The organism is Psychrobacter sp. 1Y4, assembly GCF_051847555.1.
In genome coordinates, this window is sequence record NZ_JBPYDE010000003.1 from 57672 (window position 1) to 115342 (window position 57671).

The window sequence follows — 57671 nt, forward strand, 5'->3', positions numbered from 1 at the left end:
TCAAATTGTCGCGACCAAGGGCACTATTAAACCTGTTAGCGATACGTTAAAGTCTGAAGCGCAGATTGTCGCAGATATTGCGACACATGTACTAGGCTCGACAACCAATATAGATTGGCAAGCGATGAGTGAAGACTATGATGTGGTGCGTGATTATGTATCGCAAGCTATCGATGGTTTTGAGAACTTTAATCAGCGTATTCGTGATAGCGAGCGCGGTTTTCATCTATATCACCCAGCGCGTCATCGCGTATGGAATACAGATAGTGGTAAGGCTCAAATCGAAGTACCACAATATCCGATTACTTATGTTGCTGAGCAAATGGCTCAAAAGACTGCATCGACTGAACAGAAGGTTAATCCATCTCAAAATGAGCAACAAAAGGTTTGGCAGTTTACCAGTGTGCGTAGTCATGATCAGTTCAATACGATGATTTTTGGCTACAATGACCGTTATCGTCAAACCAACCGCCGTGATGTGCTCTTTATGCATCCTGATGAAATTAGCCGCTTGGGCTGGCAAAAAGGAGATAGCGTTATAGTGACGCGTCAAGACAGTAGCAACCAAGCACGTACTCTTGGTCCACTCGTTTTAACTGAGATGGATATTGCTTCTAATGCAATCGCTGCTTATTATCCTGAGTGTAATGATTTATTTGATTTAGACACTCATGCACCAGAGTCGCACATCCCAGCTTATAAATCCTCAACTGTGACTTTGGAGCGCGTAGCTGCTGATAGTCGCGAGCCAAGTAAAGTTGATAAGCAAGCACAAGTTAGTAGCGCAGATGGACTGGTAGCTTCGGCTTGATTTTTGCCATGGTCATTTTTTAGTTTAGATGGTGAGGCTTAAAATGAGGTAAATTGCGCTAAACAAAGAAGAAATCGTTATTAATATGAATACATTAACGAGGCTTTTGGTACTGTTTAGCGAAATTTATCTATTTTAAGACCGCTAAATGCATAAGTGTACTTATTGATAACACGCTTTAGGTTAAAAGCAGATTTTATGATAACTGAACATACCAAAGTCTTAGAAGACAATCTACTCGAAACCGTTGCGTCATCTGCTTCGGTATCTCATACAGTCTCCGATATAATTGATGAAGCTCAAGCACCTGTCTTAATTGATACTTCACTACCCTCGTCAGTCACACCGCTTTCACGCACTCATTTGGCACAAAAGCACTATTATCCATCAAATTATTATGACCATTACCATCCTTATATCGAAAATAAACCTGCAAGTTTGGCAGTAGAGGCTGCTGTTGCTATCGTCATCAATGGTGTGCATTATGCCGTATTGATGGCCAGTCCTTACCAGTTGGAGTATTTGGCCGTTGGGTTTTTGTTTAGTGAGGGCTTAATTCAGTATAGTCATGAATTGCTAGATTGGGAGGTGACTCAGCTTACCGATACAACCAACTATGAGAGCTTTATACAAGGCTCAATCGATAAAAATTCTGAAACAGAAATATTTGAACAAAGCGAAATACTTGAACAAAGCTTAGCACAATTGCAAGATTATGATGTTTATATAGTAGAGCTAGTATTGAATCAGCGTTGTCATCAGCGTATTCAGGCACAAAAACGTCAGCTAGCGGGCCGTACTGGCTGCGGCATGTGCGGTATGACTGGTCTAACACAAGCATTACCTGACTTGAGTGCCTATCATCAAAAGAGGCAGTATGTAAAAGACATTGTCCCACACCTCAGCTATCTGTTGTCAATACGGCAACGAGTAGATACTATGCAACACACTCATCAATTGACAGGTGCAGTACATGCAGCGGCAACGATGCAAGGTGATGACTTACATTTATTTGAAGATGTAGGACGTCATAACGCGCTTGACAAACTTATCGGCTGGCAACTGCGGAACAAAATGGAAGTTGAATACGTTCTTATGACGTCTCGCTTATCCATTGAGCTGGTACAAAAATCTATCCGTAGCCGCATACCTTGGTTAGTCGGTATGTCTGCCCCTACTAGTACAGCAGTTCGAGTCGCTGAACGTTATGGATTAGGGTTGGCTGGTTTTTTACGTGATAACAGAGTGACCTATTACACAGGTATTTAAAGCATTCAGCGAGCATAGCCAGTTATAAAAAAGAACAAGACATTAAATGCCTTGTTCTTTTTTTCGTACTTCTTTTATTCGTACTTCAGCACTTAATCAGATTATTGGGTAAATTGTGAATATTTTGCACAAGAGGCAGGTTGCCAATAGGTCTCTGTGGCATAAAACTCATCTTTACGCAGTATACCTTCGTAACTATCATCAAAGATGATTTTATAGCGACAGGTTTCTACGTTTTGATTGGTATCATAGAACTTGAGAATATAATCCCATTCACGGGAATTAAAACCTTCTTGAAAGTGCGGTGTACCAATAAGTTTATAAATCTCATTTTTGGTCGTACCGACTTTGATTTTGGCAACATCATTTTGCTCAACGATCCTGCCTTCTTTTTGCCATGCCTTACTTTGCTCAGGGAATACAAGATCATCAGGATGAACTGTCCCATGCTGTGCGCCAGGACTCACATGCCAAGTACAGCCAGTTACAGCAAATAATAAGGCAGTAGCCAATAATCCGTGGCCATAAGTAGATAAATTCATTGTTTATTCCTTAATGTGTCATGAGTGATATGACAATGTCTGTCAGAGTACAGACATCGTCAAAATAGGTTGGATTGGATTAGAAATGGAAGCCTGCACCAATAGCGCCGCCAGCATTGCCTTGAGTATCTGCTGTACCATTTATTTTCATCACCCAGCGACCGTTATCAGAGACTCTGGACACACCGATAGCAACTGCGCTTTCCCCGTTATATGATGCCACACCGCCACCTACCATCGATTTACCAGGAATATAAGCTTGCGGTAATGAAGACATTGCCATTGCAGCCGAGATACCTGCATTGGCGTCGTCTTCAACATCGTCGATTCTATAACCTAGCGAATCAACCTTGCCCTCAAGTTTTGAGTCCATATCAGCAATTTGACCATTGATTACTCTGTCAATACTATCAAATTGCTCATCAAGCTGACCTTTGTTGACAGCATCACTGTCATCCTCACCCCTAGCTACGTTGGTTATTTTATTACCACCGTTATCTAGACCGTTGTTGCTCAGTTTGACCTCTTGATTATCCCCACCTGTTAGGGTCAGACCATTATCATCAACAGTAGTATTGCCAGCGACCACTTTATCTGTAGTCACACTATCTACATTAATATTATTATTTAGATCGAATCTAATACTACTGCCTTGAGCAGTAGTGGTAATGTTGTTACCACCTACAAAGCCAAGTACGCTATCATCACCTATTGGTTTATTAATATTGTTACCACTATCCGCACCAAAGTTTAATCCGCCATCCAGTCGATTGGTATTATTAGTAATATTGGTCGTATTGTTAGCGATGTTAGTCGTATTAGTATTTACTTGAGTATTAGTGTTCGTCACACCTTGTTGTATAGATCCGATAGCGCCATCGATAGTATCTTGACCAGTACCACCAATATCAGTAGTCGTAATGATGCCGCCTGTGTTCACTGCATTGCCGCCGATAACGCTGGCAATAGCATCTGCTGTACTGTTGAGCTGATCGCCCGTTATGGCATCACTAGAACCTGCTGTTACAGTGCCATTACCGACGTTAGTGATCTTATTGCCACCATTATCTAGACCATTAGCTGAGATCACTACATCGCCAAAGGTGGCGCTGTCTAAATTAACGTCCTTGTTTAAATCAAAACTTACATTGTTACTATTGGCGTCTTTAGAGACCACAATATTGCCATCTTGATTGTTAAAATCAACAGTATCACCCGGTCTAACAGTACTTTCATTACCACCTTGGGCACTAACATTGAAACCTTGGTTAGCAGAGGTAGCACTGTCTCTAACCTCATTTAATTGGTCAACGTTGACTGCATCTGACCCCTCTGTGCCTCTACCGATATTGGTGATTTTATTACCACCATTATTAAGACCATTGTTACTCAGTCTGACCGTTTGGTTAGAACCACCAGTTAAAGTGACGCTATCCAAATCTACGTCTCTGTTTAGCTGAACTTGTACCCCATTAGTCGTTGTCGTAGAGGTTATATTTTCATCACCAATAACATTAATGGTGTCACCCAATTCAAACTTATTAGCTGTAGCGCCATTACCAAAGTTGATACCGTCATTAATTCTATTAGTATTATTAGTGATGTTAGTCGTATTACCAGCAATGTTAGTATTCAACGTATCTGCGACAGAGAATAGCTGGCTACCGTTGATAGCATCTGTGCTGGTTTCCATGACATCGCCTGCTGCCACGTTTTTAATTTGACGTTCTTGTCCGCTAGCACCCACAGAGATTTGATCTCCTGCGGCGTTAGCTGCCCCAGCAAAGTTATCAAATGTGACACCGCCTACAGTTGCGCTAGTGACACTATTTGCATCGGTTTGAGTATTAGACCCTCGACCTAATGCCACAGCGCCTTCAGTGCTAGCCTGCGCGCCACTACCTAACGCAATAGAGTCTTTTGCAGAAGCTGTAGTTTGGTCTACCGATTGATAATTGGCACCTAACTGACCAAAACTTGGCGTAGCATTCTCGATATCTGCAGCTCCAATAGCTATCGCTCGATAACCTGTTGCAGTCGTAGAGTGTCCTATAGCTAACGATCCATCGCCTGTAGCAGAAGCGACGTTACCCATGGCTTGTGAGTAGTCTCCTCTAGCAACTGATTGACGACCTATCGCTAATGCAGTATTGCCTTCAGATAATGAGCCAACGCCTATAGCCACACCAGCGCCACTAGTCGTTTTTGCATATTCACCTATTGCTACGCTAAATACATGCTCTGTACTTGCACCTGTTCCAATCGCGACGGAGCCTCCATTCTTCATCCCAGGCGTAAATTCATTATCAGTATAGTAAGGGTTGCCACGATCAGCGATTTGATATCCCTTGTTGCTGGTAGAAGATTCGCAGCCAATAGCGATATTTTCTTTATTAGTGCCTGAATTTGCTTGGCTATCATTAGTACATTCAGAAATAGCTGTACCACTTCCTGTACCGCCGTTCACTCCGACAGCAGCAATAGCTTGTGAAGACATACCGATTGCCAAACTTGTCAAGCCGACGGCAATAAGTGCTGAACGTAATGCATTTAGGCGTAGACTACGGCCGCTTTGTGTCCCTATATCAGTCTTTAGAGCTGAAGCACTGATAGAAGACTTTGATGACTTACCCTTCTCTTTGGCATTTTCAGCAACTGCTGTAAAGCATTGCAACGCTTCATTCCATATGACTTTATAACTGCGATTCATAATATATACTCCCAAATAGATCTATTAGATATAAAAAACAAAACCAAAATCTATGTTACAGAGAGTCTAAATAACAAAAGATAACGGGCCTTAGACTTACATATACGTAACATCTTGTTAAGATGTAACCCGTTATTAAGCATTAAGAAGCGAAAAATTTTTGTATTGTAAACTGACTGTTTCCATATATATTCATAATTCCGGATATATGCATTCATCTTAACGGATATACATATATAGAAACAATACCGTTAGGCGATTATTTACAACCGTTTATCCTTTTATTTACATATTAACAACAAAGTAAGTTAGTATTTTAGAAGTAATTCCTTAGATAAAATCTGATTAAAATAGAGATTTTGTATGGTGAAAGGCTATATGCACCGGCGATAGACATAAAAAAAGACCTCAAGTCCAAAATGACTCAAAGTCTTCTTTTTTATATTTTCTCATAGAGAATATAAAAGTTTGTTTTTACAATTAGTTATTTAAGCAGGTATGTTTGTTACTAATTTTAAAAATATAACCATATAATAGTAGTTTTTTTGATAGAACATCATCCTATGTAACTGTCAGTCAGATTATATTTCCTACAATATACAATAGATCAAAAAGTATTATAGTTCCTTATTGGTTAATTGCCCAAAAACGTCCATTTATCGGCTATTCAGACAGTTCACTATGGCTAACCTACAAGTTATGGTTTTTAATAACATTATTAAAAAATTCTTCGTTTGGCTTAAGTAGCGATAAGCACACCCTCTAGCATTTCAAAAAGCAATCACTGTGCAAAAACTCATACACCAAATAAAAAATTACTATTAATAAGTTTTCCTAATCAAATTATTTTATCAAAATTGCTATTCTTTTTTATGACTGAGCTCAAGATTGCTATGCAAATATTTCATAAAGTATGCTCTAAATTCACTGCCTTAATTAAACTCATACAAATAAGAAATAGTCAATAGAAATGAAATTATATGCTGTTAGTATATAAAAGCTTTTATCTACAAATTGTTAACTTTAAGAACATTTGTCTTTAGCTAACCTTAATTCGATTATTGAAGAATATTCAATTTATCAATTCTAATACAAAATACCACTACCATAAATTATAGTAGTGGTATTTTTAAATTAATGATTCTGTATTTACGAAATTAAGTAGGTATATAAGACAATGGGTTAACGTGCTAAATAAGCGGTCATGTCTTCTACTCCATGCAATGTCATAGGATACATATGATCATTAAATACCTTTTTAATTTCATTAATAGTTTGGGTATATTTCCAATAAGCTGGGGTTTCAGGATTTAACCAGGCGACTCTATCAAAGTGAGCCAGTACTCTTTTTAACCATACTATACCTGCCTCATTATTCATGTACTCGACACTGCCGCCGACTGAAAATAACTCATAAGGTGACATAGACGCATCACCGACAAATATTACTCGATACTCGCGACCATAGGTATTTAGTAGCTCAAAAGTTGGCATCGGTGCGCTATGACGTCGATCGTTGTCTTTCCAGACATAATCATAGAGACAGTTATGAAAATAAAAGAACTCTAACGTTTTAAATTCATTTTTCGCAGCAGAAAACAACTTTTCTAGTGCTTCCACATGAATATCCATACTGCCGCCCACATCAAATAGCATCAGTACTTTTACACGGTTGCGACGCTCCGCTTGCATATGAATATCGAGCACACCCTTTTTAGCAGTACGCTTGATTGTTTCTTTGATGTCAAGTTCATCAGCACTACCAGTACGCGCAAACTGGCGTAAATTGCGAAGTGCCATTTGAATCTGTCGCGTACCGAGCAGGTTATCATCATCAAGATTGCGATATTTACGCTGCTCCCAGACTTTGGCTGCACTACGCTTGCGTGACTCCCCTCCGACGCGTACGCCCTCTGGATGATCGCCGTAAGCGCCAAATGGCGAGCTACCACCTGTGCCAACCCATTTACTACCGCCTTGATGACGCTCTTTTTGCTCCTTTAAGCGCTCCTCAAGTGCTTTCATCAGCTCCTCAAGCGAGCCATATTTTTTTAATAAACGCCGCTGTTCATCTGTTAGGTTTTTGGGATCTAGTTTGAGATCGAGCCATTCTTTTGGAACATTCGTCAACTTTGCCATTAGCTCATCAATATCTAAGCTATCGATTCCTTCAAAATAATCTGCCATGGCGCGATCAAACTTGTCAAAATGGCGTTCATCTTTGACCATACATAGACGAATAAGACGATACATATCTTCTCGACTGGCAAAGGTAGACAGCGCTGGATTCTCAGGATGCGGCTGCATCATTAGACCCTGATCTAACGCGGCATTTAAATCCAGTAGCTCGCGCGTGCTGACTGGCACACCATAAGTCCGCAGGGTATAAAATAGTTTGATAAACATAGTGTTTAACCTTAGCGGCGCATCATATTTGCAAAACGCTGTAATAAATTTACATCAGCTTCATTCTTTAGCAGTGCACCGTATAGAGGCGGAATGGACTTCTCGCCGCGCAGATTTTCTTCTAATTCTTCTTGTGCCATATCATCAGCCAACAGTAAAGTTAGCCAATCAACCAACTCTGAGGTTGACGGTGGCTTTTTGAGACCTTGAATATTACGCAGTTTATAAAAGATATCGAGCGCATCATTGACTAACTTTTCTTGGATATTAGGGAAATGCACTTCAATAATTTGACGCATGGTTTGCTCTTCTGGGAAGTCTATATAATGAAAAAAACAGCGACGCAAAAAGGCATCTGGCAGCTCTTTTTCATTGTTTGAGGTGATGATGACCACAGGACGCTGCTCGGCAGTAATGGTCTCGCCTGTCTCATAAACATAAAACGACATTTTATCAAGCTCATGCAATAAGTCATTAGGAAACTCAATGTCTGCTTTATCCACTTCATCGATGAGGAGCACGCTACGATCTTTACTGGTAAAAGCTTCCCAAAGCTTACCAGGCTTGATGTAGTTGCCAATCTCATATACTTTATCATCCCCTAACTGCGAATCACGCAAGCGCGATACTGCATCGTATTCATACAGTCCCTGCTCAGCTTTAGTAGTCGATTTAATATGCCAGGTGATAAGCGGCATGCCTAAGCTGTTAGCCACTTCTTCTGCAAGTAGCGTTTTACCTGTGCCAGGCTCACCCTTGATTAGCAGCGGCTTTTGTAACGTCATTGCTGCATTAACTGCTAGTTGCAAATCATCAGTGGCAATATAGCTTCTGGTGCCTGTAAAGCTCGGTTTTGCAGTCTTATTATCAGTACTCATGGTAAGATCTCTGTCGTTGTTATCAATGTGAAATGATAGAAAATTAATGGTTTAGATTAGCACAGCGTATCTTAATGCCCAAATACTCATGCGTCGCGGTTACCAGTGAAGCTCAAATGTTTTATGACGATAAAACAAATCTATGACCATAAAAAAAGACACGCACAGGTGTCTTTTTTATGTCACTCAATATCTATCATGTAGTTATATATAGAGTTAGACTTCTACAACTTGTAGTCAGTACTAGCCAAGAAGCATCATCTCTTATCGTTATCGACTGAACTGCTTTTAGCAGTTTTCTCAGTTTTAGTATTAAGAGTACCTTTGGTCGTAGCCTTATCAATTACTGGAGTATTCACTGGCAAAGACTTATTATTTGTCTCACCTGCATAGTCTTTTTCGCCTATATAATTACCCGTTGCCAGCTGTAGATTGGCTTGTGTGTCTTCAGCGCTACGATGACGAGCCTTATCCAAACTTGACTCAAAAGCTCCGCGAATAAGCTGCCAGACAAAACCTAAAAACAACCCTGCAACCAACACCACTAGAATGGGTAATGCATTGGTAATGGCCCCTGTCATGTCTTTCATCATGATAGCGTAAACCACGCTGATGCTCGCTGGTGCAATAACACTAGGATCACTCAGTGCAGTTCCTGGAGCTAATAAAACTGCAAACAGAACCATCCAGCTCATGCCACCTAATGGACGTGGCAGCATACGCGCCACCAATATCCAAAGTAATAATACTATAATAGAACCACCAAGGTATGCGTACATTGGCAAGTCAGCAGGTGGCACGTCTTTGACCATCTGACTCCACCAAATAACAATCTCACCAAGAAGATCGCTCAGCTTTTCTAAAGGTAAGCTGTCTAAGATACTTTTTAACCAGTCCATGCGTGTTTAGTTACCTAAGTTTATAAGTTGCTCGGTTTATCAATCGCTTGGTTTGTAATTCGATGACAATGATCTTATCAACTGATAGCGAAATTGCTGACTACATGGTCTTTCAGTTGACCAGCAACTTGGCACCAATATACAAGTTTGATAAATGATCAGTTTATCACGATATAGATGCTCAATCGTAAATATTGTCTTGAGCCTCACGGGCACGTAGCGCTGCTTGACGACGCATCACCTCTTGTGGCGGCATCTGAACAAAGTATCCTTGTGATTTTAGTTTTGCTAAAACATCCTTTTTATCGACGCGAGCAAGCGTTGGCGTCGTCTCTAAATCTAAATGCATAACAAACTTGCTCACACCCAAACCGGCTCTAAAATCCTTTGGCAACACACTTAACCAATCTTTAATTTCGTCAGTGTCGTCAGGGTAATCAGGACGAGCAATATAGACATACATATCGTCATGTTTGGGGAACTTATAAATATCACAATGCATAAAACACCTATCTAACACTAAAAATGAAAGCAAATTACACATCACAATTGATATAAAAAATGCTTATGAATAATAGAATTATAGCCTATCATGGCATGCTCTGTTATCAATAGTGACTTTTAGTATTACAACTTTATTTGGTTTTTGCTGCTTGTCTCTATTAAATGTTAGGTTTTTATAGAATTGTTAATATTAATCCCATTGATGACTTGTAAAAGCGCGACTAACCTTTCATAATAATAGCGTTTTTCAGGAGAGAGTCGTTTAACAGTATGCGCCCTGTATTTATAAGGCACTATCAGTATTGTTATACGACCACCGAAGGCGCATCTACCCTGCCAATCGCTCAGGTAAAAGGACTGAAAAACGCATGTCCCTCGTTGTTTATTTGCACTTTTTATTTGAATTTTGCAATCATACACAAGCGACATAACAAATCTGGAGAGAGGTAAGGAGCCAGCAACGACGCCTTACCCACCGAAGGGGAGAAAATACGATACTGTATGCTCACATCGAGTCATAACTGCTAACATATAGCTATCGTGTTGAAAATCTCAGGTCACAGGACAGATAGGGCTTTTGTTTAAACTGACGTTATGCGTCTGTTTGGCTTATTGCTTTATTTTTTGCTACCCTTTGGAGCAATGTTTGCGCCTTGCAATTTTGCTTCTCTCTACTGTAATGACGCTCATCATCCTCGTACCTTTATAAAAGGCCGATAGCGTATACACAAGGATTTGTTATGACCGATACCAATTCTCAAAACTCCAGCTCTCAAGACAATACTAGCCAAGCTCCTCAGCGCACCCCTCTATATCAGTCTCACGTCGATAGTGATGGTAAGATGGTAGATTTTTCGGGCTGGGAGTTGCCAATTCATTATGGCTCACAAATTGAAGAGCATGAAGCTGTACGTACTGATGCTGGTATGTTTGATGTCTCACATATGGTCGTGACTGATATCAAAGGTCAAGACGCCAAAACATGGTTGCAAAAACTGCTAGCAAACGATGTCAATAAACTAAAAACAGTCGGTAAAGCTTTATACTCTCCTATGCTTAACGAGCAAGGCGGTATCATCGACGATCTCATCGTCTACTTAATAACTGCTGATGAGACTGAATATCGTATCGTATCCAATGCAGGTACTCGTGATAAAAATATCGCTCATTTTAATAAAGTTGCTGACGCTTTCGATATTACGATTACTGAGCGTTCAGAGCTTGCTATGCTTGCCGTCCAAGGGCCAAATGCAGTTGCAAAACTGGCTCAAGCCAAACCGAGCTGGAGCGCTATTCTTGACGAATTAAAGCCTTTCGTTGGTGCTGATCTTACCGACATAGAGGGTACAGATTGGTTTGTCGCTCGTACTGGTTATACGGGTGAGGATGGCGTTGAAGTCATTATGCATGCTGATGACGCGCCAGCTTTTTTTGAGCTATTAAAAGCCCACGGCATCAAGCCTGCGGGGCTTGGCGCACGTGATACGCTACGTCTAGAAGCCGGTATGAATCTTTATGGTCATGACATGGATGAGAGCATTAGCCCTTATGAATGTAATATGGGCTGGACACTTGCGCTAAAAGACGATCGCGACTTTGTTGGTCGTGAAGCCTTGGTCAACCAGCGCAAGCAAGCAAAAGAAGACGGCACTGCAATGAAACAAGTTGGTCTATTATTGACAACTCGCGGTGTCTTGCGTGAAGGGATGGAAGTGACCATTAACCAAGGAGCGGACAACGAGCAAAAAGGCATTATCACTAGTGGCACATTCTCCCCTAGCCTCAAAAACTCTATCGCTATCGCCCGTGTCCCAGCCAGCTTATCAGACGATGATAATGTGCAAATTGACTTGCGCGGTAAAGGTAAATTCGTAGATGCACGCGTCCTTAAGCTACCATTTGTACGCAATGGTAAACAGCAGTTCGACTGATTTTAATATTGACTAAATTAAACGAATACTGTTTGATTATGGGTTAATCGAGACTTTTGATAACGACGCCGAAAGTAACGCCGAAAGTGTCGATTGACCACAGCCTATTATTGGCTCTTATTTTTTATATGTTCTATTAACCAGCCTCTATCATTTAGGAGAGACACCATGAGCAATGTTCCAGCAGAATTGAAATACATCGCTAGCCACGAATGGTTACGTTTAGAAGAAGACGGTACTATCACCGTTGGTATCACTGATCATGCCCAAGACTTGCTTGGTGATGTGGTGTTCGTTGAGTTACCAGAAGTTGGTGACACTATCGTCGTTGATGATGAAATCTCGGTGGTAGAGTCAGTAAAAGCGGCCTCTGATGTGTACGCGCCTATCTCAGGCGAAGTCGTTGCTATTAATGAAAGTCTAGAAGATGATCCAGAAATCATCAACTCAGACCCTTATGGCGATGGCTGGTTCTTTAGAATGAAGCCTGACAACTTGGACGACTACGAAGCACTATTGACGGCTGAAGAGTATCAAAACGAGCTATAATTTTTTAAAGCTTTTATGCTGACCTACGTTAGCTATCAAAAACCTGCAGATATTGGCGTCAGCTGATGTCTGCTTATGTCTTATAAGACATAGTTAACCTTATCAAAAAACCAACTGGCTAACGCGTAACGCCATTTATACCATCCTATTATTACCTGTTTTTTTGCTTATATTTTTATCGTTTTTTCTATTAACGCGACGTTTTGGAGCTTTATATGAGTCAAGCAGATACTAACGACAACCATATCAATGTAGCCGACACGCCAAAGATTCGAGCAGAAAATCCCAAAACAGATAATCTAGCAACGCCAAGCCATACCTCGCAGCTACAAGCCTTTTGTGAAGTTGTAGAGTCACGTCGTTCGGTACGCCGCTTTACCGATACGCCTATTCCTGACGATGTGCTCGCAGACTGCCTACGACTTGCAATGCTAGCGCCAAACTCTAGTAACTTGCAACCGTGGGAGTTTTATGTGATTGATAGCGCAGATAGTCGCAAACGCGCTGTCAAAAACTGTATGAACCAAAATGCTGCAAAAACATCTGCTCGTTTGATTGCCGTTGTCGCACGTACGGATATTTGGCACGATCACGCTAAGCAGGTTTTGCGTGAGTATCCTGATAAGCCTGTACCCAAAAAAGTGACGGACTACTACACCAAAGTAGTCACAGCAGACTTTCTGCGTGGTCCGATAAACGCAATCTCTGTCGTTAAATGGGGCGCAACGCAAGTAGCTAGGCGAGTAAAAGGTCCAATAAAGTCGCCTTACTATACCTTTGAAGATGTCAAAAACTGGGCGACAAACAATACGGCGCTTGCCGCTGAAAACTTAATGCTAGCGCTACGGGCACATGGGTTTGATAGCTGTCCGATGGGCGGTTTTGATGAGCCCGCAATGAAAAAGCTGCTCAAACTTAGCGATGATCATCATATTGTAATGATGATTGGTGCAGGTGAGCGTTCTGATAAAGGTATTTATCACTCGCAGTTTCGCTTCGATCAAAAGCAGTTTGTTCACTATGTTTAACCTTATCTATTGTTGAGCTTTATACGGTCTATCTCGTATTTTTAACCCTTTAATAAGTGTCTGGTCTAAAGTTATTTTCTCAATTTTATGCCGTCTTTTTTGTCCTAACTTATTACTTTTTTACCAAGTCTATTAAGGATTTTCATGACTCATTCTCAAAAACCTACCTTTGATACTTTTAAAGGTTTATTTAATGAAACTGAATTTGTTTATCGTCATCTAGGTTCTAACGATGCCAAGCAAGCTGATATGCTAAGTGCTATTGGTTATAAAGACATGGCAAGTTTTATTAATGATACGGTTCCTGAACCAGTACGCATACATAGAGAGTTGGATTTGCCACTTGCGATGAGTGAGCATGCAGCGCTTGCCAAATTACGTACTATGGCAGACAACATTACCGTTAATAAAAGCTATATTGGTCAAGGCTACTCACCTGTGCGTATGCCAGCAGTGATTCAGCGTAATGTACTTGAAAATCCAGGTTGGTATACTGCTTATACGCCTTATCAGGCTGAGATCGCTCAAGGTCGTCTAGAAGCCTTGCTTAATTTTCAGCAAGTTTGTATTGATCTCACTGGACTTGAGCTGGCTGGTGCATCGCTACTTGACGAGGCGACTGCCGCTGCAGAAGCGATGGCTATGTCAAAGCGTATGAGTAAAAGCAAATCAAACCAATTTTTTGTTGATGAGCGTATCTACCCACAAACACTAGACGTTATCCATACTCGTGCTAAGTATTTTGGTTGGGAAGTTATCGTTGGTGATTTTGAACTGGCCAAATCTGGTGACTACTTTGGTGCCTTATTTCAATATGTCGGTGTCGAGGGTGATGTTAAAGACTTAACCGATGTTATTAGCGCCGTTAAGCAAAATAAAACCTACACGTCAGTCGTCAGCGACATCATGAGCTTGGTATTATTAAAATCACCTGCTGATATGGGCGCAGATCTTGCTCTAGGTAGCACGCAGCGTTTTGGTATTCCTATGGGCTTTGGTGGTCCACACGCTGCCTATTTTGCTTTCTCTGATAAAGCAAAACGCTCCGCACCTGGTCGTATCATTGGCGTCTCAAAAGACTCACAAGGCAATACTGCTCTGCGTATGGCGTTACAGACTCGCGAACAGCATATCCGCCGCGAAAAAGCCAACTCAAATATCTGTACCTCACAAGTATTGCTTGCCAATCTTGCTGGCATGTATGCCGTCTATCATGGCCCAAGCGGTGTAAAGCGTATCGCTACTCGTATTCATGCATTTGCGACTGCTTTTGCTGATGTTATTAGCACTGCAGATAGCGATAATCAACTAAACGTCGTTCATAAGCAGTTTTTTGATACCGTGGTAGTTGATTGTGGCTCAGCAAAGCTTGCCACGCAAATCTTTGAGAATGCAGACAATGTTGGCTACAACTTATGGCGTTTGAGTGAAAATAAACTGGGTGTATCATTTAGTGAAATTAGTGATGAAAAAGACTTTAATGTCTTAACTCAGTTGTTTGTCAATAAATCACATGACCTACCCGAAACGGCTTCTGTCTCTTTAGATGCGGAGCATTTACGTACAGACGATATATTGACTCACCCTGTATTTAACTCGCATCATACCGAGCATGAAATGCTGCGTTACTTAAAATCGCTTGAAGATAAAGATTTGGCGATGAACCGCAGTATGATTCCACTTGGTAGCTGTACGATGAAGCTAAACGCTACTAGTGAGATGTTACCTATTACCTGGCCTGAATTTGCAAACGTGCATCCTTTTGCACCGCGTGACCAAGTTGGTGGCTATATCGATATGATTGATAGCTTACAAGAGCAGCTAAAAGCCATTACAGGTTTTGATGATGTCTCTATGCAGCCAAACTCTGGTGCCTCAGGTGAGTATGCAGGCCTGCTGGCAATTCGTCGCTATCATGAATCACTAGGCGAAACAGATCGTGATGTTTGCCTCATTCCTCAATCAGCGCACGGTACCAACCCTGCGACAGCAATGATGATGGGCATGAAAGTCGTCGTGGTCAAAACAGATGACAACGGTAATGTAGATATAGATGATCTTAATGCTAAGTGTGAAGAACACAGCAAAAACCTTGGCGCCTTGATGATTACTTATCCATCAACGCATGGTGTATTTGAAGAAGGTATTCGCAAGATTTGTGACCTCATCCATAAGCACGGTGGTCAAGTCTATATGGATGGCGCTAACATGAACGCTCAGGTTGGTATCATGCAGCCTGCTGACGTTGGTGCCGACGTTCTACATATGAACCTTCACAAGACTTTTTGTATTCCACATGGTGGCGGTGGTCCTGGCATGGGTCCTATCGGTATGCAGGCACATTTGGCGCCATTTATGGCCAACCATACCATTACTCCAGTCCATAATGCGCAAAAGGACTGCTCAGCAGTATCAGCAGCACCGTATGGTTCAGCGAGTATCTTGCCGATTTCATGGATGTATATCGCGATGATGGGCCGTGATGGCTTACTCGAAGCGACCAATCTTGCGCTATTAAATGCCAACTATGTTGCCTCTCAGTTAAAAGGCCACTACCCTGTTCTATACACGGGTAAAAATGGTCAAGTCGCGCACGAATGTATCATTGATATTCGTCCACTAAAAGAAGAGACAGGCATCAGCGAGAGTGATATCGCCAAACGCTTGATGGATTACGGCTTCCATGCGCCAACGATGAGCTTCCCAGTATCAGGTACCTTGATGATTGAGCCAACCGAGTCTGAGTCTGTCGAAGAGCTAGATCGCTTTATTAGTGCCTTAAAATCTATCAAAGCTGAAGCGATGAAAGCCAAAGCGGGCGAAGATGGTTGGACGCTTGAAGACAATCCATTGGTTAATGCTCCGCATACAGCTTCTATGATCACTGATAGCGAATGGACGCATCCATACAGCCGTGATGTCGCTGCGTTCCCACTGCCTTATGTCCGTGCTCATAAGTTCTGGCCAAGTGTGGCACGCGTTGATGACGCTTATGGTGATAAGAACCTAATGTGCTCTTGCCCAAGTATCGAAAACTATATGTAGTATGTGGTAACAGGTAGTCGTCTTAAGTCTTTTATATAAAAACAAACCTTCAAGTCAGTAGCTGATTTGGAGGTTTTTATTTTGTACACTACTTACATATCTATTTAACATGAGCAATTAACACGATTATTTAACGATATACTAAAGCATATTCGTTACTTATTAATGTTCGTTACTTATTAGTAGGCACTGCTGATCTTTATTTAATGCACTTTTTGGACGATAAAATGCAACAAAAAAACCGCGTCATTCTTATTCATGGTCTGCATCAAACCGCATGGATTATGCGACCATTGGCCAAACGCTTGCAAGCCGCAGGCTTTAGTACTCATCAATACGGCTACCGTAGTATGCGTGACAGTATTACGACCAATAGTCAGCGTCTTAATACGTGGCTTGAAAACAACCATCATCCCGACCAGCCGTTAGATTTGGTGGGGCATAGTTTAGGCGGGCTGATTATTCGTGACTTTGTTTACCATTATCCAAAGTGGCAGATTGGACGCTGTGTGACCCTAGGTACACCGCATGTTGGCAGCGTTTGTGCCGATTATATTTGGCGATTAACCCCTGCTATTGTAGGCCGCTCATACGTCGATGCTTTAGATGGGACGGTGGCACCATTGCCACAACATATTACTTTGGGAGTGATTGCGGGTAATAAGCCCTATGGTTTAGGGCAACTGTTTTTGCAGTATCATAATCGAAAATTGCGTAAAGCAGACAAGTCAAGTCCCAAGCAAGCGCTTGTGCATGATGGAACGGTATATGTAGAAGAGACTAAAATTGACAAAGCCACCGATCATATCGTCTTACCTGTCTCGCATACAGGCATGTTAGTAAATGAAACAGTGGCTAAGCAAACTGAACACTTTTTGCAGCACGGAAAATTTAAACGCTGATATTTAACCAAGAAAAATATCCAAACATTTAAACATTGATACCCATCCCTTGCTGCAATTCAGTCTTATGTTGTTCAATCACTGGAATCAAAGTTTGCATCACCCATTCATTGCGCCAGCCTTTTAGACCTTCTGGTAATTCGGCCAAATCTTTATCGAAGGCAATAACCTCATAAAGCTGACCTAACCATTTTTTACGCATAAGCACGTTAGCCGGCACACCAAGCTCTTTAGCTTGCTCATCTACCGCTTGCTGTACCGCTTTTGATAGTACTTTATTTTTCGAGCGGTATGGCGGTAGTAGACACTCTGGATGCTCAGCAGGCGCTAAGTTTTTTGCCTCTTTAATGACCTTTAGCAGCTCCTCACCATAAAGGCGCAACATACTGCGGTGCATCGTCGTCTTATGGGCAAGCGCGCGCATACTGGTTGGCTTTTCGGTGATAATCTCACGCACCGCCTGTTTTTTAATTACAAAAGTACGCGGCTGGTTGGTCGAACGTGCCAGCGCTTCACGCCAAGTAGCCACTGCTTTTAGTATAGCCATCTGCTCTGAATTATAACGATAATCTGCCATCGTCAAATACATAGCTTCATCTTCAACATGCTGCACCTTGTATAGCTCATGAGCATAGAGCTGACAATCCGCCCATACATAATCATATAGACCTTGTCTTTTTAATTCGTACTCCAAACTTAGATACAGTGCTGGTAAAAAACGCACATCATCGATTGCATACTGTTCTTGTTCATCTGACAATGGACGTTGTAGCCAATCAGACTGGCTTTGTTCTTTGTCAATTTGCATGTCTAGCTGATCATCAAGCGCTTGCTGATAGCCCATTTGCAGTTGACCTGTTAAATAAGACAGCGCAATTTGCGTATCAAAAATATTGGTCAATGGCGGACAGCCAGAGAGTAGATAAAAAATACCTAGATCTTCTCCGCAAGCATGCCAAATCGCCACATCGACTTCAGTTAGGACTTGCCATAGTTCAGCTAGTTGCAGTTGCGGGGCATCTAATAAATAAATGTGATCGCCAGTATTAAGCTGCACTAAAGCAAGACGTGGATAGTAAGTGTCACGCTTGATAAATTCAGTATCTAACGCTACCCGCCCGCAAACTTCCAAGGCCTTGATAACCTCGTCCAATTGCGCTTGCTCACGTACCCAAGTGACAGATGCTTCATCTGCTATGTCTAGCAACGCGTCAATATCCGGCTCGGCAGGCATGTCTACCACATTAGTAGCTGCATATGTTTGACCACCGTCAACGCCTTCTTTTGCATCGGGTTGCAAAACATCGTCTTGAGACAAATCATCTTGCGAAAAATCAACTTGAGATAAATTGGTTTGAGCGCTTACATCAAAAGAGCTTAGATCAGACACGGGCAGATACCTGCTTAGATAGAAGAGAATAGAAGAAAAAAGAGCGCTATTAATAGCGCCTAGAGACAATAAAAGAAAATTATAACAAATTAGCGTTCATGTTTTGGAGCGTTTCGTATGACAGCGTCAAGTTTAAAGCCATTATTTACGAGACTAAAACATATAGCTTTTGTTTATATTATAAAAAGGAGCGATTTTGTAGTGCCTGTCCCAATGTCATACTATCTAAATATTCGAGCTCACCGCCTATGGGTACGCCTTGTGCCAAACGAGTGACTTTATTGACATGACGACTCACCGCTTCGCTGATAAAGTGTGCCGTTGTCTGACCTTCAACAGTGGTACCTGTTGCCAATATAAGCTCCTCAACCTGCTCTTGTTTAACGCGCCATACCAGCTGGTCAATGTTTAAATCATCAGCGCTAATACCATCAATCGGTGACAGATGCCCACCTAAAACAAAATAACGTCCACGGTAACCCGCTGTTTGCTCAATGGCCATGACGTCAGCGGCGGTTTCAACCACACATAACAATCCATCATCACGTCTTGGATCTTGGCATAGCGGACAAACCGCATCATCACTGAAGCTATGGCAACGCTGACACTCAACAATATCGCGCATTGCCTCATCAAGTGCTTGAGCGAGCGCCATCCCTTGCGGACGTTTTTTGGTAAGTAGGTGGATTGCCATGCGCTGGGCACTTTTTTGCCCAACCCCTGGTAAAATACGCAGCTGTTTAACCAGCTGATCAAATTTAGCTGTAAGCAAATCTGCTTCCTTTATCTGTAAACCGTAGATATAAAAATGGGGTCGCATCCTATAGATAACAACCCCATCATGGTCCACAAAATGTAGTAATTACAGCAAATTAAGACTTAGAATAAACCTTGCATACCTGGTGGCAGACCCATACCTGACGTCGCGCCAGCCATTGTCTCTTCATATAGCTCATCTGCTTGACGGACAGCATCATTAATAGCAGCAGCGATTAAGTCTTCAATCATATCAGGCTCATCTTCAAGCAAGCTTGGATCGATACTTAAGCGCTTGACCACGTGACGACCAGTCATAGTAACTTTTACTAGACCACTACCCGCCTCTGCTTGGACTTCTTTATTTGCTAGATCCTTTTTTGCAGTTTCAACATTGGCTTCGACCTTTTTTTGCATTGTCTGAGCTTGTTGCATAAGTGCTTGGATGTTCATAATTGCCTCTTTGTTTTATATTGATGAATGATAAATAGCTTTTGATCATAAAGTTAATACGATAACGTTGATTATACCGTCATCTTTATAAACTGTCTAAACCACGCGCCAAATCTTTGATAATGTCTTCCACATCTTCTAGTCCTACTGACAATCGAATAAGCCCATCTTTGACACCAGCCTCAGCGCGCGCCTCAGGGGTAAGCCTAAAATGAGTCGTGGTCGCAGGATGGGTAACGGTGGTTTTGGCATCTCCTAAATTATTAGTAATAGAGACCATTTGTGTTGAGTCAATGACATGCCAAGCAGCTTCTTTTGTGTCGCGATCATTGGCATGGTTGTTAGCAGCAGACGCTTTAACCTCAAACCCCATAATGGCGCCATAGCCATTCTTCATATGATGCTGACGCTTGGTAAGCTCATGAGAGGGATGATCTAAGAGCCCTGAAAAGTGCACTTTACTGACGTTAGTATGATTGACCAAAAACTCTGCCACTTGATTAGCATTGGCACAGTGCGCCTGCATACGTAATTTAAGGGTCTCAAGTCCTTTAGTAAAGACCCAAGCATTGAACGGACTCATGCTAATACCGCCTGAGCGCACAACGGTAAATGCTGCTTGCATCAGCTTATCACTACCGACAAGTGCGCCGCCCAGTACTCGGCCTTGACCGTCCAAGTATTTGGTTGCAGAATGAATAACCACATCAGCCCCTAAGTCTAATGGCCGCTGTAGCGCTGGCGTGGCGAAGCAATTGTCAACGACTAGTAATACATCATTGGCTTTACACAGCTGACTTAAATGACCGATATCACAAATCTGCGCCAAAGGATTACTTGGGCTCTCGCAATAAATCACTTTAGTATTCGGTCGTATGGCACTTGCCCATGCGTCATTGTCGAAGCAATCAACGTAGCTGACTTCAATGCCAAACTTAGCCATGTAATTATTAAATAAACCAATGGATGAGCCAAAGAGCTGGTTGGCTGCAAGCAGATGATCACCTGCTTTTAGGTAGGCCAAGCACATAGTCAAAATCGCACCCATACCTGAGGCTGTGGCAACCGCACGTTCACCGTTCTCGAGTGCTGCTAGGCGACGCTCAAAGGTACGCACGCTGGGGTTAGTATGGCGCGAATAAACGTTACCAGTCTTTGTTCCATTAAAATGCGCAGCGGCATCACTTGCAGAAGTATAGACATAAGAGCTGGTGGTAAAGATAGGTTCGGCGTGCTCTCCTTCATCAGTACGATGCTGCCCTGCACGAACTGCAATAGTCTGCATGCCGTAATCGAGGTCTAAGTCTAAAGCATCATTGCGCCAGTTTGGGTCCAATAGATTTGAATTGCTTTCATCATGCGCTTGCGACTGACTCATAAGTTTTCCGTTACTATGGTTGGTATTGACACTGCTGATTATAGTTTCCATGATACATAAGTCAAAGCGCTTATTATATCATGCTCCCATATATCAGACGTTAGATTTCAGGTATCGCTTTTACTTGTTTGTCTGTTTCAGATTTGAAACACTTAACGTTTATAGTCAGTTTTAAGCACTGACTATGGGTTGTTTTTGAAGGCCTTATGGTTAAATAATAAAACCTAGTCTCAGCTTAAGCTATTATAACAACGTGAGTGACTGCCAATCTAAGAAAAATAACGTATTTTTGATAGGCAGATACTGCATCACCTGCTAAGCTTGGCAGCATTTTTAACTAGGCTTTAAACGTTGCTATTACATACCTTATAAACAATGCTATTATTCCTCCACATTAGTCTATATAAATTTCAGTACATTCTAAAACTTATCAAGGTAAACCAGTTATGTCGATGTTAAGTAGAGAGCCGAGCAGCTTGTCACTGAGTCTAATACTTGGCCTAACATTAGGTCTTAGTGGATGCCAAAGCTTGCCAAAACAGCCGCATCTGCCTGAAAGCCAAGCGTTATCAGCCCGTGTTAATGCTCTATACCAACAAGACAGTAGTCTGGACAATACTCAAGGTAAAAACAGCACCAGCAGTAACAACGACTTAGTGGCATCCATCAGTGAACAAAACGACATACACCCTGAGCTATCAGGCTACCATCCTATTGTCACTGGTGCGAATGCTTTTGCATCACGAAGTATCCTAACTGATATGGCCACTCGCAGTATTGATGTACAGTACTATATTTGGCATGATGACCAAGCAGGTCAGCTGTTGCTAAAAGATTTGTGGAAAGCTGCTGAGCGCGGGGTAATCGTACGCTTACTACTTGATGATTTTAATAACAATGCAAAACTTGATCAGCACTTATTACGTTTTGCCAGCCATCCAAATATCGCTGTACGCATTATCAATCCTTTAATGCATCGTAAGGTTCAAGCGATGAACTTTGTCACCGGTTTGCCCCGTATCAACAGACGCATGCATAATAAAAGCATGACTTTTGATAAACAAATTACCGTTATTGGAGGTCGCAACATTGGTAACGAATACCTTAGTAATGATCAAAGCAGTCAATTTGCTGATTTAGACGTGCTACTTATTGGCAAAGTAGTCGCTGATATTGATAACAGTTTTATGAGCTACTGGTCAGCCCCTATATCCTTCGATATTGAAACGCTAGTCACTCTCGATAAAAACACTACCAGTAATTTTTTGACAGGATTAGATAAATTAGATGGAGATGAAAAGAGCCGTTCTAGCGACAGTTTAACTATTTATAAAGCAGCCATTGAAGACTCCTCTATCGATACTGACCTGATTAACAAGCGCGTACCATTTCGTTGGACAGATATGCAGTTCTTAAGTGATGATGTCGGCAAATTGACCAAAACCGTCCCCACTGACAGCAACTTAGTCCATCAGTTAAGAACCCTACTTGGAAGCCCCTCTGAAAAGCTAACCATCATCTCATCTTATTTTGTCCCAACCAAAGACGGTGTAGATACGTTAGTACAACTGGCAAAATCAGGAATTGATATAAAGATTTTGACCAACTCTTTTAATGCAACTGACGTAACTGCTGTTCACTCTGGTTATAGCAAGTGGCGCCCTCATCTACTCGGCGCTGGTGTTAAAATATATGAGTTAAAATCAACCGCTAGTGAAGAAAAGCGCGAAAACAAGTTATGGAAAGCGCGCAGTCAGTCGTCAACCAGCTTACATGCAAAGACTTTCGCTGTAGATGACCATCAAGTCTTCATTGGTTCCTATAATGTTGACCCCCGCTCAGCTAATATTAACACTGAAATGGGCGTGATTATCAATGACGATGAGCTGGCAAGACAACTACATGAAGCGCTCAGTGACGATCTGTTAAGTCAAGCTTATGAAGTAAAGTTAATAGATAACAATAAGTTACAATGGCATACGCTCGAAAATGGAGAAAAAGTGGTGTATGATTCAGAACCAAAAGTAGATTTGACTGATCACTTATGGCTAACTGTCATGTCTTGGTTGCCTATTGATTGGTTGTTGTAAATACCAACGATGTCTTCTTTTAACGTTATCAATATCATTGCTTATTACATAGTCCAAAAATATTTTTGTCAAAACCTTTTTAAATAAAACGTTCTAAATCATTCCTCTGGCAAACCAGCATCTACCCATGTTGGTTTGTCGTTTTTTATGATGGTCGGTTATCTCATGATGATCGTCTCAACAACCACTTTTATATGTGGATGCGTGATCAATTATGCCCTCTCGTTCTCAATATGCACTGATGTCCTCTAAAGACAAAAATACAGTCTTATTTGTCTGCTTTTGCAGCGCTGTTGCTTTTTTTGACTTTCTGATTTATTTATACATCGCAGACATCGTGTCGTCTGCTTTTTTTCCGACTAGTACCAATCCTGATATCCTAAGACTACAAGGACTTGGGCTTTTTGCAGTGGGTTATTTGGCACGGCCCCTCGGTGGCATTATTCTTGGACGTTATGGCGACATCAAGGGTCGCAGGCCAATTCTATTCATCAGCATGGCTATCATTGCAGGCAGTTTACTGACCATAGCATTTTTGCCCACGTATGCACAGTGGGGCATACTAGCTCCAATCCTATTTATCCTACTTAGACTGATACAGGGAATGGCATTTGGCCTTTATGTCCCATTGGCTTGGGTTTTTGTTGCAGAGCATGTACCGCGGCAGTATCTATCGGTTAGCTGTAGCTATGTAATGGCAAGCTTTTTTATAGGAGTGCTATTTTCTAACGCTTTTTTTGTATGGCTTACTGGCTCTATGACCCCTGAAGAGCTAACCAGTTACGGCTGGCGTTTGCCCTTCTTTATTGCAGCAATCTTGAGCTGTTTACCTTTATTAGTATGGCGTTTTATTGATGAGTCACCATTCTTTTTAGAAGTTAAAAAAGTAAAAACGAATAGTCATACCGCTCAGCCATTTACCTTACTTTTCAAACACTGTAAGCATTCAATATTTATCGGTTTGATGCTAAGTTTGATTATGTCTAGCATTACGACTGTCATCATACTGTTGCTCCCAGACTTGATTGAATTACGGTTTGCTTTAGACAAAGACTTATTTGGGTTTTCACACAGTTTGGGCATTGTGTTTATGATTTTTGGCTGTGTATTTTATGGAATACTATCTAACTACCAGAACTTTGGTAAAATTTTAATAGTCGGCTCCGTTTTACTGATTGCTCAGATGTTTGCGTTTTTCTACCATATGCAAGCTGGCGGTGATTATATCTTGATCATGTATGCACTCTTAGGATTTTGTGCTGGCATCATTGGCATGGTACCTGCTATCTTCGTACAGTTATTTCCAACCAACGTACGCCTGACAGGAATGGCGTTTTGCTACAATGTAATCTATGGACTTGTGGGCGTATCCGTACCTTTCGGACTTGGCTATGCCACTATGTTTGTAAGCTTTTCGCCTGCACTCTATATCGCTTTTATCGGCTTAATTGGCATCATCATGGGGTTTTATTTTTATAATATGCCTGAGTACAAAAAAATCAATCAGTTAATCTAGCAGTATGATTACTCATATTGTCTCGCGTCTGATGACCTACTGTTCTTGTTTTATAGATTTTTCAATCAAACATTGGATGTAATGAAACAGCTGTTTTATCACATCCAATACAAACTTCAAAAAATATTAAGGCTTAACACCCATGGTTGATATGACCAATAAGCGTTTATCAGTTGCTCCGATGATTGACTGGACGACGACGGATTATCGTTACTTTGCCCGTCTGTTTAACCCGCAAGTATATCTGTACACCGAGATGATTAGTACTGGTGCTCTTATACATGGCAACCGTGCGCGGCATCTACGCTTCGATGCATTAGAGCATCCTGTGGTACTACAGCTTGGCGGTGCTGATATCGCCGAGATGACTCAGTGCGCCGAATTTGCTCAGCAGCATAACTATGACGAAGTCAATATCAACGTTGGCTGCCCCTCTGACCGTGTACAGCACAATAAAATCGGTGCCTGCCTAATGGCAGAGCCTAACACTGTGGCCAACTTAGTAACGCACATGCAGGCGGCTGTAGATATTCCAGTAACCGTCAAACATCGCATCGGTATCGATGATTTTGACAGTTATGAGTTTATGGTGGATTTTGTAAAGACGGTAGCTGATGCTGGTTGTACACGTTTTATCGTACATGCGCGCACAGCTTGGCTACAAGGACTCAGCCCTAAGCAAAACCGTGAAATACCACCACTGCGTTACGATGATGTGTATCGACTCAAGCAGGACTTTCCAGAGCTTGATATTGAGATTAATGGTGGTATCGAGACTGTCGCTGATATTGCCACGCACTTACAATATATTGATGGGGTAATGATTGGACGGGCTTTTTATCATAACCCTTACTTACTAGCAGAAGCTAATAGTCTATGGGATCAGCCGATGCCTAAGCGTGCAGATATTTTAGCGCAGCTGTATCCATATTTAGAGGAGCAGCTTATAAAAGGTGAGACACTATCGACGATGGCGCGGCACTATTTGGGATTATTTCAAGGATTGCCCGGAGCTCGTAAGTGGCGACAAGCATTAAGCGGTAAACCGCAGCTGACACTCGATGATATCAAAAAAGCTGCCGACGAAGTTTTGCAACTAAACCCTAATGCTTAATTTGTTTTGATCGTTTTGGTCAAGTATCTTTTGTTCAACTAACTTGGTTTAGGTACTGCCACATAGCAACACCGTTATTGATAATATGTAACAACATAGGCAGTACTAGTGATCCTGACTTGATACGCGCGTAGCAAAATATAAATGCTAGTACCACGATAGTAGTGATTTCATAAATACCATATTGCAAATGAATCACAGCAAAAATAAAGCTGGTCACGATACTCGCTACCAGTGCTCCGCGCTGTTTCGAGCGTGGAGTTGCAGCAAACTGTTCTGCGACAGCCGACCACAAAATGCCGCGAAAAATTAGCTCTTCATATATCGGTGCGACTATCACCATCGCAAAAACGAGTAACCACACTGAGCTGACAGACTGATATAACGGATCTACAAAAACCAGTGGAGACTTATCCAACAAATAAGTCAATGCTTGGCTGCCAATCATAAATACTAACAATATTCCAAACATACCAATGCCAACTACTAAGGAAAATGGCTTGATCGCTAAGTATTCACGTATATCTCCAGATTTTACACGTACAACCAAATAACTCAGTGCCATCAGTAGTATGCAACTGATAATAATCGAAGCACTTACTACGGTTCCATCATTACTACCAAAAAAAAATACATCTCCTACTGTCGTGCTTTTGGTAGCTGGCAGCAATAATCTGCCTGCGACATAAACCCCTATCAACTGACTGACAAAAAAAGCAATGACCATTCCTATGACAAGAGAAAACGCACCTAAGCGTGAAAACAAAGCCGAGCGCTTTGGTTGCAGTGTCATTGTGTTATTCAAAGCAGTAGCACGGTTTGGCATAATAGTAATACTCAAAACAGTAACTTAATAATTCTCATAAATATTTATGATATACAGTATTTAATCACCAGTTAAGTTGACAGTTGCTGCTTTATCAATGCCAATACCTGCTGTGCGACAGATTCAGGATGCTCAAGCGGAAACATATGACCTCCTGCATGGGTCTGATAAGGAATACCCAAGCGCGTTTGAATTCGCTGCGGAAAACGGCGCTTTAAAAATATACTCTCCTCACCGATAATAAGTGTCGCTGGCGGCTTAGGCCGACGATTAGGTGACAGCCAGTACCAAGAAGGGTTGGTACGAAACACAGCAACCTCACTAGTTTTAGGAATGGCTAGAGTGACTTTGCCATCTGCACGCTCATACAAGCCATGCTGAATATAACCTTCAAAGCTACGCTCATCAAAATTCTTAAAAAACCCTTTATGACGCATTTTTTCGTAAGCATCTGCACGACTATCCCAAACATCACGGCGGTTCTTAGAAATACCAGATGGTGACAGTTTATCCATCAGACGATTGTCCATCAGAGGCAACTTGTCAGCTGTCTTTGCCACATGCCATAGTAAGCTTGACTTGCCATAAACCCAAGGCGGATCCATAAGTACTGCTTGATTAAATATTTTGGGAGCGCGGTACAACGCTTGTAGCGTACACATAGCACCAAGCGAGTGACCTACCGCAACCACTTGTGAGATGCCGTGCCTCTCACAGACAGTTTTTACGCTATCGATAACTTGCTGGGTAAGACTGCGCCAGTGATTGTCAACAGGATAGTCTGGGTCGCCCCCTAACATCGGTATATATTCAACCGTAAAAAATTCAGCCAATATCTCAAAAAATGGCTGGTAGACCGCACTTGGCATCCCGTTCGCATGAGCAAAATGAAGGACTGGCTTTTGGGTTATGTTCGATACAGGCAATGATGCAAAGGTCTGCAAATTGATTTCACTCATGACAGGCTCTCACTAATTCTTATAGAGGTTTGGTGCTCTTAAAGGCTCGGTACTTGATTTAGTAATTTATTTATAATTTAAACTGACTATATAACTGAGGCTGAGCATAGTTATATGCTCAGCCTCAACAATCATACACATTAAATATAATCCGTTCAAAATGAAAAAAGAACGTTTAACGCATCTCGATATTACCATCCTCTTGTGGCAATACATCAAGATTGATACTCGAGCCTACGCCTGCACCAAGCTTAACTGCGAAGCGATCCATGAATAGTTGGAACGGATCTAGTGGCGTGTAATTTACCACGTTATCTAATTCTAAATCTTTTTCTAAACTTGCAATGCTACCTGATCGGTCTGCCAGTCCCAGTGCGATAGACTGCTCACCGGTCCAAAACAGCCCCGAAAACAAATTGTTGGCCTCAGGGTCTTTAAGACGATCGCCGCGACCCTCTTTGACTGCATTAATAAAGTGCTTATGCGTATTATCAAGTACGTTTTCAACATGCTGTGTCTCAAACGTAGTAAGCGGACGCGACAAGCTTAAAATATCTTTGTACTCGCCTGCGGTGATGGTACGATCGGACACGCCTACTTTGTCCATTAAGCCTTCAATATTATAGCTTGGCATGATGACCCCAATCGAGCCTACTAAGCTTGATGGATTGACATAAATCTCATCTGCAGCAGATGCAATATAATAAGCGCCTGACGCACCAATATCACCAATCACCGCATAAAGCTTTTTGTCTGGATACTGCTGACGTAAGTTCATCATAGTTTGCCAGATCTCATCTGATTGTACCGGAGAGCCACCAGGTGAATTTATATCAAGTGCCACTGCTTTTGAGTTGTTATTTTCAAAAGCACGCGTCAACGCTTTACTAATATCGTAAGCATTTGCAGGATCGGCGTTACTTATCGTACCTTGTAGCTCAACCACCGCTAAATGCGGCTTACTGGTATCAATTCCTTCTAGCCCAGATGGCGCATCGTTACTACAGCTACGGCCTATCGTTAAGAATAATAACAAGATATAACCAAAGGTAAGTAGCTTAAAAAAGATGCTCCAACGCCTTGAACGGCGCTGCTCTTCTACACTGGCTAATAAAGTTTTTTCAATAAGACGCCATTCTTGTCCATTTGGCTGATTAGGCGATGTTTGTTGCAATGGTACCGGCTGATTTTCTAAATTATCAGGACGTTTGTTAGGGTCTGGCGGCCAGTTGGGCATATAACTTCCTAGGTAAAAAGCAATCTAAAACAAGTAAAAATGAGGATAGAAAATAAACACGATAAAAATTTGCATACATGAATGATTAGTATGACTAGGTCATTAAGTATGGTGGTATTTTACTCATGGTTCAATAGTGAAAACGTGAAATATCATTATACTACGATGTTGATAATAGGTATTGGCCGTATCGGTATCGTTTTTATGGTAAAGCATCAAAACGTAGCGCTATCTCTAAAGTTTTGCGATCGTATGTGATTATCTTATCAATCTGTTGTCGGCTTAATGCCTCTGTAGTTACCTGAGATGTACTGTGACCAAGCCACTGCGTAGGATAGTTTATGCTGGTACTATATGCAAACGAATCAGCTGAGCACAGCAAGGGCCACATTTGCCAGAGGTGATGGTGAGTGTCTGCATTTAAGACCACACGTGCTTCAAATGCCCCATTTCGATGGGTAGTTTTCTGACTGGTCTTTGATATCGGTGTAGGTGGAATAAACGTTTGAGAATCTGCCTGTAATGACTGCTGTGGATTGTTAGCATCATATCGAATGACACGAATGGGCTGTTTGCTAGCAATCGCTATAGTACAATCCCAAACGCTACTATCATCGATATCACGCCAGCCTGTCATTGCTTGTAATGCCATATCTTTATTGTCTAGCTGCCATGTTTTGCCTTGCTCACAGCTTTGAGCGGTAATAGTAGTTGCTCGCGCAGATTGTTTTTGCTCTAAGTATAACTGCTGATAAGCGGCCCAGCGCTCATGGCGTCCTGCTTGCCAGTACTGATTAATAGGCATCCTTTGATTTAATTGTAAGACACTCATCGGTAGTAGCTCAGATTTTTTTATATTGCTTTTAATCTTGCTATTGTTTTGTTTAGAAGAAAGAGTGTCGGTCAATATCGGTACACTGGTTTGTATGACAACACCTTCTAACTGGTCAATCGATAACGTTCCCAGCTGTTGTGCTAAGTGAGCAGTTATATCATCTGCAGTCATTGTGCTTGGCATCGTCCTGTTACCATAAGGTCGGTGGTCTGCTAAAAATAGCCAGTAAACAGCGCCTGAAACTGGCGCTCTTTCATTATTATTTTTAACATGACTACTGTTATCTATGTGTTGACGTACTATAGGATACTGCAATACCGTCGCGCTCAAATACTGATCGCCAGTTGGTAGCACGTATAAGGTAGGAGCTGTTACCAAGGACTGCTGATTGGCATAAACCGTCATCACTAACAAGCTTAGAGGTGGTAACGCCAGCCCGCGACTGATAAGCCCGCGTGGTAGCAACCATGGCATCATAACCAGTAGCGCCATCAGCAATATAGCCATATTCACTGACGTATACAGCCATGCGTCTGATAACGCTGGTAATGAAGTCAGCCATGCTATCAGCTTATGCAGGCTTGCAACTATGATACTTACCAATGCCCAAATACTATCTGCTACAGTAGGTAATAAAAGATAGCAGAGCCCTGCTAACAGATTCAAAGGTACGATGACCCAACCGAATAAACCGATAGCAAATAGGTTGATGAACAGCCCCCACAGCGAGGCTTTGCCAAACAATAACAACGTAATAGGCAACAATGCGATAAATAACCAAAACTGCAATTTAAATACGCGTTTACCAGTTAGCCCTATTTGGGTCAGTAAAGTACTACTTATATGGTTGTTATCAGTAATGTCATGACGATGCTGCGCTAAAGCTACGTTATCTCGCTGATATGATGTGTCGTCATATTTTAATAATAATGCCACCGCGACAAACGATAGCCAGTAGCCTGCTTGCCATAATACATAAGGATCAAACCAAGCCATGAGTACTGCTATCGCAAGTAACACACGCATGGTACTAATAGGCAGTAGCGTTAATCGCACCAACCCTATTGCTAGTAGCATCCATGCGGTACGGACAGCTGGTACATCAAATCCTGTAAATAACGCATAGATAAAAGCAACACCAATCATGACCCACCAACGTACCTGCCAGCGCGGTATATTACGATACAGCGCTGGCCACTGGTGGTTTACTAACCAAACTGCGGCACCTGCGAGTATGATGGCCAAAAACAAAACATGCGTGCCAGAAATGGCTAACAGATGCGAGATACCAGCCAACTGGTATAGATCCTTGGTCTCGTGATTGATTAAACTACGATCACCTGTCAGTAAACTTAACGTTACTGCTTTGGCTTGCTGCTCTGCTGTCGTTTGCTGCAGCCAATCTGCATAAAAATGCTGACGCAGCTGCCAACGCCACTGGTCAACATGAGTGCGCAAACTGTTAAGAAATGAGTCAAATGCGGCATTTGAAGCAAGCATTGTCGATGAGCTATCTAACACTCTGATAGGCTCGCCAGTCGCCATAATAGTAGCCATACCATCGATATGACGTCCCCGTAACCAGCGATAGCTGTCGAAACCTGTTGGATTGTTGAGTGTTTGTCCAGAGGTGACTAGAGGTACAAGCTTTAAAGTCATGAGCAACTGATCACCAGGCTGTAGACCATTAAGATCAATTGTTTGTGTGTTACCAGATGTTCGCTTAGGATAAGCACTGAGAAGCACACGATGCTCTAAGTTTTTGTCATCATTTATGTCTTTATTATACAAACCTTTACTACTTAGGCTATTATTAATATAGCTTAACGTTTGCGCTTGTAAATCCTGTGAAGTTAATTTGGACACCAACGGCTCAACTAATTGCAACGTTGCCACTTGTCGATAGCCACTATTTATTTCAGAATCATATACACTATCGCTAATGCCCTTGATGGTCACCCACGCACGTACCTGCATAGGCTCGGTGATTTTTGTCGTCTCTGCTTGCTGATAGGCAGACAATGCTTGCAGGGCACTTCCAAAAACCAGCACACTCGCTATGATCGTCATCAGTAGATAACGGATAAACTTAGAAGATATCGTATGATTTTGTGTTCGACGTTTATGAAGGGAGTAGTTGCTTATTGACGGCAACGCTGCACTGCGCTGGAGAAGAAAAAGGAAAATAATCGCTGTTACGATCAACAAGAGCCAAATAAGAGCGCTTGCTATAGACAAATCAAATGCTAATAACCTATCTTGAGCAAAGTCTACCGTCCCTATTGATAATGTGCCTACCATCGCTATAATGATTGAGATGCCAATCGTCCAATACATCAGCACTCCTTGCATGACGGCTTATTAAATATACACTTAACCACTGACGATGTTCTATCCACAACCTTCTACATAGAAGAATAGATAAAGTCGAAAAGATAGCGATCAATCAACTTTTATCATACATCATTTGTTTGGTTGTTTATTAACTAACATTAGACGACTAAATACCGATGATAGCATTATTAACGGTATTACCCTATACTATTTATCATATCGCGATTGCCTTTATTGATAGCCACTCGTCCTATTTTTTTATCAACACTTTATCTTTACTGACAATGTTTTATCAAAATTGTCGAATATCAAACGCTTATGCTCTACTGAGTGAACTGTAGATAACGATCAAAGGCAAACCTGTGCCCCAAAAACGTCTTAAAAACCTCCTACCCACGCCTGAAAAAATACTAGAGAGCCGCTCTTTAAAGCTGTTTGCGCCGCATTTGGCTGATCCTCGTTTATGGCAGTTTAATCGTCATAGTTTGAACAAAGCGGTTTATATAGGGGTACTTAGTGCATTTTTCCCCTTGCCAGGACAGATGCTGTTGGCTTTGATTGGTGCACTTATTTTTCGTGCTAACGTACCCATGGCGCTTGGCCTAACGTGGATTACCAACCCTCTTACTACCCTACCTATTTTTTATGCAGGTTATTACGTTGGTGCCCATATTATGGGTGAGCCCATGATTAGCTTACGGGTAATCGGAAGGATGATTGCTGATTTTAGCTTGTGGGTACTTGCAAATGGTGCCAATCCCTTTGTTACTTACCGCGGTACAGTATCGTTGACGGCATTTTGTTTAGGACTGGCGTTGTTGGCAGTAATTACTAGTATTATTTGTGGTTTAACCTTTAAAGCAATTTGGCGCTATAAAACAGTGACAAGCTGGCAAAAGCGTCAAAAAGAATCTTCAGATAAACCACCAAAGACGTAGTAGAACTCATCTGTATTGAGTGAGTTATACTTTTAAAAGCACTACCCTTCTTCTTGGTCTTTGTTTATAGCATCAACGACTTGGTCAGTAAAACTGTTATCCATCATTAAAATCTCTATTACTTCTTTATTTTTAAGTAATGTATAACGCTTCCCTGTAGCGCTATCTCGAGCTTTTAAATCATAGTCAGCACCAGCAAGCGTAATGGCGTCAAAAGCGGGGGTCAATAGCTCTATTTGAGCCTGTCGATCGATCGTTTCAAACAGCGTTGGGTCAATATAATCTTTTAGCGGATTATTGCCTTCTTCAGCGCTACCAAAATCAGAAACTGGATCTTTATTATCAGTCATAATATTTATCCTCATAAACTTTGCCAGACTTTAAATTATATAAATATAATTTGCTATCGGTACATGCCCAGCGGCTTAATACTCAGCCCAATGGCCATTTCGTAGCAATAATTGCCGATCAGCCAATGCAGCCAGATTACGATCATGTGTCACCATTAGTAGCGCTGTTTGCATCGTACTTTGTAATTCTGACAGCAAACCAAAGACAGATTGAGCATTGTCATAATCCAAGTTACCAGTCGGTTCATCCGCCAATATAAGCGATGGTTTAGTCACCAAAGCACGGGCAATAGCCACGCGTTGACGCTCACCCCCTGATAACTCTCCTGGTCTATGATCTAAACGATGACCCAAACCCACGTTTTCTAACAGCTCGACTGCTTGCAGACGCGCGTCTGTTGTAGAAACTTTTGGCCGCATTAATAAAGGCATGGCGACGTTCTCTACCGCAGTGAATTCTGCCAATAGATGGTGAAACTGGTAGATAAAGCCTAAATACTGATTGCGCATGGCGCCGCGCTGCGTCTCATTCATATGATTTAAGCACTTACCATGCAACCATACTTCACCATCAGTTGGTGTATCTAAACCGCCTAATAAGTGCAGCAAAGTACTCTTACCTGACCCGCTTGTACCAACGATAGCGATGCGCTCGCCTGCATTGACAGATAAATCCAATCCGGTCAGCACTTGCGTATGCACTGCACCCTCATCGTATACCTTACTAATGTTGCTTGCCTCTAAAATGGCCGCCATACCGCTTCCTTCACTCAAATTTTTGTCAATCAAACGCTGACACTTAAAAGTCTATAATTATATTTTTATACTGCTGCCGTATAACCGTGAATGTTACTACTCATAACGCAATGTTTGGGCAGGTTGAATTTTGGCTGCCCGGCGTGCAGGATAGATAGTGGCCAAAAAGCTCAAAATAAACGATGCGCCAGTGATTAGTACAACATCAACCAAGCGTAGCTGTGATGGTAAGTAGTTAATAAAGTAAGCATCGAACAGATTTAGACCAAAGCTTTGATTAATCCAACCTAAAATATCGCTAATACTTAAGGCAAAAACAACCCCAAGCACAGTACCAGCGACGGTACCAATGACCCCGATGACCACACCTTGCACCATAAATACTTGAGTAATCAGACGCGGAGAGGCACCAAAAGTCTTTAAGATAGCGATGTCTGCTTTTTTGTCAGTGACGAGCATGACTAAGCTTGAGACGATATTAAAGGCGGCGACAAGGATAATTAAGAACAATAATAAGCCTACCATCGCTTTTTCCATCTGAATGGCGCCGAATAGATTGCCATGAGTCTGTGTCCAGTCATTGGGGTACAGTTGTTCTGGCGCAATTGCCGCCGCTTTTTGCGCGGCCATCGGTGCATTAAATAAATCATCAAGCTTCATACGAATACCTTGCGCGCCCTCAGGAAGACGCAGCAATTTAGCAGCATCATTCATCGGAATAAATGCCATCAAGCTATCCACTTCTGGACTAATACTAAAAATACCTGTCAAAGTAAAACGCTTAAAGCGCGGTATGACACCAGCTGGCGATGGTGATGCTTCTGGTAGCACCAACGTGACCTTGTCGCCAATATTCAAACCAAGAGACTGTACCATCTCCTCGCCCAACACAATACTAAAGTCGCCACCTTTTAGAGTATCAATGCTGCCTTCAGTCATATGCTCATTAATGATTGAGACATTTTTTTCGTACTCAGGATCGATACCTGTGACCATAATACCAGCAACTTGACCATTAGAAGTCAGCATACCTTGCAACTGTATGAATGGTGCGACTGCTGCAACTTCTGGATCTTCTTGAATACGTTCAGCAAGCTGTTTCCAATCACCAATGACCTCAGGTGACGTCACAGTCGCTTGTGGAACCATTCCCAAAATACGGGTCTTTAGTTCGCGATCAAAGCCGTTCATCACTGATAGCACGGTAATCAATACCGCTACTCCAAGAGTTAGACCTATCATTGAAATGAGCGATATAAAAGAGATAAAGCGATTACTACGCTCTGCTCGGGTGTACCGTAAACCGATAAATAATGCTAAAGGACGAAACATATTCAAACTCTTTATTTTATCTAGGTGAGCAACTGTCATATAAGCACACTAACGTAAGCCAACAAGCTTTCCGTGCTTAACAAGCAACTGAGCCAGTACTGGTCATGCTTATATGAATATAACGCAGACATATAAACATGGTTTTAGACGTCCCAATCGTGGCTACCAAAAAAGTGGATAGTTTGACACAATTTTTCTAATATGTGCCAGTCATTCGTAAAAACTGCAGGTCTTTTTTCATAAAATACAGCGCTTCGTTATTATTTTTTTATGAGGGGCTTGCTATTAGTTGCGTCTATACCTATATATTGTATGCTAAGGACAATTGTCATTAACCCATCATTGTTGTTTGTTGACCCATTGCTGCTGCGCAAACATAGCACAATATTGAGAATGTATATAATATATTGCTTAGGTATTGGCTTACTGTGTTAGTAACAAATAAAAGCTTTTTGCGCTATTTGGCGTCCAAACTCCATGGCAGACTTAAGTTTGAGTATTTTCATGACTATTAATTATCAATATAAAAACGTACAATCTCCGACCAAAATTACTTTAACAGACGATCAAACGGCAGGGCACGCTGATCATTGGCGTATTTTGACTGATGATATGAGTCGTGATGTGCCAGAGTGGCTACAAAAAATGATTGAACAAGCGACCATGCCCAAGGGCCTTAATGCTAATGCGAGTGCTCAAGACGCTTGTTTGCTACTGTCTGAGGATCAGCCTTGCCATATCAATCAAGTACTTGCCATGAAAGATGGCAAACCTGAATGCTTTATTAACGCCTATCCATGCGTCAATGGTCCCTATGGACTGACTTGTACGATTGAGCGTATGATTGTCAGTGACAGCTCGCATGATGCAGTATTACGCCTGCGTAGTGTTGATGGCAGCATTATTTATGCTTTTGATCAGCTCTATACGGCCAATTGCCACTTATATCAACAAAGCACGCCTTATTTTGTGAATTTTAGCGCTTGGGCTCACGAAATCTCGATCAGCGATCAAGAGGAAGTCATTATGGTCGAGGATCAAGAAGCGATTCGCTATCATCGCGCTTTTAACGATATCGTTGCGGCCAATGATGGACAAGTACCAGAAGACATTCAAGAACAGATTAAAGGTTGGCAACCAGAAACCAAAGAACAGATGGCACCAGTAGAGATTAACTTGGGTCATATGTGTGCTTATCTATTTGGCGATACACTCGGCCAAGAAGACGAAGCATGGTGTCAGGGGCAAGTTATTGGCAAACAAGAAACGACGTTCAATGACAAGCCTATTATTTTGTTCGATGTGGTTATATTGCGTGAGCAGGATGCAGACCCATTTGTTGTGCGTATCGGCGCTCTGAGTACGGCAAGCACAAAGGCCATCAAAGTAAATAATTATGTTCAAGCAAATATCTGGCTACAAGCAGCGATTTATAAAGAAAATCAGGACTCTAAAAACACAAAAGTACAAATACAGACTCAGGCCAGCTGATATCTTTATAATAGTCTAAACAGACACACTGTCTACAACCGACATCTGGCACAAATAAAAAGCCTCTAATTTTAATTAGAGGCTTTTTATTTAAAGGCTTTTACTTACAGACTTTTTATTTCAGGCCAAAGAGTAACATCATTTACCTGACACCGTTTGACCAGTGCTCTAAGCCATAGTAGTCATGGACTTAATCTTTTTAAATAGCTCTTTTTGTTCTGTGCTTGGACGAGCAGTTTGTAATGCCATCAACTGTGACATATCCCCTTCAACACGAATCTTACCCCCCATAAAAGCACCCATAATCTCGTTCATGTCAAAATCTGTGATGATAGATTGTAAAGTATCACGATCAAGTAGCAGCGTAGTAGTAGCATTATCATTTAAACCTTGGTGAAGTAAGCCGTCTGAAAAACTGGCTTCGATATCTTGCTCAGCATCAGAAACTTTTAAATTGATAACCATGTCTGCCAATGCTGGTGGTAAATTCAACTCACCAGCTTCATTCCCTAACTGCGCTACCTGCTCAAACCATGCATCCGTCAAAAAAACTGCCATATTATTATCCTGTTTACGTTAAAAAGTTACGATTAATGTCATTGCTAATATTGCTGCGTGTCATTATGGCGTGATTTTATAATAAGTAAAACCCAAAAATATGAGATTTTTTTGAATTGTAACAAATGCTAGTATGGTTAGGTTTGTTTAAGACCGTCGCTGATCAACATAATTTAGTGCTTCACACTCAGTTTTAGCTTCTATGAAGCTTATAAGAAAAATCCTTATGTTTTGTATTGATATATTAAGGTTTTTTGTTATGATGAGCGCCGATGACTTTGAATAACTACATGTCATATAAAAGTTGTTGCTTTAATAAGCCAAAACAGTTACATAAGATAAAACGTTGATAAACTTCAAAAAATGTTCTTAACATATCTACTTTGTAAGCGTATCATAAGTTAAATCATATGGTTAGCGGCAGATAAGTTAATAGTATTAATAAAGATGTATGATGAAATTTAACACTATTGAACAATAGGGTAACTAGGTTAATTACTCTTTACTGTCAGATTAGAGCTACATCTATTTTTATCATAAATATAACGTTTTACAACCCTTTTACTTAGCCATAAGTAAAGGTTGTTAGCCGTATGGTTTACCAAAGAGTTTGTATTTTGACGCATAGTTCTGATGATATTTTATTAAGATTGCGTTACAATACCTTAAACAGAATCAGGAATTTTAACTAAATATTACGTCAATATGTTTTTGTCAGCCGCCGCTCGCATACCTCTATCATTCACGCTTTGTAAAATAGATGTTTAATGCCTAAAGTCGGTTTGTTTTTGCATTAACTGTAACGATATATTAATTGCCTTAGTCTCGCTGAATAGTAGTCGTAAGCCTTGTTTCTTTTGTGCCATCATTACTAATCAATCCCCTGCGAAAAGTTTAATAAAGTAGTTAATAAACCCTTACGGTAATAGGTGAGTCGGACAATATCATGTGTCACGTTCATTATGTTTTATCATATACGTAACGTGGAGCGTTAGTTAGTTCTATTGATAATTCGGGCTGTAAAGGAATCATCCAATGAGTTTACAAAACACAGCAGTCGCCCCAGTTGACCGTGAATACGAAATTACTATCGTAAGGTTTTTTACGATTATGGCCGTTGCATGGGGCATCGTCGGCATGAGTCTTGGTGTGTTCATTGCTTCACAGTTGGCATGGCCAGCACTTAACTTTGACATTCCATGGCTGACCTTTAGTCGTTTAAGACCGCTACATACCAATGCGGTCATTTTTGCGTTTGGTGGCTCTGCCCTGTTCGCAACCTCTTACTATGTCGTTCAACGTACTTGTAAGACAAGACTATTTGCCCCCTATCTGGCTTGGTTTACCTTTTGGGGTTGGCAAGCGGTGATTGTATCCGCTGTAATCACCCTCCCTTTAGGTTTGACCTCTACTAAAGAGTATGCAGAGCTTGAGTGGCCAATTGATATTTTGATTGCTTTGGTATGGATCTCTTATGCCATTGTCTTTTTTGGCACCCTTATCAAACGTAAAACGTCACATATTTATGTGGCTAACTGGTTTTTTGGTGCTTTTATTATTACGATTGCTCTACTGCACATCGTAAATAGCATGGCCATTCCTGTTAGTGCATTTAAGTCTTACTCGTTATTTGGCGGTGCAACTGATGCGATGGTGCAATGGTGGTACGGACATAACGCGGTAGGTTTTTACTTGACAGCTGCCTTTCTTGGAATGATGTATTATTTCGTTCCGGTACAGATTGGTCGTCCGATTTATTCGTATCGTTTGTCTATCGTTCACTTCTGGGCGTTAATTGCTTCATATATGTGGGCTGGTGGTCACCATTTGCATTATTCAGCGCTTCCAGATTGGACGCAGTCTTTAGCAATGGTATTCTCAATCATCCTATTTGCACCTTCTTGGGGCGGTATGATTAATGGTGTGCTTACGCTATCAGGTAGTTGGGACAAACTGCGTACGGATCCGATTATTCGCTTTATGATTGTGGCACTGTCATTTTATGCAATGTCGACGTTTGAAGGTCCGATGATGTCGATTAAGACAGTCAACGCCTTATCGCATAACACTGACTGGACGGTCGGTCACGTACACTCAGGAGCACTTGGCTGGGTGGGTATGATTACTATCGGTTCATTATATGTATTGTTACCACGTATTTATAACAAACCAAAAATGTACTCAATCAGTTTAATCACTACGCATTTTTGGCTTGCGACTGCAGGGACAATTTTCTATATCGTATCAATGTGGATCTCGGGCATCGGTCAAGGCATGATGTGGCTTGCAACTAACCCTGACGGTACTTTGGTATATAGTTTCGTTGATACGGTTGAGTTTTCACATTTCCCGTATATTGGTCGTGCTTTTGGTGGCTTCTTATATGTATCAGGTATGTTTGTTATGGCATATAACTGCTATAAAACGCTCAAGATGCCAGAAGGTAAGCCTGTAGATGTCGCAGATCCAACGGATCATGAACCTAGTGTCGAAAAACCATCGACAGCTAACGTATAAGGAGCGATCATGGCTGGTACACCGCATGAAATTATTGAAAAAAATACAGGCTTGTTGGTCATCGGTATCGTTATTGCTATTAGCTTTGCAACGCTAGTTGAAATCGTACCACTAATTTATGATAACAAAGGTCCTGAGGATGGTGGGGTCAACGCTCCTCTTCCTGCTATGGAACCATGGACTGCATTAGAATTTGAAGGTCGTGACATCTATATTCGTGAAGGTTGTCATGTTTGTCATACGCAAATGGTTCGCCCGTTACGTGCAGAAGTTGAACGTTATGGACCCTATTCACGTGCTGCTGAGTCTACGTGGGATCATCCCTTCTTATGGGGTTCAAAGCGTACTGGACCTGATTTGGCTCGTGTTGGTGAACGCTACTCTGATGACTGGCAAAAGCAGCATTTAATCAATCCGCGTTCGTTGGTACCTGAATCTGTCATGCCAGGTTTCCCATGGCTTGCAACTAATGAAGTTAATGGTGATAACGTTCAAACTAAGATGCGTCTATTCCGTGATCGTTTTGGCGTACCTTACACTGAAGAAGACATTGAAGGTGCTCCTGATGCGGTACTGGGTGCCACAGAGCTTGATGCTTTAGTCGCCTACTTACAGCAATTGGGTACAGCGATGGAAGGACAGCGCTAATGAGTATTGGTGAACTACAGACCATTGCAACGGTTGCCGCCTTTATCGCTTTTTTGGGCGTTGCATGGTGGGCGTATTCGCCAAAAAACAAAAAACGCTTCGAAGAAGATGCACAACTTGCGCTTGATGATGAGGACAAAGAATCCTCATCTGACCAGCCGCGCAATAAGGATGAATGATGACATTTTTTTGGAGTTCTTGGATCACTATACTGAGCTTTGCGTGTTGGTTAGGTATTCTCGCAGTTTTACTAATGGTACTAAAGTATAAGCCAGAAGTAGAAGAGGACGGCACTACAGGACATGAGTATGATGGTATTCGAGAATACGACAAACCGCTACCCAAATGGTGGCTAGTAATATTTTTTGGTTCTATTGTATGGGCGGTCGCTTATTGGATATTTTTTCCAGCGATGTTCCCAAAACACTGGGACGGTATTGCAACAGTAGAAGTTGATGGCGAGACTGTACCATGGACTTCTCACAATGAGTTAAATAGTGAACTTGAAAGCAACAATAAAGTATTTACCGATAACTTTGAAAAAAGTATTCTGGTAAAAGCTGATGCCACTGATGCCGCTCAGACTTTAAGTGAGCTATCAGAGTTACAGAATACTTTGAAACGTAGTGACAACCCACCAGCGGATTTGCAATCTAAGATTGATGAAAAAATTACTGATCTTGCGCCTGCAATCGAAAAACTGGCACAAAACCCTAACGCACTAAAAGTAGGTAGCCGTTTGTTCCTGCAAAACTGTGCAGTGTGTCATGGGTCAAACGCTAAGGGTGCAACAGGTTATCCTAACTTGACGGATAATGACTGGTTATATGGTGGTGATGCGGCAAACCTACTCACCACGCTACACAAAGGCCGGGTTGGTGGTATGCCAGCATGGCGTGATCAGATTGGTGAAGAAGGCGTTCGCGCAGCTTCTGAGTATGTTCTATCATTATCTGATAACAACGGTCATAAGGACAACGGTGAGCTGGATAAAACTTTAGTCGCCCAAGGCGAGTCTATCTATGATGCGAACTGTGCTTTATGTCACGGTAAAGATGGCAAAGGTATGATTTCAACTGGTGCGCCTAATTTGACTGATAACATTTGGCTGTATGGCGGTGAGCGTGAAACTGTTCGCGATACCCTACGCTATGGCCGTGCAGGCGTCATGCCTGAATGGGAAACCAAATTGGGTAATGAGCGTATTATGCTTGTAGTATCTTATGTTTATTCATTATCAGACAGATCAGCAGCTACCAAGAACGGCGCTAATGTGACAGCTGCGGCTTCTATGCCAAAAGCGACCAATAGTGTTCCAGCAGTCAGCAGCAATTAAGTTCTTAATTATCTAGTCTGATTAGTAATGAGCGTTAACAAAGGAGAGCTGTTATGACGGCTCTCCTTTTTTAAGTTTAAACATTCATAATAAAAATATTTTATATTTGTATAATGATTGTTTTTTGAGCCTATCGCCTCATTTATACTAAGGTAAATGGTAAAATAGTCAGTATTTAAACCCGTTATTTACAATCAATCATTTGGTAGTTGGGCAGTTTTTTTATGCCATGTTTATGCTTTAACTACTTACTGACATTGATAACAATGCTAAGCTTTGCATCACTTTATGTATGTTACCCATGCCAGCGAACTGATTCTTTTTTTTAAAGAGGCAAGTTTATGTCAGCACCACAACCTAATAAAATCCCAGTACAACAAATAGATCTTGATGCGACAAAGCATCGTATACATCCTCGATTCGTCACAGGTTTTTATCAAAATATTCGTGTCATCAGTATGTATGCGTTTTTAGCGTTATTTTTAATTTTACCTTGGTTGCGTTACAACGGTAGGCAAGCAATATGGTTTGATGTGCCCTCACAGCACTATTATATATTCGGCATGACGTTTTTGACGCAAGATTTTTATTTTATTGCCGCGTTTGCTCTTATTGCCGCTTTTACGCTGTTTATGGTCACCGTTTATGCTGGTCGAGTATGGTGTGGTTATGCTTGTCCACAAACCATCTGGACGCATCTGTTCCAATATGTTGAGAAGTTGGTGATTGGCGATCGTAACAAGCGTATTAAGTTTGACAAAACGCCGATGAGTGCGAGCAAAGCATTTAAAAAGTTTTTGATTTATTTTATTTGGTTTGTGTTTTCGATGATTACTGCCACGACTTTTGTCAGTTATGTATCAGGAACAGAAGCGCTGTATAACAGCTGGCAGATGATAGGGTTCATCCCTTTTCCTGATTGGCCAACCTGGGTTTGGGTTTCGATATTTATTTTCGCTTTTTCGACTTATGCTAACGCCGGTTATATGCGTGAGCAGATGTGCATTCAAATCTGCCCCTATGGTCGTTTCCAAAGTGTCATGTTCGATAAAGACACTCTCATCGTATCTTACGACTATGAACGCGGTGAACCTCGCGGCGCACGAAAAAAAGGTACCAATCCAGACCATTTAGGCGACTGTATCGAATGTCAAATGTGTGTGCAGGTATGCCCTACTGGTATCGATATTCGAGACGGCCTACAAGTTGCTTGTATTCAATGTGCAGCGTGTGTCGATGCCTGTAATGAAATCATGGACAAAGTTGGCTATCCACGCGGACTTATAAGGTATACAACTGAGAGACAATTGGCTGAAAATGAGCCTAGCCGTGTCTTACGCCCGCGTTTGTTTGCTTACTTGACACTATTAACTGTGTTATGTGGGGGTCTTATCTATGCATTAACTGATCGCGTGCCATTAGAAATTGACATTCGCCGTGACCGTAACCAGCTGTCTTCTCTAACTAACCAAGGTATGATTGAAAACAGCTATATTGTGAAGCTAACCAACAAAACCCAAGAGCCTCACGCTTACAAAATATCGCTCGCACCGCAAGATGGTCTTAGCTTAGTGCTGCGTTTTAACGACGTGCCATTAGAAGCTGGCGAAAGCTTCGATATGCCTGTGAGCATTTATGGTGACCCTGATATTATTGAGTCTGGTCAAACGCCTGTTACTTTAAACGTGGTAAGTGAGGACGGTCAGTATAAAGTCAGTAAACAAAACATTTTTACGACTCAAGGCCAGTAAATACTTGAAATATAAGGTATAATCTATGATTGAGTGTCTGTATATTAGAGACTCAATCTAGGTAATAGCATATTGATCGGTTCATACATCTAATAGGTATTCTATGTCTACACCAAATTCTTCGCCAAGTTTTAAGCATCAAGATAGCCAACCATGGTATAAAAATTATATGGTGGTTATCTTTGTTATTGGTATGCCCGCTTTTGTGGTTATCGCTTGTCTTTGGTTTGTCTACTACTCTTATCAGATTCGTGACAGTGTGGTACGTGACGATTGGTATATGGACGGCAAAACGCTGTATCACGATGTATCACGCGATAAGCTGACATACGATTTAGACTTGAGTGGCAAAATGCAATTTAACTCAAATGGAGATATTACTTTTTATCTTGATTATCCACAGCAGAGCTTACAAACAGGCAAACTGTTAAATGGTAAACCACTTACCTATCCTGATACGTTAGAGCTTTCGATTTCACATGCAACAGATGTCAAAAAGGATCGAGACGTGGTGCTAGAGCATCAAGAAGGGAATAGATACAGTGCCAAAGTGGATATTGATTCAGTAAAAGCCAAATACTATTTGCAAGTGAGCAATGATGGTAAAGACGACTGGCGTATGCAAGACGTTGCAAAATTGCCTCGTCCAGAAGTCAGTTTTGATCCACTGCAAGTGTTTGCCAAAAGTTAAACCTTTTTGGACATAGTTTTCAAAATAACTCGTTTAAAACCATAAAAAACCAGCTTATTAAAAGCTGGTTTTTTTATGTACTAACCAATTTTACTTAGTTAAATAAGCAGCTAAAGAAGTGGATTAATCGTAGGGATTTTCTGTGTGGCACGGCTACTTTCTTTTCTGTTATCCAAAGCTGCTGACTGTTTATAATTATTATCAAACTTTGCATTAAAAGTCTGAGTCTTTGGCGCGACAGGCAGACCAATCTCAGCAAGACTGTCGGTCTGCCCTGCTTGGATATTATCCCCTTCAAATAGACGCTCATGGTTATCACGCTCTAAGCTTAGCTGTTCAAAATCAAATAATTCACGATCAGCTAATTGCGATGGCGCAACATTTTGCATGGCTTTAAATATCGAGGCCAGACGCTGCGGGTGCGCATCATCCCAATCGCGCAGCATATCGTTGATGATGGCACGCTGCAAGTTGGTTTGGCTGCCGCATAGATTGCATGGAATAATAGGAAATGCTTTTAAGCGGGCATACTCAATGATGTCTTTTTCTTCGACATAAGCCAATGGACGAATAAGCATATTTTGCTTGTCATCGCTCAGCAGCTTTGGCGGCATTGATTTGAGTGCACCACCATGAAACAGATTCAAAAAGAAGGTTGCTAACATATCATCGCGATGATGACCGAGGGCTATTTTGGTTGCACCGATTTGCTTAGCAAAACCATATAAAGAGCCTCGGCGCAGACGTGAACAGGCTGAGCAATAGGTCTTCCCTTCTGGCACGACGCTTTTGACAATACTATAAGTGTCTTTTTCTAAAATATAATGTGCAATACCTTGCTCATTCAAATAAGCAGGCAGGATATCCTCTGGGTAACCAGGCTGCTTTTGATCAAGGTTGACTGCGACAATATCAAAGCTGATCGGGGCAATACGCTTCAATAGCAGTAAAATATCTAACAGCGTATAGCTATCTTTACCGCCCGAAACGCATACCATTACGACATCACCATCCTCGATCATGTTGAAGTCACGAATGGCCCACGAAACCTGCCTGCGTAGCTTTTTTTGTAATTTGCGAAATAATGCAGACTCTGTAAGAGTTTGTTCGTCAGCTAAATCTTTAGAAGCAGATTCTGTAGCGATGTCATCAGCGTCATCAGCGTCATCAGCGTCATCATACTCCACACTATAAGCATCAGTTTCTAAAGTATGGCTATCTAGATGTGCTTTAGTAGACATCTTGTCAGACTCAAGCGTATTTTTTGGCGTGAATAAGGTCGCTACGGTCATAGATTACTCAGTATCTTTACAAAGGTGATTTGGCGATAAAGCAATTGATAGTAGAACAAGGTTTAATGACGTGTTACTACTAATGCACTAAAAGCAGCAGCGATTATAACAAAAAATGCTAACAGTTTGAAAAGATGAGATTAAATTGCAGGGTTTAAAGTCATAAAATTCAATACCCTTGTTATCCATATAGGTCTTATAACTTCTATGGTTATGTAATAGTAGCCATATTTTTGTTAAAATGGCTGTTTTTCGCTTTTCAATAATAGACACTACTATGACTGACATTACCTCGCAATCTGACTTTTTCAGCTCAGTATCCAAAACTCCTGCACATACGCTTCAACAAGATCAAAATGCTGTCGTCTTACTATCAGGTGGGCTTGATTCGGTCACTTGTTTGTACTGGGCAAAGGCTCGCTATGCTTGCGTCACCGCGGTAAGCTTCAATTATGGTCAGCGCCATAATAGTGAACTTGTTGCAGCAAAAGCGATTGCTAAAACTGCGGCAGTGAATCACCGCATTATTGATATTGATATTGCCCAGCTTGGTGGTTCATCATTAACCGATCACAGTATGACGGTGCCTGATGGGGATGCGGATAAATTCCCTGATAAAAAGCACGATAAGATTGATAACGATGCCATTCCAAATACCTATGTACCTGCGCGTAACACCATATTCTTGTCTTATGCGTTGGCAGTTGCCGAAGTAACGGCTGCCAATCATATCGTTATTGGTGTCAGCTCAGTAGATTATTCTGGGTATCCTGACTGCCGTCCCGAGTACATCGCCGCTTTTGAACACATGGCAAACCTTGCGACCAAAGCTGGCGTTACAGGTCATCATTTAAGCATTCAAACACCTTTGCAAAGATTGTCTAAAGCACAAACCATTGAGCTTGGACTTACGCTTGGTGTTGAGTACGGACAGACCATTTCTTGTTATCAAGCAGATAAAGATGGGCTTGCTTGCGGTGTTTGTGACAGCTGTGCGCTACGTCGTCAAGGATTTATTCAAGCTGACGTTGCTGATCCTACGCATTACCAAGCACAGTACCAACGTCCTGAGTAAATTCAAACATTTGAGTTTGCTTGTGTATTTAAGTTTATGCTTGAATGTCTTCATCTAAACACTGCTTTATGCTCAAAGCACAGACCATAAACGTGACAAACATAAGCGTAACATTTGATTGCATCAACACAGCAAGTACACAGTGTTCATTGATAGCTATAATTGTTATGGTATGAATCCTTATACCCCTACTAGATATCGTTTACAAATAACAGCATAGCCGATAGATGAAAAGCTTTTTAACAATATCTGGCTATCAACAGTATTATCCATTTAGCGTTTGTTTTATCGGCGCTGTGTTTATTTATAAGAGAGTGTATATGAAGCTATTAAAAGTACTACCCCTAGCATTAATCGGTCTGGTCGCTATGCCGCAAGCAAATGCTACTGATATCAAGCAAAACAATATTAATCAGTGCGTTACTGGTGCGGTCAAATATAAAGTCGCTGACAAGAGTACTGCCACTAAACTGTGTAACTGTACCATCGATGTACGCAGTAAAATGACGATTGGTCAGATGTGGGAAATTGAAAGCTACGCAAAAGATAAAAAAGACCCATCAGGCCTACCTTACGTAAAAACAATGCAAAAAGATTTGCAGCAATGCACTAAAGGTCTGGACTTAAAACAACCCCAAAAGCCTGCTTAAGTTATTTTTTAAATGCGTGTATTAAGAAGACTGACAATCGTCAGTCTTTTTTTTGCTAGTAAATAAACAATATACAAAATTTATCAATCGCTATTATTAATTTAACTATAATGAGTCAACTGACATCGACTATATTTTGAATTCAATAAGATGAGGAAGTTAATATGGCAAAGCCAGCAACAGAAAGTATTACCCTACCAGATTTTCCAGTAGCGATCGTTCGCAATTTAGATGGTCACTTGATTGATGATAGCATCGGCTTAAAAGAGCTTGTAGAGCATACCGACAAAGGGCTGATTCTTTACTTTTATCCAAAAGACGATACACCTGGTTGTACTACGCAGGCCACAGAGTTTACAGAACATCTACCTGTCTTTGATAAGCTTGGCTATGATATCGTTGGCGTATCAAGAGACAGCGTTGAGTCTCATAAGAAGTTCATCACCAAGTACGATCTACAAATTCCACTTATTAGCGATAGTGATGAAAAACTCTGCCAGTACTTTGACGTTATTAAAGAAAAAAATATGTATGGAAAAATCACTATGGGCCTTGTGCGTTCAGTATTTGTATTTGATAAGGACGGGACACTGACCCACGCGCAGCGCAACCTAAGAGCAAAAGGTTATACTGAGCGTTTGTTAGAGACGCTAAGTGCGTAATCACTCCGATTGATATTGCTTGAAGAACAAGTAAATGTTTAAAAAGCCTTCTTAGATTTGATAAGGACCATCGGTATTTATCAGAGCTATGAAGGCTTCTTTGTTTTTAACAACAAAAGACTATTTTTTCATAAATCCTAAATCTGGATTGTTAAAGTTGTCACACTGTCAGTCGCGTTTAACTCTTTAATAGCTTCATAGAAGCTTGCCAGCGCATCATCCACTAATGACATCTGTTTGCCATGTTGACTTAGTAAACTTAATTGTATATCAAAGCTTTTCGTAATCATTACTTTATTATTAGCACTTGCTATGAAACTTTCTGACAAGACAGAAACTATATTTATCATTCTCAATCAATATTTTTGTAAAAACATTTATGTCATCTAAGAAAATAATGACACATTTTTGCAACAGCTTGCTACGTATGCATAGGTGCATAACGTTTAGATAAGCTTTAGTATTAAAGCCCACTATTTAAAAAAATAAATCGTCAAATATAGATATAAATAATCAACTAACTGAGGATAATATGAGCAAACTGTCTGGTAACACTGACAAGAATGTCACTCTTAAGGTAGAGGTAGCAGTAATTGGTGCTGGTACTGCAGGTCAGAACGCGTTTCGTCAAGCCAGTAAAACTATTGAAAACATTGTTATTATTAATGACGGGTTTTGGAGTACAACCTGTATCCAAGTTGGCTGTATGCCAAGTAAACTTTTAATTGCCGCAGCTGATCGTGCTCATGACGCCAATCATTCTGAGGACTTTGGCATTCATGCTACGACTCAGATAGATGGTAAACGAGTAATGGAACGTGTCCGTGATGAGCGTAGCCATTTTGCAAGCTATATTAAGAAGCAAGTAGATAGCTGGCCTGAAAACAAGAAGATATCAGGGCGCGCGCATATTAATAAACAGGGTTTGATTGAAGTTAATGATGAGTTGATAAAGGCCAATAAAATTATCGTGGCGACTGGCAGCTCTCCCTATATTCCAGATGACTGGTCTGACAATCTTGGTGACACTTTATTGACGTCTGATACCGTCTTTGAGCTGACAGACTTGCCCAAATCTATAGCCGTCATAGGTGCAGGTTCTATCGGATTAGAGCTTGCGCAAGCGTTTAAACGCTTAGGCGTAGAAGTCACTTTATTCAATCGTGCTAAACGCGTTGCTGGACTTAAAGATGATGACATCAACAATAAAGCAATCGTTTGTTTAAACCGCGAATTGACCATGCATTTGGGCAGTAAGATCAATAATGTAGGTACGCAAACTGTTGAAGGAGAAGATAAGACGTCCGCCTTTATTGAGTATGAAGACAGTGCAGGTAAGATGCAGCAATGGCAAGGTGAACGTGTACTAGTCGCGACTGGACGTCGTAATAATATTGAACAATTGGGTATTGAAAATTTAGATGTTGAGCTTGATGACAAAAACCGGCCAAAACAATTAGATAAGAAGACGGGTCAGATTGGTGATCTTGATGTTTATATTGTTGGTGATGCCAATGCTAATATTCCTCTATTACATGTTGCTAGTGATGAAGGATATAGTGCAGGTAATATAGTATGCGAAAATAAGGCAGACGCTTATATACGTCCGCCAGCTATTCCCTTTTCTATTGTGTTTTGTTCACCGCAGATTGTCAACGTCGGTATGTCACTACCTGAGATACAACAGGATCCAGAGTTAGAATATGTCATCGGCCGTGTCAGTTTTGACAACCAAGGACGTAGTCGTATTATGGGTGTTAACTGCGGCCTATTGCATATTTATGCTTGTAAAAAAACCGATAGAGTTTTAGGTGCCAGTATGGTTGGTCCAGATGCTGAGTACATTGGACATATATTGGCGACCGCTATTACCAATGATATAAGTGTCAAAGATTTACTCGACACCCCTTTTTATCATCCTACTATTTTAGAAGGTCTGCGTACTGCTCTGCGCGATGTCCAGCATAAAATGGAGATACCTTATCAATCTCAAGATGCACAGGAGTATAGCTTTTAGTTGTCTGCTCAGTTACACTTTCAAATAAGAGATATGCCTTGTGCCAATCACTATTTGGACTGTTGATTGGCACAAAGCTTGTAGTAATTTGAGACTTAACTTTGCATGGACAAGATAATGGCAATTGCTGGTATTACTGATTTTTTTGAAGAGATTATCCGTGACCTACATACCAGTTTATATCTTGCGCTTGGTGGCTCAGTAGAAGAAGATTCTTTTGATTGGTCCACTCAGATAGTAGAGTTGGTTAGTACTGGCATCAAAATCCTGATACTGCTTGCAGTGTTAGGGTTTTTTTATTGGCTGGCGATTTATATTATAAAGCACAATAAGACACGGTTTCGTCTTAATGAGCGACGTAGTAACATCGTACGCTCAGTACTGCGTTATATATGGGTTGTCGCTAGTCTAATCGCTATTATGAGTCAGATTAACTTTGAGCCAGGTACTGTTAAAGCCACAGCAAAAGCCAGTATTTGGGCAGGTATCTACTATATATTGTGGACGTCATCAGGACAGATCATTCATAAAGTACTGCAACACTATGGTCTTAATGCCTCTATCGAGCAGCTACTCAAAAATATTTTATCTGTACTAATATGGGTGCTTGGACTTGCCAGCGTCATGGCCCAATTTGGCTTCGATATTGTATCTTTGGTAGCTGGTCTTGGTATCGTTGGCTTAGCAGTCGGCTTTGCAGCACAATCAACACTCGCCAACTTCATCGCTGGTATCACAATCTTGCTCGAACAATCGTTTCAGGTGGGCGACTGGATTCACATTAATGAAAACGAAGGTCGTGTGGTACTTATTGCCTTACGCACCACCCATATTTTGACGCGAGACAACATCACCGTTATCATCCCAAACTCTAACGTGGCCTCCTCTGAGGTGATCAACCTGACCTCTAAGAACTTTATACGTTTTGATCTTCGGATGCGTATCGCCTTCGAAGATGATATCGATACAGCTCGCAAAGAGATTTTACAAGTATTGACTGACACCGATGTCGTGTTAAGTCGCCCTGAGGCCTCAGCCACAGTCGATGAAATTGGTGAATATGGCGTATTCTTTATTGTGCGCTTTTGGGTGAAGCCTGCAGCCGTAGCACGTATGCCAAAAATTAAAGAAAACCTACAAGAAGATATCAAACGCGCTTTCGATGCTGCCAATATCTCAACGCCCTACCCGCATATGCGGTTGCTCATGCCAAAAGATGTCGACTACCCTATCGCTACCAAACCTTTTGCAACCACAACGCAAGTCATTGCAGAACCAGAAATAAAAACAGAACCGCTACCCTTAACCAAAAATGAGAAATAAAACAGTCGAGACGCGTTAGATATTGGGTATTGGTGCATATCATTAGTTAGCACACTCAAACACTTAGTATCGACTATATTGCTTAATACCAACCACTTTAAACCATCCTATCCTGAAATATGGTAAAATCGCGGGTTAAACATCGTAATTTATGATGCGCCTCATTTATCCATTTAGCCCACAGGTATCCGTATGTCCGAAACAGCCGCGCCCCTCTCTTCCACAGTATCTCCACCAGCGTTGTCGCTTGATCTTATCATCACCTGTGCCGATGGACTTGAGGTGCCCCTACAGATTGAGCTGACAAGTTTTGGTATTGCAAGTGACATCAAAAGTACGGGCCGTCTGGCAGTGACTGGTACTTTGCATGATCTATATACGATTTGCTTGTGGTCTCGTGTGGCTTCACGAGTACTAATGCTTATCAAACGTAAAAACATCAATACAGATTATGATGTGGCAGAACAGCTCTATGGCTTGGCAAAATCGGTCAACTGGACTGAACAGTTTAGCTTGGAGCAAACGTTTGCGATTCGCCTGTCTGTTGACAAGCGTGTTGCTGTCAGTCAACAGTTTGCGATGCTGCGTATCAAAGATGCGATTGCCGATACTTTTAATGAAGTTTATGACAGCCGTCCTAATGTCGATAGTAAAAATCCAGACTTTTCTGTATTTGCGACCGTCAATGATAAACAAGCTGAGCTGTATCTAGACTTATCAGGTACCAGTTTGCATCGCCGTGGTTACCGTGTGGCGATGACCGAAGCCCCATTAAAAGAAAACCTAGCAGCTGCCCTACTCTATAGTGCTGGTTGGCATAAGAAAAACGACGCTGGTAACGCACCTTTTTACAATGCTCTCATCGACCCTATGTGCGGCTCTGGTACGTTTATTATCGAAGCGCTTCTTATGCATTGTGATTATGCAGTCGGTATCGATAAAGCGGCCAATCAATTTGGTTTTTATGAATGGCAACATCATGATGATGCACTGTGGCAGCAAATGATTGATGATGCGCAGACACGTTTTCGCGACGCTTTAGCGATTGCTCATGAGCAGCCAGATACCCTGCCTCTTATACTAGGTTACGATGCAGATAGCGGTGCGACTCTAGCGACAGAGAAGAACCTGATTGCAGCAGGTTTGCAAGATTTGCTACCGCTACTGGATATAGAAACCCGCGCTCTTGACCAATTGAGCGGTGTGTTAAAACCACTGGTCGATGATGGTCGATTGAGCAACCCTTTAATCATCACCAACCCACCTTATGGTGAGCGTTTGGGTGATGAAGAGATGATAAAACCGTTATACCATGCGTTAGGACTCATCTTGCAAGATAGCTTTGCTGGTAGCGGAATTGACCCAATGCTTGGTATTTTGGCCGCTAATGTCGAACAAGTTGATATCTTGCCGATTAAAGCGCCTAAAACATTACGTTGTCATAATGGTGCTATCACCGTTTATTTCCGTTACGGAACACTCATCGCTGGGCAAACGGGCAACCTTGTTAGTCGCTTTGAAAAGCGTGAGATTGACGTAGAAGATGGTCAGGACTTCATCAACCGTCTGCAAAAAAATCTTGCTAAGCTTAAAAAACTGGCCAAAAAAGACAACGTCAGTAATATCCGTGTCTACGATGCTGATTTGCCTGATTTTAAAGTCGCAATTGATCTATATGGCGATTATGCGCATGTGCAAGAATATGCACCGCCCAAAACCATCCCGCCGGAAACTGCCAAAAAACGCTTTAATTTGGCATTGATGGGTATTCGTGAGGTATTTGATATCAACCGCGAGCAAGTCTTTATCAAAACCCGTGCACGTCAATCTGGCAATGATCAATATAGTAAGCAAGGCGACACTGAAAAACGTGGTAAGTTTTATGTCGCTCGTGAAGATGGTGCATATTTTTATGTCAACTTTACTGATTATCTCGATACTGGTCTATTCATTGACCATCGTAATATGCGCGCACGCATCAAGAGCAATAGTCGCGGTAAATCGGTATTAAACTTATTTGCTTATACTTGTACAGCGAGTGTGCACGCAGCCCTTGCTGGCGCGAAAAAAGTCACTAGCGTTGACTTGTCACAGAACTATCTAGACTGGGGCAAACAAAACTTTGTACTCAATGGTCTGGATGTTAGTCGTAACAAATATCAATTCGTTGCGGCTGATATCTTTGAGTGGATTAAGGACAATACTGAGCAATTTGATATTATCTTTATCGATCCACCGACCTTTTCAAACTCAAAAAAGTTTCAGGGTACTTTTGATGTACAGCGTGATCATGCTGCCCTTATCAACCGTGCTATGAATCGTTTGACTTCGGATGGCGTGTTGTATTTTTCAAACAACTTTACTCGCTTTGAATTAGATGAACAGCTGAGCGAGCGCTACGCTATCATTGATATTACCTCAAAGACTATTGGCTTTGATTTTAATATCAAAAAACCCATCCATCAAAGTTTTGAGATTCGTCATCGCTAGAGTTTAGATGTACTAAAGTTCACTGTAGTATTTAAATATTATCATTTGTAGTTCACCTTGTCATAAACACAACAATGACCTAATCTGCTTTGATTGGGTCATTTTTTGTTGTTATGATAGAACGTTATTACGTGTTGGTTTTGCACCATTTCTGATGCAATATTATTCTTCCTTGTATCGTCTCAACATCAACACGATTTTAATAAAACGTTGAACTTACTCTAATAATAAGGACTATCAAATGGCTTTATCACTTAATAAAGGCGGTAACTTATCGCTAACGAAAACCGATCCAAATTTATCCAAACTGCTTATCGGTCTTGGTTGGGACGAGCGCGCGACGTCTGGCGCAGAATTCGATCTTGATGCTAGTGTGTTTTTGTTAAGTACGGCTGGCAAAGTACGCGGTGATCATGACTTTATCTTTTATAATCAACTCAAGTCCGACAATGGCGCGGTTGAGCATACGGGTGACAACCGTACTGGCGAAGGTGACGGTGATGATGAAGTCATCAAAGTAAATTTGACCCAAGTACCTGCTGATGTCGATAAAGTTGTCGTTACCGTTACTATTCATGATGCTGCTGCTCGTAGTCAAAACTTTGGTCAAGTAGCCAACGCCTTCATCCGCGTCGTCAATGAAGAGACAGGTACTGAGGTCGTTCGCTTTGACTTAGCAGAAGACTACTCTGTTGAGACGGCCATGGTATTTGGCGAAGTGTATCGTCACAACGGCGAGTGGAAATTCCGTGCTGTCGGACAGGGCTACTCAGGTGGATTGCAAGCCATGTGTCAGCAGTATGGTGTGGATATTTAGAGTTGTCCTAAAATCAGTACTTATACTGCTATTAGAATAACTATCACATCCAAAACCTAAAGTATAGGTTGCTCTATTAATAGTAGTGAGTATAGCTACAAAACAGTCACTATTATTGGTAGCCAAACGACTGATAATGCTTTATGTTTCGATTAAAATTATGCATAAAAAGTGGTTAGCAATAGCCACTTTTTTGTGGTTTGTGTCTATAATAGGCCGACCTTAGCTTTACGCAACCAGACAGGATGTGTCATGAGACATTTTTATTTAGACTTTATCTTTACAGCCATTGCCTTAGCGGTAGCGGCGTGGTGGGGATATTCACATGGCGGTATGGGTGGCATGATAGCTACCTTATCTATTACTGCTATTTTGGCCGTCATGGAGATTTCATTATCGTTTGATAATGCGGTGGTCAACGCCTCAGTCCTCAAAGGCTGGGATGAATTTTGGAAAAAAATCTTCTTAACCGTTGGTATTTTAATTGCCGTATTTGGTATGCGCTTGGTCTTCCCTATCGTCATTGTCGCGGTTACCGCTGACCTTGGTATGATGGAAGTGATCAACCTAGCCTTATACAACCCAGAAGAGTACTCTGCCAGACTGATGGCGCACCATGCTGAAATCTCAGCGTTTGGTGGTATTTTCTTACTACTGGTTTTCTTAAACTTTATATTTGACGAAAAAGAAGTCCTATGGTTCCACTGGCTTGAAAGCCGTTTGGCAAAACTGGGTAAAGTTGATGCTATGAGTGTCTTTGTCGCACTTATTATCTTGATGATAGCGGTATCATGGGCTAGTACAGAGCAAGCTTCTGCTGTATTAATCGCTGGCGTTTGGGGTATTCTAGTTTATCTTGGTGTCCAAGTGGTATCTGGTATGCTCGAGGGCGATCTTGAAGAAGGTTTAGAACACGAAGATGGTATGTCGGGCGGGGAAGCGACCAGTGCCATTATGAAAGGCGGTATTATTGGTTTCTTATACTTAGAAGTCCTTGATGCCTCGTTCAGTTTTGATGGTGTCATTGGTGCTTTTGCTATTACCAACGACGTTATCGTTATTATGCTAGGTCTTGCTATTGGTGCGATGTTTGTGCGTTCTATGACCATTTTCCTAGTGGACAAAGGCACACTTGATGAGTTCGTTTATCTTGAACATGGCGCACACTATGCTATCGGTGCGCTAGCGATTATTATGTTGTTATCAGTGAAGCTTCATGTGCCAGAGCTGATTACTGGTCTTATCGGTATCGCCTTTATCGGCTGGGCGTTACTTTCTTCACTCAAATATCGTAAGCAAGCAGCAATTGAATAGGTCTCGATAACTCTAAGCTTAATGCTTAAATTGTTCTGAGCCGTTACACGACAGGTCATCGCCACTATCGGTTATGACCTGTTTTTATGTCCGTTTTTAGAGCGTGTTAGACATTTACGTATACACAACTTATTTTTTTACGCTCTACTTCCCTGCCAGCATCTTCTGCAACTTTGCCAATATCACACCATATAATGGTAAGAAAATAAATACACCCATTACGATCTTAAATAAGTAGTCCATCGCGCCAATCTCAACCCAGTGCGACGCCATAAAAGGGTCAGGACTTTTATAAAAGGCAATGGCAAAAAAGCACAAGCTATCGACCAGATTACCAATAAACGTCGATGCTAAGGGCGCAATCCACCAGACGCTAAGACGGCGTAATCTATTAAATACCTGAATATCTAAAAGCTGTCCGACGACATAAGCGCTAAAGCTTGCAAGAACAATGCGAAAAACAAACAGATTAAAATCCAGCAGGTGTTCATGACCAATAAACTGACCATTTGAAAATACTACTGAAAAATAATAAGAAATCAATAGCGCAGGCAGCATAGCAAAGAAGATAATGCGTCTAGCGAGATTTTGACCAAAGATACGCACGGTCAAATCAGTAACCAAAAATATAAAAGGAAAGGTAACAGCGCCCCAGGTGGTGATAAAGCCAAACAGCTCAACAGGTAATTGCACCAAGTAGTTACTACTTGCGATGATAAAGATATGTAAGCTGACTAGCCAAAATAAAGCACGGCTATGGCGAATGGGTTCAATTGGGGTTGTCAAAACAGTACTGATAGTCATAAAGCGGCCTTTTTTTACACCAGGGTAGAGGGAACCTGAGCGCGCTATTATAAATCATAATCAAATAAATAGCCAAAATGAGCGTAATATTGCAATAAAACCATTTTTTTATAAATAGAAATGTATATGTCATATAGTCACACAAAATTCGCCTTGCTTAGTAGGCAAACGCTTAGTATAGTAAAACGTAATGACATGCAGGACGTGACATACAGGTAGATATTTTTGATATTTACGTTGATTGTTAGACGACTGCACGATTTTTATTTCATTTTTTTGATTCTTTAATCCACTTAATTATTAATCTAAAGGATATTTATATGGCTATTAGCTTAACAAAAGGCGGCAACGTAAACTTATCAAAAGAAGCGCCAGGCTTAACCAATATCACCGTTGGTCTTGGCTGGGATCCACGCGCAACTGACGGTCAAGAGTTTGATTTAGATGCTATTGGCTTTTTGGTCAACGAAGCAGGCAAAGTACGTAATGATCAGGAC

The 57671-nt window shown here is 41.4% G+C and carries 47 protein-coding genes and 2 riboswitches (2 of these 49 cut by a window edge); of the genes, 27 read left to right on the forward strand and 20 right to left on the reverse strand.

The annotated features are described in order from the left end of the window. Both ACS8FC_RS03065 and fdhD read left to right on the forward strand, forming a co-directional pair. Nucleotides 1–811 carry the 3' portion of an FdhF/YdeP family oxidoreductase gene (locus tag ACS8FC_RS03065; RefSeq protein ID WP_439295839.1) on the forward strand. It extends 1565 nt beyond the left edge of the window, so only the last 811 of its 2376 coding nucleotides appear in the window; its start codon lies beyond the left edge, outside the window; the stop codon is at nucleotides 809–811. Between the two features lie 198 nt (nucleotides 812–1009). Next, on the forward strand, nucleotides 1010–2080 hold the full coding sequence (fdhD, locus tag ACS8FC_RS03070; RefSeq protein WP_439295840.1) for a formate dehydrogenase accessory sulfurtransferase FdhD: 1071 nt from the start codon (nucleotides 1010–1012) through the stop codon (nucleotides 2078–2080). 101 nt (nucleotides 2081–2181) lie between these two features. On the opposite strand, the gene ACS8FC_RS03075 is transcribed toward fdhD, so the two are convergent. The 6 genes from ACS8FC_RS03075 to ACS8FC_RS03100 all read right to left on the reverse strand — a co-directional run bounded on the left by ACS8FC_RS03075 (nucleotide 2182) and on the right by ACS8FC_RS03100 (nucleotide 10017). After that, nucleotides 2182–2622 (reverse strand): outer membrane protein assembly factor BamE, encoded by a 441-nt coding sequence (locus ACS8FC_RS03075; protein ID WP_439295841.1) that lies wholly within the window; start codon nucleotides 2620–2622, stop codon nucleotides 2182–2184. Between the two features lie 79 nt (nucleotides 2623–2701). Further along, the gene (locus tag ACS8FC_RS03080) at nucleotides 2702–5332 is read right to left on the reverse strand and encodes a YadA family autotransporter adhesin (protein ID WP_439295842.1); all 2631 of its coding nucleotides are present in this window, start codon (nucleotides 5330–5332) and stop codon (nucleotides 2702–2704) included. 1182 nt (nucleotides 5333–6514) lie between these two features. Next, nucleotides 6515–7738, reverse strand: a complete 1224-nt coding sequence (locus ACS8FC_RS03085; RefSeq protein ID WP_439295844.1) for a vWA domain-containing protein — start codon at nucleotides 7736–7738, stop codon at nucleotides 6515–6517. A gap of 11 nt (nucleotides 7739–7749) precedes the next feature. Further along, entirely contained in the window at nucleotides 7750–8616 is an 867-nt protein-coding gene (locus tag ACS8FC_RS03090) for an AAA family ATPase (RefSeq protein WP_439295845.1), read from the reverse strand. 257 nt (nucleotides 8617–8873) lie between these two features. Beyond that, nucleotides 8874–9515: a hypothetical protein gene (locus ACS8FC_RS03095; RefSeq protein WP_439260564.1), complete on the reverse strand. Its 642-nt coding sequence runs from the start codon at nucleotides 9513–9515 to the stop codon at nucleotides 8874–8876. 181 nt (nucleotides 9516–9696) lie between these two features. Further along, nucleotides 9697–10017, reverse strand: coding sequence for a YcgL domain-containing protein (locus ACS8FC_RS03100; RefSeq protein WP_299216653.1), 321 nt, complete (start codon nucleotides 10015–10017; stop codon nucleotides 9697–9699). Nucleotides 10018–10257: 240 nt separating this feature from the next. Next, nucleotides 10258–10389: riboswitch (glycine riboswitch) on the forward strand. A 56-nt stretch (nucleotides 10390–10445) separates the two neighbouring features. Beyond that, a riboswitch (glycine riboswitch) is annotated at nucleotides 10446–10597 on the forward strand. A 162-nt stretch (nucleotides 10598–10759) separates the two neighbouring features. On the opposite strand from ACS8FC_RS03100, the gene gcvT reads away from it, so the two are divergent. From gcvT to ACS8FC_RS03125, 5 genes are all read left to right on the forward strand, one after another. After that, on the forward strand, nucleotides 10760–11950 hold the full coding sequence (gcvT, locus tag ACS8FC_RS03105; RefSeq protein WP_439295846.1) for a glycine cleavage system aminomethyltransferase GcvT: 1191 nt from the start codon (nucleotides 10760–10762) through the stop codon (nucleotides 11948–11950). A 168-nt stretch (nucleotides 11951–12118) separates the two neighbouring features. Then, nucleotides 12119–12499, forward strand: a complete 381-nt coding sequence (gcvH, locus tag ACS8FC_RS03110; RefSeq protein WP_075102841.1) for a glycine cleavage system protein GcvH — start codon at nucleotides 12119–12121, stop codon at nucleotides 12497–12499. A 215-nt stretch (nucleotides 12500–12714) separates the two neighbouring features. Next, the gene (locus tag ACS8FC_RS03115) at nucleotides 12715–13527 is read left to right on the forward strand and encodes a nitroreductase family protein (protein ID WP_439260562.1); all 813 of its coding nucleotides are present in this window, start codon (nucleotides 12715–12717) and stop codon (nucleotides 13525–13527) included. Nucleotides 13528–13671: 144 nt separating this feature from the next. Then, complete coding sequence (gene gcvP / locus ACS8FC_RS03120; protein WP_439295847.1) at nucleotides 13672–16572, forward strand: aminomethyl-transferring glycine dehydrogenase; 2901 nt, start codon at nucleotides 13672–13674, stop codon at nucleotides 16570–16572. Between the two features lie 227 nt (nucleotides 16573–16799). Beyond that, nucleotides 16800–17474: an esterase/lipase family protein gene (locus ACS8FC_RS03125; protein WP_439260560.1), complete on the forward strand. Its 675-nt coding sequence runs from the start codon at nucleotides 16800–16802 to the stop codon at nucleotides 17472–17474. Between the two features lie 28 nt (nucleotides 17475–17502). On the opposite strand, the gene ACS8FC_RS03130 is transcribed toward ACS8FC_RS03125, so the two are convergent. The 4 genes from ACS8FC_RS03130 to ACS8FC_RS03145 form a co-directional block, all read right to left on the reverse strand. Further along, entirely contained in the window at nucleotides 17503–18774 is a 1272-nt protein-coding gene (locus ACS8FC_RS03130; protein ID WP_439295940.1) for a ribonuclease D, read from the reverse strand. A gap of 268 nt (nucleotides 18775–19042) precedes the next feature. Beyond that, nucleotides 19043–19636, reverse strand: a complete 594-nt coding sequence (recR, locus tag ACS8FC_RS03135; RefSeq protein WP_439295849.1) for a recombination mediator RecR — start codon at nucleotides 19634–19636, stop codon at nucleotides 19043–19045. Between the two features lie 107 nt (nucleotides 19637–19743). After that, complete coding sequence (locus tag ACS8FC_RS03140) at nucleotides 19744–20073, reverse strand: YbaB/EbfC family nucleoid-associated protein (RefSeq protein ID WP_299216677.1); 330 nt, start codon at nucleotides 20071–20073, stop codon at nucleotides 19744–19746. 85 nt (nucleotides 20074–20158) lie between these two features. Then, nucleotides 20159–21451, reverse strand: coding sequence for an O-succinylhomoserine sulfhydrylase (locus tag ACS8FC_RS03145; protein ID WP_439295850.1), 1293 nt, complete (start codon nucleotides 21449–21451; stop codon nucleotides 20159–20161). Between the two features lie 446 nt (nucleotides 21452–21897). On the opposite strand from ACS8FC_RS03145, the gene ACS8FC_RS03150 reads away from it, so the two are divergent. From ACS8FC_RS03150 to dusA, 3 genes are all read left to right on the forward strand, one after another. Next, nucleotides 21898–23541, forward strand: coding sequence for a phospholipase D family protein (locus ACS8FC_RS03150; protein WP_439295851.1), 1644 nt, complete (start codon nucleotides 21898–21900; stop codon nucleotides 23539–23541). Nucleotides 23542–23755: 214 nt separating this feature from the next. Further along, the gene (locus ACS8FC_RS03155) at nucleotides 23756–25057 is read left to right on the forward strand and encodes an MFS transporter (protein ID WP_439295852.1); all 1302 of its coding nucleotides are present in this window, start codon (nucleotides 23756–23758) and stop codon (nucleotides 25055–25057) included. Between the two features lie 142 nt (nucleotides 25058–25199). Further along, nucleotides 25200–26171, forward strand: coding sequence for a tRNA dihydrouridine(20/20a) synthase DusA (gene dusA, locus ACS8FC_RS03160; RefSeq protein WP_439260553.1), 972 nt, complete (start codon nucleotides 25200–25202; stop codon nucleotides 26169–26171). Between the two features lie 34 nt (nucleotides 26172–26205). On the opposite strand, the gene ACS8FC_RS03165 is transcribed toward dusA, so the two are convergent. From ACS8FC_RS03165 to ACS8FC_RS03180, 4 genes are all read right to left on the reverse strand, one after another. Further along, nucleotides 26206–26997 (reverse strand): CPBP family intramembrane glutamic endopeptidase, encoded by a 792-nt coding sequence (locus ACS8FC_RS03165; RefSeq protein WP_439295941.1) that lies wholly within the window; start codon nucleotides 26995–26997, stop codon nucleotides 26206–26208. A 71-nt stretch (nucleotides 26998–27068) separates the two neighbouring features. Then, nucleotides 27069–27956 (reverse strand): alpha/beta fold hydrolase, encoded by an 888-nt coding sequence (locus ACS8FC_RS03170; RefSeq protein ID WP_439295853.1) that lies wholly within the window; start codon nucleotides 27954–27956, stop codon nucleotides 27069–27071. A 175-nt stretch (nucleotides 27957–28131) separates the two neighbouring features. Then, nucleotides 28132–29193 (reverse strand): signal peptide peptidase SppA, encoded by a 1062-nt coding sequence (gene sppA / locus ACS8FC_RS03175; RefSeq protein ID WP_439260549.1) that lies wholly within the window; start codon nucleotides 29191–29193, stop codon nucleotides 28132–28134. 202 nt (nucleotides 29194–29395) lie between these two features. Beyond that, nucleotides 29396–32365 carry a ComEC/Rec2 family competence protein gene (locus tag ACS8FC_RS03180; RefSeq protein WP_439295855.1) on the reverse strand — a complete coding sequence of 990 codons (2970 nt, stop codon included), beginning with the start codon at nucleotides 32363–32365 and terminating at the stop codon, nucleotides 29396–29398. A gap of 359 nt (nucleotides 32366–32724) precedes the next feature. Between ACS8FC_RS03180 and ACS8FC_RS03185 the strand changes: the two genes are divergently transcribed. Then, a complete protein-coding gene (locus tag ACS8FC_RS03185; protein ID WP_299216703.1) occupies nucleotides 32725–33300 on the forward strand; it encodes a DUF2062 domain-containing protein in 576 nt (191 codons plus the stop codon). A gap of 41 nt (nucleotides 33301–33341) precedes the next feature. Here the strand turns inward: ACS8FC_RS03185 and ACS8FC_RS03190 are convergent, their stop codons facing one another. From ACS8FC_RS03190 to ACS8FC_RS03200, 3 genes are all read right to left on the reverse strand, one after another. Further along, on the reverse strand, nucleotides 33342–33650 hold the full coding sequence (locus ACS8FC_RS03190; protein WP_439295856.1) for a hypothetical protein: 309 nt from the start codon (nucleotides 33648–33650) through the stop codon (nucleotides 33342–33344). A 75-nt stretch (nucleotides 33651–33725) separates the two neighbouring features. Further along, a complete protein-coding gene (gene lolD, locus ACS8FC_RS03195) occupies nucleotides 33726–34406 on the reverse strand; it encodes a lipoprotein-releasing ABC transporter ATP-binding protein LolD (protein ID WP_299216709.1) in 681 nt (226 codons plus the stop codon). Between the two features lie 96 nt (nucleotides 34407–34502). After that, a complete protein-coding gene (locus ACS8FC_RS03200; RefSeq protein ID WP_439295857.1) occupies nucleotides 34503–35738 on the reverse strand; it encodes a lipoprotein-releasing ABC transporter permease subunit in 1236 nt (411 codons plus the stop codon). 504 nt (nucleotides 35739–36242) lie between these two features. On the opposite strand from ACS8FC_RS03200, the gene ACS8FC_RS03205 reads away from it, so the two are divergent. After that, the gene (locus ACS8FC_RS03205; protein ID WP_439295858.1) at nucleotides 36243–37229 is read left to right on the forward strand and encodes a hypothetical protein; all 987 of its coding nucleotides are present in this window, start codon (nucleotides 36243–36245) and stop codon (nucleotides 37227–37229) included. Between the two features lie 168 nt (nucleotides 37230–37397). Here ACS8FC_RS03205 and ACS8FC_RS03210 read toward each other — a convergent pair whose 3' ends face one another. Beyond that, on the reverse strand, nucleotides 37398–37787 hold the full coding sequence (locus ACS8FC_RS03210; protein ID WP_299216718.1) for an SCP2 sterol-binding domain-containing protein: 390 nt from the start codon (nucleotides 37785–37787) through the stop codon (nucleotides 37398–37400). A 1035-nt stretch (nucleotides 37788–38822) separates the two neighbouring features. Here ACS8FC_RS03210 and ccoN point away from each other — a divergent pair. From ccoN to ACS8FC_RS03240, 6 genes are all read left to right on the forward strand, one after another. Then, on the forward strand, nucleotides 38823–40304 hold the full coding sequence (ccoN, locus tag ACS8FC_RS03215) for a cytochrome-c oxidase, cbb3-type subunit I (protein WP_299216721.1): 1482 nt from the start codon (nucleotides 38823–38825) through the stop codon (nucleotides 40302–40304). Between the two features lie 9 nt (nucleotides 40305–40313). Further along, nucleotides 40314–40952 (forward strand): cytochrome-c oxidase, cbb3-type subunit II, encoded by a 639-nt coding sequence (gene ccoO / locus ACS8FC_RS03220; protein WP_299216723.1) that lies wholly within the window; start codon nucleotides 40314–40316, stop codon nucleotides 40950–40952. Then, nucleotides 40952–41131: a cbb3-type cytochrome oxidase subunit 3 gene (locus tag ACS8FC_RS03225; RefSeq protein ID WP_299216726.1), complete on the forward strand. Its 180-nt coding sequence runs from the start codon at nucleotides 40952–40954 to the stop codon at nucleotides 41129–41131. The genes ccoO and ACS8FC_RS03225 overlap by 1 nt, the downstream gene beginning before the upstream one ends. Further along, a complete protein-coding gene (ccoP, locus tag ACS8FC_RS03230) occupies nucleotides 41131–42288 on the forward strand; it encodes a cytochrome-c oxidase, cbb3-type subunit III (protein WP_439260823.1) in 1158 nt (385 codons plus the stop codon). Before ACS8FC_RS03225 ends, ccoP begins: the two co-directional genes overlap by 1 nt. Before the next feature lie 341 nt (nucleotides 42289–42629). Continuing rightward, entirely contained in the window at nucleotides 42630–44039 is a 1410-nt protein-coding gene (ccoG, locus tag ACS8FC_RS03235) for a cytochrome c oxidase accessory protein CcoG (protein WP_439260539.1), read from the forward strand. Between the two features lie 103 nt (nucleotides 44040–44142). Beyond that, entirely contained in the window at nucleotides 44143–44730 is a 588-nt protein-coding gene (locus ACS8FC_RS03240) for a FixH family protein (protein ID WP_439260537.1), read from the forward strand. A 110-nt stretch (nucleotides 44731–44840) separates the two neighbouring features. On the opposite strand, the gene ttcA is transcribed toward ACS8FC_RS03240, so the two are convergent. Then, nucleotides 44841–45971 (reverse strand): tRNA 2-thiocytidine(32) synthetase TtcA, encoded by a 1131-nt coding sequence (ttcA, locus tag ACS8FC_RS03245; RefSeq protein WP_439260822.1) that lies wholly within the window; start codon nucleotides 45969–45971, stop codon nucleotides 44841–44843. Between the two features lie 328 nt (nucleotides 45972–46299). Here ttcA and queC point away from each other — a divergent pair, with 328 nt between their 5' ends. The 8 genes from queC (at nucleotide 46300) to ACS8FC_RS03285 (ending at nucleotide 56370) form a co-directional block, all read left to right on the forward strand. Continuing rightward, nucleotides 46300–47097, forward strand: a complete 798-nt coding sequence (gene queC, locus ACS8FC_RS03250) for a 7-cyano-7-deazaguanine synthase QueC (protein WP_439295859.1) — start codon at nucleotides 46300–46302, stop codon at nucleotides 47095–47097. A gap of 320 nt (nucleotides 47098–47417) precedes the next feature. Then, nucleotides 47418–47747 (forward strand): hypothetical protein, encoded by a 330-nt coding sequence (locus tag ACS8FC_RS03255; RefSeq protein WP_299216741.1) that lies wholly within the window; start codon nucleotides 47418–47420, stop codon nucleotides 47745–47747. A gap of 164 nt (nucleotides 47748–47911) precedes the next feature. Next, nucleotides 47912–48409, forward strand: a complete 498-nt coding sequence (locus tag ACS8FC_RS03260) for a peroxiredoxin (protein ID WP_439260534.1) — start codon at nucleotides 47912–47914, stop codon at nucleotides 48407–48409. 532 nt (nucleotides 48410–48941) lie between these two features. Beyond that, nucleotides 48942–50426 (forward strand): dihydrolipoyl dehydrogenase, encoded by a 1485-nt coding sequence (locus ACS8FC_RS03265; protein WP_439295860.1) that lies wholly within the window; start codon nucleotides 48942–48944, stop codon nucleotides 50424–50426. Nucleotides 50427–50543: 117 nt separating this feature from the next. Continuing rightward, complete coding sequence (locus ACS8FC_RS03270; RefSeq protein ID WP_439295861.1) at nucleotides 50544–51749, forward strand: mechanosensitive ion channel family protein; 1206 nt, start codon at nucleotides 50544–50546, stop codon at nucleotides 51747–51749. Between the two features lie 192 nt (nucleotides 51750–51941). Further along, nucleotides 51942–54239, forward strand: coding sequence for a bifunctional 23S rRNA (guanine(2069)-N(7))-methyltransferase RlmK/23S rRNA (guanine(2445)-N(2))-methyltransferase RlmL (rlmKL, locus tag ACS8FC_RS03275; protein ID WP_439260529.1), 2298 nt, complete (start codon nucleotides 51942–51944; stop codon nucleotides 54237–54239). A 241-nt stretch (nucleotides 54240–54480) separates the two neighbouring features. Next, nucleotides 54481–55056, forward strand: a complete 576-nt coding sequence (locus tag ACS8FC_RS03280) for a TerD family protein (protein ID WP_439260528.1) — start codon at nucleotides 54481–54483, stop codon at nucleotides 55054–55056. Between the two features lie 252 nt (nucleotides 55057–55308). Further along, a complete protein-coding gene (locus ACS8FC_RS03285) occupies nucleotides 55309–56370 on the forward strand; it encodes a DUF475 domain-containing protein (RefSeq protein ID WP_439260527.1) in 1062 nt (353 codons plus the stop codon). Nucleotides 56371–56514: 144 nt separating this feature from the next. On the opposite strand, the gene ACS8FC_RS03290 is transcribed toward ACS8FC_RS03285, so the two are convergent. Then, nucleotides 56515–57174 carry a 7-cyano-7-deazaguanine/7-aminomethyl-7-deazaguanine transporter gene (locus tag ACS8FC_RS03290; protein ID WP_439260526.1) on the reverse strand — a complete coding sequence of 220 codons (660 nt, stop codon included), beginning with the start codon at nucleotides 57172–57174 and terminating at the stop codon, nucleotides 56515–56517. Between the two features lie 320 nt (nucleotides 57175–57494). On the opposite strand from ACS8FC_RS03290, the gene ACS8FC_RS03295 reads away from it, so the two are divergent. Further along, nucleotides 57495–57671: the start of a TerD family protein gene (locus ACS8FC_RS03295; RefSeq protein ID WP_439295862.1), read on the forward strand. Its footprint extends 399 nt past the window's final position; the window shows 177 of its 576 coding nt (coding positions 1–177); the start codon lies at nucleotides 57495–57497; the stop codon falls past the right edge of the window.

Excerpts from the sequence above, each read along its gene's own strand:
- fdhD (WP_439295840.1), top strand. The coding sequence starts at position 1,010 with ATGATAACTGAACATACCAAAGTCTTAGAAGACAATCTACTCGAAACC.
- ACS8FC_RS03075 (WP_439295841.1), bottom strand. The coding sequence starts at position 2,622 with ATGAATTTATCTACTTATGGCCACGGATTATTGGCTACTGCCTTATTA.
- ACS8FC_RS03080 (WP_439295842.1), bottom strand. The coding sequence starts at position 5,332 with ATGAATCGCAGTTATAAAGTCATATGGAATGAAGCGTTGCAATGCTTT.
- ACS8FC_RS03085 (WP_439295844.1), bottom strand. The coding sequence starts at position 7,738 with ATGTTTATCAAACTATTTTATACCCTGCGGACTTATGGTGTGCCAGTC.
- ACS8FC_RS03090 (WP_439295845.1), bottom strand. The coding sequence starts at position 8,616 with ATGAGTACTGATAATAAGACTGCAAAACCGAGCTTTACAGGCACCAGA.
- ACS8FC_RS03095 (WP_439260564.1), bottom strand. The coding sequence starts at position 9,515 with ATGGACTGGTTAAAAAGTATCTTAGACAGCTTACCTTTAGAAAAGCTG.
- ACS8FC_RS03100 (WP_299216653.1), bottom strand. The coding sequence starts at position 10,017 with ATGCATTGTGATATTTATAAGTTCCCCAAACATGACGATATGTATGTC.
- gcvT (WP_439295846.1), top strand. The coding sequence starts at position 10,760 with ATGACCGATACCAATTCTCAAAACTCCAGCTCTCAAGACAATACTAGC.
- gcvH (WP_075102841.1), top strand. The coding sequence starts at position 12,119 with ATGAGCAATGTTCCAGCAGAATTGAAATACATCGCTAGCCACGAATGG.
- ACS8FC_RS03115 (WP_439260562.1), top strand. The coding sequence starts at position 12,715 with ATGAGTCAAGCAGATACTAACGACAACCATATCAATGTAGCCGACACG.
- gcvP (WP_439295847.1), top strand. The coding sequence starts at position 13,672 with ATGACTCATTCTCAAAAACCTACCTTTGATACTTTTAAAGGTTTATTT.
- ACS8FC_RS03125 (WP_439260560.1), top strand. The coding sequence starts at position 16,800 with ATGCAACAAAAAAACCGCGTCATTCTTATTCATGGTCTGCATCAAACC.
- ACS8FC_RS03140 (WP_299216677.1), bottom strand. The coding sequence starts at position 20,073 with ATGAACATCCAAGCACTTATGCAACAAGCTCAGACAATGCAAAAAAAG.
- ACS8FC_RS03145 (WP_439295850.1), bottom strand. The coding sequence starts at position 21,451 with ATGAGTCAGTCGCAAGCGCATGATGAAAGCAATTCAAATCTATTGGAC.
- ACS8FC_RS03150 (WP_439295851.1), top strand. The coding sequence starts at position 21,898 with ATGTCGATGTTAAGTAGAGAGCCGAGCAGCTTGTCACTGAGTCTAATA.
- ACS8FC_RS03155 (WP_439295852.1), top strand. The coding sequence starts at position 23,756 with ATGCCCTCTCGTTCTCAATATGCACTGATGTCCTCTAAAGACAAAAAT.
- dusA (WP_439260553.1), top strand. The coding sequence starts at position 25,200 with ATGGTTGATATGACCAATAAGCGTTTATCAGTTGCTCCGATGATTGAC.
- ACS8FC_RS03165 (WP_439295941.1), bottom strand. The coding sequence starts at position 26,997 with ATGCCAAACCGTGCTACTGCTTTGAATAACACAATGACACTGCAACCA.
- ACS8FC_RS03170 (WP_439295853.1), bottom strand. The coding sequence starts at position 27,956 with ATGAGTGAAATCAATTTGCAGACCTTTGCATCATTGCCTGTATCGAAC.
- sppA (WP_439260549.1), bottom strand. The coding sequence starts at position 29,193 with ATGCCCAACTGGCCGCCAGACCCTAACAAACGTCCTGATAATTTAGAA.
- ACS8FC_RS03180 (WP_439295855.1), bottom strand. The coding sequence starts at position 32,365 with ATGTATTGGACGATTGGCATCTCAATCATTATAGCGATGGTAGGCACA.
- ACS8FC_RS03190 (WP_439295856.1), bottom strand. The coding sequence starts at position 33,650 with ATGACTGATAATAAAGATCCAGTTTCTGATTTTGGTAGCGCTGAAGAA.
- lolD (WP_299216709.1), bottom strand. The coding sequence starts at position 34,406 with ATGGCGGCCATTTTAGAGGCAAGCAACATTAGTAAGGTATACGATGAG.
- ACS8FC_RS03200 (WP_439295857.1), bottom strand. The coding sequence starts at position 35,738 with ATGTTTCGTCCTTTAGCATTATTTATCGGTTTACGGTACACCCGAGCA.
- ACS8FC_RS03205 (WP_439295858.1), top strand. The coding sequence starts at position 36,243 with ATGACTATTAATTATCAATATAAAAACGTACAATCTCCGACCAAAATT.
- ACS8FC_RS03210 (WP_299216718.1), bottom strand. The coding sequence starts at position 37,787 with ATGGCAGTTTTTTTGACGGATGCATGGTTTGAGCAGGTAGCGCAGTTA.
- ccoN (WP_299216721.1), top strand. The coding sequence starts at position 38,823 with ATGAGTTTACAAAACACAGCAGTCGCCCCAGTTGACCGTGAATACGAA.
- ccoO (WP_299216723.1), top strand. The coding sequence starts at position 40,314 with ATGGCTGGTACACCGCATGAAATTATTGAAAAAAATACAGGCTTGTTG.
- ACS8FC_RS03225 (WP_299216726.1), top strand. The coding sequence starts at position 40,952 with ATGAGTATTGGTGAACTACAGACCATTGCAACGGTTGCCGCCTTTATC.
- ccoP (WP_439260823.1), top strand. The coding sequence starts at position 41,131 with ATGACATTTTTTTGGAGTTCTTGGATCACTATACTGAGCTTTGCGTGT.
- ccoG (WP_439260539.1), top strand. The coding sequence starts at position 42,630 with ATGTCAGCACCACAACCTAATAAAATCCCAGTACAACAAATAGATCTT.
- ACS8FC_RS03240 (WP_439260537.1), top strand. The coding sequence starts at position 44,143 with ATGTCTACACCAAATTCTTCGCCAAGTTTTAAGCATCAAGATAGCCAA.
- ttcA (WP_439260822.1), bottom strand. The coding sequence starts at position 45,971 with ATGTCTACTAAAGCACATCTAGATAGCCATACTTTAGAAACTGATGCT.
- queC (WP_439295859.1), top strand. The coding sequence starts at position 46,300 with ATGACTGACATTACCTCGCAATCTGACTTTTTCAGCTCAGTATCCAAA.
- ACS8FC_RS03255 (WP_299216741.1), top strand. The coding sequence starts at position 47,418 with ATGAAGCTATTAAAAGTACTACCCCTAGCATTAATCGGTCTGGTCGCT.
- ACS8FC_RS03260 (WP_439260534.1), top strand. The coding sequence starts at position 47,912 with ATGGCAAAGCCAGCAACAGAAAGTATTACCCTACCAGATTTTCCAGTA.
- ACS8FC_RS03265 (WP_439295860.1), top strand. The coding sequence starts at position 48,942 with ATGAGCAAACTGTCTGGTAACACTGACAAGAATGTCACTCTTAAGGTA.
- ACS8FC_RS03270 (WP_439295861.1), top strand. The coding sequence starts at position 50,544 with ATGGCAATTGCTGGTATTACTGATTTTTTTGAAGAGATTATCCGTGAC.
- rlmKL (WP_439260529.1), top strand. The coding sequence starts at position 51,942 with ATGTCCGAAACAGCCGCGCCCCTCTCTTCCACAGTATCTCCACCAGCG.
- ACS8FC_RS03280 (WP_439260528.1), top strand. The coding sequence starts at position 54,481 with ATGGCTTTATCACTTAATAAAGGCGGTAACTTATCGCTAACGAAAACC.
- ACS8FC_RS03285 (WP_439260527.1), top strand. The coding sequence starts at position 55,309 with ATGAGACATTTTTATTTAGACTTTATCTTTACAGCCATTGCCTTAGCG.
- ACS8FC_RS03290 (WP_439260526.1), bottom strand. The coding sequence starts at position 57,174 with ATGACTATCAGTACTGTTTTGACAACCCCAATTGAACCCATTCGCCAT.